Here is a 57671-nt window from a genome sequence, read left to right on the forward strand (position 1 = left end):
ATTGCACATGTACAGATGAGCTGTATATAATGAAGAGAGGGTCATCATCTCCGGGCATTCCGGGGGTGATGATTTTTTTATGCACATTGGTATCGGTACAATTCAAAAAATGTATTAATATGCATCAGTATAAATCATGAAGTATGAAACAGGACTATTGGAATGTGCGTAATGAACAGGTGATCGAAAAAACAGGAAAGGAGATCGCGGAATGGATCGGTATACTGGATGCCTTCCAGGCAAAGGATAAAAAATCGAATGATGTGGTAGCCCATCTGCAGCAGGAATATAATGTGCCCCGCTACTGGGCCAGAACTTTAACAACTTTGTACCTGAAACAGGACAATCAATAATTAACTAAAAAATACCATTCATGAAACTTCATAAAATGTTGTTACCACTGCTTTGTGGCCTATCTCTGGGCACGGCGGTTTTTGGACAAGAAGCCAAGATTAAGATTCCGGCTACCAAAGACCGGTACGCCAAATATGTACAGCAACTAGAAAACGGGGACCTGGCGATTGACTATACTGATTTCCGGAACAGCTTCCTGGAGAGTAAAATGTTTGCCGAAAAGGGAACTAACTATGACGACCTGAAAACTCAGGTGTATGCTGCCATAAAAAACAAAAATTACCAGGATGTAGTCAGGGCCACTAAAGCCATGCTCAGTATCGATTACACCAGTATGTTTGCCCATAAATACCTGCAACAAACCTATAAGATCCTGGGCGATACGGCCAGCCAGCGTAAATACCATGATATTGAGTTTGGACTGCTGAACTCCATTGTCAACAGCGGAGATGGCAGGACCTGCGAAACGGGCTGGCATGTAACGCAAATCGAAGAGGAATACTTTATCTTAATGATGATCGGGGCAAAAATGAAAAGCCAGAGCATCAGCAGCGGTGGAAACAATACCTGTGATCGCATGGATGTAACAACAGAGGGGGGAGACAGAACATATTATTTCGAAGCCAATAAAGTATTTGAACAGGAAAGTAAATTATTCGGAAAATAGAAAGCATCTTATATTCAGCTAAAATGAAAAGAAAAACACTGACCAGCATAATCTTTGTATCAGGCTTATTTTGTGCGCTATATGCTATCGCACAACAAGAAAAAACAGTCAGATCTACATACAACGGCTGGACCTCGCACAACCTGCAGGGAAAGGTGAGAGAATTGCGCCTGACCTCCTATCCTACAGATGCCAAAGGCCGCAAATTATCAGAGCAGGCGGAGGGTCACAAACATCAATTTGCTTTTTCGGAGCAGGGAGATGAATTACAGTATAATATCTACGATGCCTCCGGCAAACTGCTGGTGAAGTCTGTACCCACTTACATCAATGGGCGCATTGGCAATACGACGAATACGGATATGGCTACCGGGCAGGAGGAACAATGGGTTATGTTCAACTATCTGCTGGATTTTTACCCGCAGGAGGCGCATTGCTATATCAACAATAAACTCCATAAAAAAGTATATAACCAGGTCAATGCAATGGGTCATTTGACGCATACCCGCGTTGTGGATAATAATGACCGACCGACGTACTTGCGCGGCATGAAATATGATGCCCAGGAAAACCTGGTCTCCATCTCCGATACATTCAAAGTATTAAATAATAAGGACAGTATTGTTCAGACGACTTATCGCTATATGCAATCAGACAGCAATCATAACTGGACACTGAGACTGGACCGTGTAAACGGCAGGACATTGATCACGGAGCGGGAGATTATTTACTATAAATAACTGGAACTTGGGGTTAACCTTCTTTTATATTTACATAGCATTTATATAAACTTCTACTATCTTTATGCTCAGAACCCAATAACCCAATACATGAAAAACACTATCATCACCTTACTCATTATGGCCCTGACGGCATCTGCCTGTCAGAAAAACAAGGGGCATAATGGTCACAATAACGATACTGGACATTTTGTCTCAACCAACTTCCAACTGTACGACTCCGCTCACCGGGTAATACAGGATAGCGGACCAGACACCACCATGCATTATCCAATCAGTAGAACGATACAGATCGTTGAGGATACTGCTGCCGGCAAACTGGTCTACATGGGCGATAGCTTCTATTGCTACAATAAAGGCGCCATCAGGCTATATAGTTCCAAACAGGCAAAACCACCTTTCATTGACGTTACAGATACTACAGTAATGGTTAAACTGTATATGTCATGGGTGGGTTACAGGACCTGGGAATACCTTTACGGAACGAAGAGTTAGGAGATCAATACACGTCTTACTTCATATTATATATTTGATCTATTATGAACACCACGCCTGTTACAGGGATTTTACTTATTATCATTACCATTGCCTTTTCCTACCAGGGCTTTAGGGATAGCGTCTTTTTTGATACGTATAAATTTAAAGTTGAGCCGATTATAGCCCGCAAAGACTACAAACGCCTGATCACATCCGGATTTCTTCATTCAGACTGGATGCATTTGGCCTTTAATATGTTCAGCTTATATGCATTCTGCGATTCGATCCTGCTACAGTTAGGTACACCAGCATTTCTGGCCATCTATTTTGCGAGTATGGTCGGTGGTGATTTGCTCAGTCTATGGATACATCGTAACCATGCAGATTATAGTGCTATCGGCGCATCTGGTGCGGTATGTGGTATCATCTTTGCATCTATTGCTTTGTACCCGGGCATAGGCATTAGTTTCTTTTTCTTACCTACTTATATTCCGTCTTGGTTATTTGGCCTGGGTTATGTACTGCTGTCCATATATGGTATACGGACAGCCAAAGATAATGTGGGACATGATGCCCACCTCGGGGGTGCAGTAATCGGTATGCTTACGGCATTAGCGTTTCACCCTGCGGCCATTGAGGAAAATTATATTACCATACTGCTGATCCTCCTACCGGCACTATTTTTCATTGTACTGATTATTACCCGGCCACAGCTGCTGTACAAAGGTAAAATGTATATCCGGCGCAGAAAATCCAATCATTACTCGATAGACCACCAGTATAATGCTGCCCAGCAGGAGCAGTTAGTCGCACTGGACGATATTCTGGACAAAATACATCGTAAGGGCATGAAAAGTCTTACGAAACAGGAAAAAGACATTCTTCAGAAACACTCTGATAAAGTATGAGCGATGATGCAACCCTGCTATTATATGAAACGTTCAGTACTTATTTACATGTGTATTCCTCTACTGCTCTTATCTTCAATAGCTATTCATGCACAAAGGAAATCTACTGTAAACAAATGCCTGTTTGTTCTGGAAAAAGAACACATTAATAAACCCTACCATTTCGGAAAATGGAACCCGGAAAGCGGAGCTACAGCACTACAACTTAACTATTTGGGCCTAGTACACACCAACTCAAACCAGCAATATAAAATACTCACCGCAGTTTGGACCTGGGGCTTATCAGGCAGAACTACATCTTGAATCCTTATATATAACAGGTATAACCATTATGTTGGTAACTATTATATGAATAAGGCAGCAGAACTCCCGGATAAACTGGAACAAGGTAAACTTATTTTCATCAATAATAGTACAGACTGTGGGTATAACAAGCTTACAATAGTTGATTTGCGCAAAGGTTTAACTAAAGAGATTATTGTAAAATGCCAAGGTGATTTCGGAACTTTAAGTATATTTTCATCTGAATAAATCCTGATTAAGCTTTTAATGCATGCGCAAAATAAAATATAAGATACTTATTGGTATTTCAATTATTTTTTTCCTGTTCGTAAATACAACTTATTTCTGGGAAACACCTCTTGGAGCATGGGCTATTCCCATTTTTCTGATAGAACTGGGTTTATATGCAGGGCTCATGGTTGCACTGCTCTGGCTGCTGTACAAAGTAGTAGTGCAAACGCCCGGACGCCGTCAAAGACTAATTGCTATTAGCATAATAACAAGTGTATTATTACTGGTCTACTACCGACCTCAGGGGTTAATCGACTTTACAAAATATGAAGCGGCTGATGTATTGATAGCAGCGCAGGAAGGCACTGCTAATTGCAGAACCACCCTGAGACTGAAAGCAGATCACACATTTAAAGAACGGTCTGTCTGCTTTGGGATTGAAGAGACTACCGGAACGTACCGAATTCAGAATGACACTATATATTTTAGCAATATACACCAGAACAATCCTGAAAGTAAACAGCACACATTTGCCCTCATCAGACCCTCAAAATATGCTGCCACTCCAATGTCCGTGGTGTATTTAAAACATGCCAAGGACAGTATCGGTTATGAGTTAGGAATTACAAAAAATGAACTAAATAAAAAATTGCACCCTTAATCCATGCGCATAACATATAATATACTCTTGTTGCTATGCTTTTTACTACAGGCTCCTGCATACGCACAGAATCATTATCCATCAAAAAGAACTGTACGGAAACTGCTTAAGGACTTAATGCAGCAACAAAAAGAGTATAACAGGGATAAGACCCTGGAACTGTATACTTCTAATGATGATAGCTTGTTTTACAATAATGATACCATTAAATTTTCCACACAAGCTTCCTACGAGTATTGTAATCGGGTTATCTTCATGCTATACAATCTTAAAGACATCGGCTTTAGCGAAGCTTTTATGTGCCAGGAGCCTCCTCTGGGAACAGTCGCCGGTAGACTGCTTACACGCTCCGGCATATTTAAACGAAAGAAGCTATGGCCCTATTACCGGCTAGAAACCATTGAAGGAAAAACAATACTGCATATCTGCCATTTCCGGGAAAGAGATGAATATTACCTCTTTCAGAACATACAGGCTGTCGAGACGCATTACCAACAGAAAGCATATAATTTTATCTTAATTCGTTTGCATCAATAGTTACTACTCTTTATTTCATGTATCAACCCTTTAAGAACGGGAGAAAATACCATTGACAAAGGAAGGGGCTGTCTTTAGTCTCTTTATACTTTATTCCCCAACATCCTCCCCACCACCTTATCGATTGGCAGGCTCAGCTTTGCTTCCAGGCTTTCATTAATCGGATGAAAATATAAAATACCGGTATCGGAATGTGCAGGTATCTCCTGCCCTTCTTCCATCTCAACGATATAATAAATGCTGATGATCTGGGTATCATCCATCATAGATTTCTGGAAGAAGTCGGTGGTATAGAAATGCGTACAGTGTTTAATGCGTAAACCCAATTCTTCTTCAAATTCACGGTGCATACACTCAATCGTACCTTCTCCGTAATCCAGTCCCCCGCCCGGGAATTTCACAAAATGATGTTTGCCGTATTGTTCCTCACTCAGCAGTACTTCCTGCGCTTCGTTGAGGACGATTCCATACACCCGAACGTTAAATAATGTGCTCATAATTGATGCTTCAAAGGTATCACAAAATACGGTTTTTCCGGCTGTAAATGAGCCTGTAAAGGTTTTGAGAGCAGTGCGCTACCCAAACCGGCCCCTGCACTCGGTGCATATGCGGAAAATCAATGCTGGTGTACATCTCCCAACATTATCAACACGCTGTGCATATCTACTTGCTGAAAATAAAGTACGGGATATTACCTTTGGAAACCGAAAGGTTCTTAATGGGTATTAAACATTTAGTATGTAGCCACATACCGAACTGAAACCAGGGGAATCGTGTGTAACTCACGAGCTGTAGCGCAACTGTAAATACACTGTGTGTATAAGCCAGGATGCCTGTTTAATACCAACGATTTTTGCTTTCGCTTAAAAGCAAGTCTGCCACTCTGTGTATGCCGCTCTGGACATACACCAGTACGCTGACCCTGCTTTTTGCGATATAAAACATAATAAACTGTTCACGTAAAAAGTAAACGCTATGAGTATTTTCGACTTCAGACAAAATTATAAGCCTTTCGAATATCCGGAGGTGCTGCAATTTACCGATGCGATCAACAAATCCTTCTGGGTACACTCAGAGGTTGACTTTACCGCAGATCTCCAGGACTTTCACTCGCACCTGAACTTTGCTGAGCAACAGGCCATCAAGAAAAGCCTGCTGGCGATTGCACAGATCGAGGTAAGTGTAAAAACATTCTGGGGTAACCTGTACCTGCATTTGCCTAAACCGGAATTTAACGGACTGGGCAGTACTTTTGCAGAATGTGAATTCCGCCACTCTGAAGCCTACTCCCGCCTGCTGGAAGTGCTGGGCTACAGCAGTGAGTTTGAAAAGATCCTGGACATTCCGGCCATCAAAAAACGTATCCAGTACCTGGGCGCGGCACTGAAAAATGCAAAAAGCGATAAGCCTCAGGAATACATTACTTCATTGGTACTGTTTACGATTCTTATCGAGAACGTGTCTCTGTTCAGCCAGTTCGCCATCATCCTGTACTTTACCCGTTTCAAAGGGTATATGAAGAATACCAGCAACATCATTGCCTGGACTTCTGTAGATGAGCAACTGCATGCGAATGCGGGTATCTACATCATCAACCAGATCAAAAAAGAATTCCCTGAATATTTAGACGTAGAAAAAGAGGCGCAGATCCAGGAAATTGTGAAAGAATCGCTGTTGATCGAATCCGAAATCCTGGACTGGATTTTCGAAGACGGAGAACTGGAAAAGATCAGCAAAAATGATATTCTGAACTTTATGAAATACCGTATTGACGATAGCTTGTCTAAAATAGGTCTGTCTAAAATCTACAATGTATCTGAAGCAGAATATATGCCGATGCAGTGGTTTGAGGAAGAGGTGTTTGCCAATAGCCTCGACGATTTCTTTGCGAAACGCCCGGTAGACTATACCAAGCACGATAAGAGTATTACTGCAATGGACCTGTTCTAATCCTGAATTCAACGATCCCATAAGATGAACTTAACGATAGAAGAAAGAATTAAAAACGCGGAAACCCGCATCTTTAAAGTGGTTTTCCCGAATACAACCAATCACTACAATACCTTATTCGGTGGTACGGCTATGCATATGATGGATGAGGTTGCCTTTATTGCGGCTACCCGTTTCAGCCGTAAGCGCATGGTGACGATCTCCTCCAGCCAGATCGATTTCAAGGAATCTATTCCTGCCGATACGATCATCGAACTGGTGGGCCGCATTACCGAAATCGGGAATACCAGCCTGAAGGTATCTGTAGAGATTTTCCAGGAAACCATGTTCAGCGAAGAACGCAAAAAATCGATCAGCGGTATGTTTACCTTCGTAGCGATCGACGAAAATAAAAAGCCCATTAAAATATTAGATTAAGATATGGAAAGATTATGGTGGCTCAATGAAGAAAGTGAGCAAATATTAAACAGAGGCTACTTACTGAAAGGCGAAACCGTAGAGGGTGCTATTGACCGCATTGCCGGTGCAGCAGCACAGCGCCTGTACAAACCGGAATATAAAGAAGGTTTTAAGGAGCTGATCGAGAAAGGCTGGATGAGCCTGAGCTCTCCGATCTGGGCCAATATGGGTACCGAAAGGGGCTTACCGATCTCTTGCTTTAATGTACATATCCCGGACCATATCGAAGGTATTACCCATAAACTGGGCGAGGTGATCATGCAGACCAAGATCGGTGGTGGTACCTCCGGCTATTTCGGCGGACTGCGTGCCCGCGGTACTGCGGTAACCGATAATGGTAAAAGCAGCGGTGCGGTTTCTTTTATGAAACTGTTTGATACTGCTATGGATACGATCTCTCAGGGTGGCGTACGCCGCGGGGCTTTTGCTGCCTACCTGGATATCGACCATCCGGATGTAGAAGAATTTTTAAACATTAAGAACATTGGCCACCCGATTCAGAACCTGTTCTTCGCCGTATGTATCCCGGATTACTGGATGCAGGAAATGATCGACGGTGATATGCAGAAGCGTGAGATCTGGGCTAAAGTCCTGGAATCGCGCCAGCAGAAAGGTTTACCATACCTGTTCTTCTCCGATAATGTAAACCGTAACAAGCCGCAGGTATACAAAGACCTGAGCCTGCAGATCAATGCCAGTAACCTGTGTTCTGAGATTGCCCTGCCGTCTACAATCGACGAATCATTTATCTGCTGTCTGTCTTCCATGAACCTGGAACTGTATGATGAGTGGAAAGATACAGAAGCGGTAAAAATGGCGATCTTCTTCCTGGATGCAGTATTGCAGGAGTTTATCGTAAAAACAGAAGACAATTATTACCTGGCTGCAGCGAACCGCTTTGCCAAAAGACACCGTGCCCTGGGCCTTGGTGTACTGGGCTGGCACTCTTACCTGCAGAAAAACCGCATTCCTTTTGAAGGGCTGCGCGCCAAACAACTGACCAACGAGATCTTTAAACATATCCACGAAAAATCGGAAAAAGCAACAGCGGAGCTGAGCTATATCTACGGCGAACCGGAGATTCTGAAAGGATATGGAAGAAGAAATACTACCCTGCTGGCGATCGCACCTACGACTTCGTCTTCGGCGATCCTGGGCCAGTGCTCTCCGGGCATTGAACCTTTCAGCAGTAACTACTACAAAGCTGGTCTGTCCAAAGGTAACTTCATGCGTAAGAACAAGTACCTGAAAGCATTGCTGGAAGAGAAAGGGCTGGATAATGAAGAAATCTGGAGAGGCATCATGCTGAACAATGGTAGTGTGCAGCATATTGCAGAGCTGACACAGCAGGAAAAAGATGTGTTCAAAACATTTAAAGAAATATCTCAGCTGGAGATTATTCAGCAGGCCTCTATCCGCCAGGGCTTTATAGATCAGGCACAGAGTCTGAACCTGAACATCCCATCCAATATGCCGATCAAAGATGTAAACCGCCTGATGATCGAGGCATGGAAACTGGGTGTTAAAACGCTGTATTACCAACGTAGCCAGAGCGTATCGAAAGAACTGGTGAACAATCTGGTTACCTGCAGCAGTTGTGAATCGTAAACACTTATGAATACCATAACGGAAAAATGCTCATCTCTGTATGAGCATTTTTTATGCCCTCAATTCTGTCTAAAGCTGTAAATTACACTTCCGCTTACACCAGAGCATAACGCATAAGATCATGATGAAAAAAGCGGCAGCCACCCGGCTGCATATCCTTCAGAAAGCATTTGAACTGATCTATACGAGAGGCTATCAGACCACAAGTATAGATGATATACTAGCGACCACACAGGTCACTAAAGGGGCCTTTTATTACCATTTCAAAAATAAAGATGAGATGGGCGAAGCGATCGTGAACGAGATCCTGAAACCCACACTCACAGAGGGTTTCATTGGCCCGTTTAAACATGCCGCAGACCCTCTGAATACCATATATGATATGATGCATGGACTGCTGATGGAAAATGATTTTCTGAAAGTAGAATATGGCTGTCCTGCCGCTAACCTGACCCAGGAAATGACCCCCTGGAACAAAGATTTCAGCAAGGCTCTAAATGAGCTGAACCAGCAATGGCAAAAGGTAATGATCGACTCTCTGAATGAAGGCAAGAAAAAAGGCATTGTCCGTAAGGACGTAAATGCCCGCCAGGTAACCCTCTTCGTTATGTCTGGCTACTGGGGCATCCGTAATTTCGGCAAACTGGAGAACAGTAAATCGGTATATCTTCCTTATCTGAAGGAATTAAAAAACTATCTCAATATGCTGAGGTAATTTTTTTGACACAAAACATACTAATCGGTATGTTTTTTAATTTACCTTTGCCCAGTCAACTGAAAATCATGTATCAGACACTTACTGTTTATCACTCTTTGCTCCGCTGGCTGGTATTACTAAGCCTTATCCTCTCACTGATTACCGCCTGTACCGGTTTATGGAAACAGCGCCACTTCGGCAAAACGGATAATGCTATTCGCCACTGGACGGCTACCATTGCGCATATACAGCTGATTGCCGGTATACTGCTCTATGCGCAAAGCCCTGTAACCCGGTTTTTCCGGGAGCATAACGCAGAGGCCCGGCAGCAGTTCGACATTACCTTTTTCAGTGTGATCCATGCAATACTTATGCTGATCGCAATTATCCTCATCACCATAGGTTCGTCGCTGTCCAAAAGACAGAACAGCGACCGGGATAAATTCCGTACCATGGCTTTATGGTATGCATTTGCCTTACTCATTATATTTATTGCCATTCCCTGGCCTTTTTCTCCCTTTGCCACCAGACCATATATCAGATAAATTATGCTTGTATCCTTATGTAAAACGAAGATCGGCAGGCTGCGCATCATTGCATTCCTGGAGGGGATCTCCCTTATCCTGCTGTTGTTTATTGCCATGCCACTGAAATACCTGTTCCAGTATCCGCGACCGGTACAACTATTAGGTTCCGTACATGGTGCTTTATTCCTGCTCTTTATTGTCAATACCCTGAGCACAGGTATAGAGCAACGCTGGCGCTTCCGGACTACTACCTGGAAGGTACTGCTGGCCTGCATTATCCCATTCGGAACATTTTATATAGACCGTCAAATTTTACGTAAACAATGAAAGCCATAATGATTATTGCCAGTACTTTACTGCTGATCTACGCAGGTTACCGAACTTATCGTTATGCAACTATGACTAAAGGTCTGGACCAATTAATCGGGCGCGGGGCTGTAATACTTGATGTGCGCACACCACAGGAGTATGCGACCGGCCATATTGAAGGCTCGGTCAATATATCGCTGGGAACGATTCGCGAACGCTATACAGAACTGGATACTGCCCAAACATATATTACCGTATGCTCGCACGGATTAAGGAGTGTAAAGGTGCAGCAACTCTTAGAAGAAAGGGGCTTTAAGCATTTATATAACGGTGGCGCATGGGCCGATCTGGAGCAGATGATTAAGGCTGCTTTCAAAAAATAAATGTGCTCTGCTGTAGTATCGTTTTATGCAGAATTGATATACTTTTGTGATCATACTCAGCAAATATGAATGCAATAGAAACATACGAACAGATCGGACAATCTGTACCCAATGCGGTATCCAGCCATATGTTCGGTAAGCCTTGTTTTAAAATTGAAGGGAAAGCATTTGCCAGCTTTTTTCAGGAGGCGATGGTTTTTAAACTAACGGGAACCATACGGGAAGAGGCACAGCAACTGGAAGGTGCATTACTGTTCGACCCTTCCGGCAAGGGCCGTCCGATGAAAGAATGGATACAGGTCCCATTTGCCCATAAAGACAGATGGCCGGAACTGGCCGCAATTGCGGCGCAATATGTAAGAAGCCAGAAAACAAGAATGCAATAGCAATCAGCATAGCGTATACTAAAAAGGGACTGATCTTCGATCAGTCCCTTTTTAGTAAAGTGCATTTTCATTATTCAAACACAGCCAGGTAATATTGTTTCTTACCTTTCTGGAACAATACATATTTATCATTCAATAACTGAGTAGCCTCCAGGCGTGCTTCAATACCCTGAATTTTATTTTTATTCATACTCACCCCACCGCTTTGCAGCATTTTGCGGGCCTCGCCCTTAGAAGGGAAGATACCGCTTTCGGCAAAGAAAGTGATCAGGTCTATACCCTCTCCTTCCAATGCCGCTTTGCTATAAGTTACCTGTGGCACGCCATCCATCACTTCCAGCAATTGCTGCTCGCTTAATGCGGTCAGTGCTTCTTCCGTAGCCTTACCAAACAAGATCTCTGTAGCCTGCTGTGCAAACTCCAGGTCTTCTTTAGAGTGCACCATAGTAGTCACTTCTTCAGCAAGGCGTTTTTGCAACATACGCAGGTGCGGTGCGGTATCATGTGCTGCAATCAGTTCATTGATCTCTGCAACCGGGATGAACGTAAATATTCTGATCAGGTTCTTAGCATCATCGTCTGTTACATTCAACCAGTATTGATAGAATACATATGGAGATGTTTTATTACGATCCAGCCAGATATTTCCACTTTCGGTTTTACCAAACTTACCACCATCTGCTTTTTTCAGCAGCGGACAGGTAAAGGCAAAAGCTTCGCCCTGAGCCTTGCGGCGAATAAACTCTGTACCCGTAACGATATTACCCCACTGGTCACCACCGCCGAACTGCAGTTTTACACCCTGTGTTGTATACAGGTGAAAGAAGTCATAACCCTGGATCAACTGGTAGGTAAACTCCGTAAAAGAAAGGCCATACTCCAGGCGCTTCTGTACAGAATCCTTAGCCAGCATATAATTCACGGTAATATGCTTACCTACATCGCGGATAAAATCCAGGAAAGAGAATTTGCCGATCCAGTCATTATTATTAACGATCTCTGCCTTATTAGCCAGTTGCTCATCAAAGTCAATGAATTTCTCCAGCTGCTTACGGATGCCAGCAATATTCTTTTCGATGGTTGCTTCATCCAGCAGGTTACGCTCCGCCGATTTGCCTGTCGGATCGCCAATCATGCCGGTAGCACCACCGATCAATGCGATAGGCTTATGTCCTGCCAGCTGCATGTGCTTTAATAATATAATGGGCAACATGCTTCCTATATGCAAACTGTCGGCAGTCGGGTCAAATCCCACATAACCGCTGACCAGTTCTTTCTCTAATAATTCTTCTGTACCAGGAATTATATCCTGCAGCAATCCACGCTCCCGTAATTCCGGAATAAAGTTCTTCATTGTTAAACATTAAGGTTCGCAAATTTATTGAGAAATATCCGAACCGTCAACACGTTCTTGTAGTAAATGAATTACATTTTGTTAGTATATAACTCGTAATTTTTTTAGTATTTTTGTCGTTAAGTACTCAAACCTCAAGCATCAGAAAGGAAATGAAAATAAGAAATTTACACATTTTATCATTTATAACATGTTTTCCACTAGCTGTTAACGCACAATCTCGTATTTATGTGAATGAGTACCTGAACATCGGTGTAGGAGCAAGAGGACTAAGTATGGGTGGTGCACAATCTGCCGCTACCGGCGATGTATATTCTACCTACTGGAACCCTGCCGGACTGGCCAATATGCAAAATGATGCGGAACTGGGCCTGATGCATGCCGAATATTTTGGTGGTATATCGAAATATGATTTCGGTGCACTGGCCATGAAACTGAAAGACAAAAAACGCATGATCGGTATATCCTTCATACGTTTTGCCACAGATAATATCCCTTACACACTTGATTATGTGCAGCCTGATGGCTCTTTTGATGATAGTAAGCTGAAGGCGATCTCTGCGGGAGATTATGCTTTTACTTTCAGCTATGCGCAACAACTGGACTGGTTTAAGCATAAAAAGAATACTGAAGCAAGCCTGGGTGCTAATGCCAAAGTGCTCTACCGTAATGTGGGCAGTATGGCTAATGCCTGGGGTGCCGGCCTGGACCTGGGGCTTAAAATTCGCTCCGGCCAGTGGCAATTCGGGGTGATGGCGAGAGATATTACGACAACCATTACTTCATGGAGTTTCCACCTTACCGAAAAGGAAAAAGAAGTGTTCAATAAAACCGGCAACGAAATTCCGATCAAATCCTATGAAGTGATGAACCCGAGACTGAATATCGGGATTGGCTATCACTTCCTGAAGCCGAAGAAAGATTTTCAATTGTATACAGAACTGGGAGCAGACCTTACTACCGATGGTAAAAGGCAGGCACTGATCAGTGGTAAACCGATCAGTATAGACCCGAGACTGGGATTGGAAGCGTCTTATAAAAATACAATCTTCCTGCGCGGCGGTATCAGTAATATGTACCAGACCGGCGACAATACCGATACGACTAATAGAAATAAGTACTTCGTATTTCAACCGGCAGTCGGTGTAGGATTCAAGATCAAACAATTGCATATTGACTATGCTTTTACCAGCCTGAATATGCAGGACAACCCTTTATATTCTCACGTTGTTTCTCTGAAACTGAATTTCAATAAACAGAAAAAGAATACGGTAAACCCGCGGGAGGCACCTGTTGTACCCCAACCTGCGCCTGAACCATCTGCCACACCTGTTAAACCTTAATTCCTGCACACCATGCAATTCAATATCTACAAAAAACTAAAACAGTTGCTGCCTGCTTCGTTTGCGGTGGCAATACTACTCTCCGGGTATGGCGCCTTTGCCCAGCCTTATGGGAATGAGTGGATCAATTATAACCAGACCTATTTTAAAGTTAAGGTTGGAGAAAACGGTATTTATCGCATACCCTATGCTGCACTACAGAGCTATGGTATGGGCAGTGTGCAGGGTACACAATTCTCTGTATTTCGCGATGGCGTACAGGTGCCGGTATATGTGAGCAATAACGGTACTTTAGGCAGTAATGACTATATAGAGTTCTATGGTACTAAGGCTAATGGCAAGATGGATACAGAACTGTATAACAATCCGGGAGACCAGCCTGATGTAGAGGTCAACGGCATTTCTGATACGGCGTATTACTTTATTACCTTCAACAGCACCGGTAATAATGCCCGCCTGACGCTGAACAATAATGTGATGCCTGGCACACCGCCGGCAGCAGAACCTTATTGTATGACTACGGTCTTACCGACCACGTCTTTACGCAGCAACTTTGCCCAGGGAGAATCTTATTATACTGGAACAGAACTGGTCTATTACTATTCAGCTAAAAATGATAAAGGTGAAGGCTGGGGCATTACCTCATATGCTCCCATTAACCTTACTTATAATACACCTAATATCTATACCGGCGCCAACGCTACGTTGCAAACGGTAACCTTATGGAACTCCAAGTTGAACGGTAATAACCTGCAGTATTACATTAACGGGACTATGGTATTAGATACTTCTGGCCTGGCACCTTATACCCTTGTCCGGAGGAATTTCAATATCAACAGTGCTTCTCTGAACAACAGTAATACCATCACGGTTTCCAACATTCAGCAATATGGCTTTACCGTACAGAAGGCGGGCCTGTACTATCCACGCACTTTTAACTTCGGATCGGTATCCAGTCTCAATTTTGATGTCCCAGCCAATAATGCGGTGCAATTGCTGACTTTAACCAATACAAGCAGCAGTACACATTACGTATTTGATCAGGCCACCAACAATATTTACCACATCAATGGCTCGGGCACAGTTAATGTTGTATTACCGGCAACTGGCGGCAACAGCAGAAGTATTTATTATGCTCAGGCACCAAAAACAATCACCACACTGATCCCGGTTACATTTAAGAATTATACCCAAAGTGCTAACCAGGGTAATTATCTTATCCTTACAGATAAGGCTTATATAAACATGCCGAACAGTGCAGTAGCAGACTATAAATCTTATCGTAGTTCTGCAGCAGGTGGCGCTTTCCAGGCGGTTATTATAGAAGCCAATGATCTTTATGACCAGTTTGGCTATGGTTATGAGTATAACGGACTTTCTATAAAGCGATTCCTGAAATACGCCCAAAGCAGCAGCAGCTGGAGCAATAAGCCGGAGTATATGCTTATTATAGGCAAGGGAATCAGTTATGAATACATAAGAGATTATGTATCCAATCCTGCTACTTACCCATATCCTATGGTCCCTACACTTGGAACGCCAGGATCGGATAACCTATTAGCTGAAATAGGCTTCACTAATATACCATCAATTGCTATAGGCAGGGTTTCGGTACAGAATAATACTGAAATTGCGAATTACCTGGAGAAGGTAAAATCTTATGAAGATGCCCTCAAAACGCCAGCTGTCCCTAACCTCACCAATAGTTTATGGAAAAAGAAAGGACTGCATATTGCCGGTTCTCAGGGTGTTACATTACAAGCAGAATTGTACGCAGGTCTGAATACCTGTAAAGCAATTATAGAAGATACCCTTACCGGTGCAACCGTCATCACTACAGGAAAAAGCTCTACAGATGTTATAGAGAATGCAAGCGCCCAGATCGATTCACTGATGAGATCGGGAGTACAATACGTTAACTTTTTCGGACATGCATCGGCCAGTGGCTTTGATTATAACCTGAATAACCCTGAAAATAACAATTCCAGCCCCCGCTTCCCGGTGTTTATGGCACATGGTTGTGACATTGCGAATATTTTCACGCCAAGTACGACAAGGACAATCAGTGAGCGCTATATTGATGCGCCTAATGGTGGTTCCATTGCTATGATTGCCTGCGACAACTTCGGGTGGACCAGCTACCTGGCTAATTATATGAGGGGTATGTACCAGAATTTTGCCTATAAAAATTACGGAAAAACGCTGGGCCAGCAATACCGCAGTAATATTGAGAATCTGCAGAATGTAAATCCCGGCAACATTTTCACATCTATTCATTCACAGAATATGTTGTTGCAAGGTGATCCGGGCTTATCGGTATACAATCCTGACAAACCGGACTATTATGTAGATGAATCGCTTTTATCCAGCAACCCGGCTATTGTCAATACAACTATGGATACATTTACCCTGAGGGCAACCGTTTATAACCTCGGAAAAGCGATCAATGATTCTGTATATGTATACCTTGCCCATACCAAGGTCGGTTCTTCCGTAGTGCTGTTCCAGGACTCCATAAAAGTAAAGATCCTGAATCAGCAACAACTGTCGTTCAAGGTGCCTGTTAATCCACTTACCGATGTTGGCTTGAACAATTATACTTTACGCATCAATAAAAATGAGGTCAATGATGAGATTACATTCGCCAACAACAGCGCTACCCTGCAACTGTATATTTCTGAAAACAACCTTACACCTGTATACCCTTACAACTTTTCCATCGTACATCAGCAGAATATTGAGCTGAAGGCCTCTACCCTCAATCCATTCCTGCATGAGACGCGTTTTATCATGGAACTGGATACTACAGAGCGCTTCAACAGTCCGATGAAGCAGACTAAGAATGTTACGAGTATGGGTGGTGTAATCAAGTGGACGGTTCCCTTCCAGATGACAGACAGTACAGTGTATTACTGGCGCACGACCATTGACACCTTAATTAATGGACAGTATGTATGGAACAATAGTTCCTTCATCTACCTGGCCAATGGTTCTGATGGATGGAACCAGTCGCATTACTATCAGTATGCCAAAAATACAAGAGTAGGACTGGACTTAACGGAAGCTAATCCTCAGTTTGAATTCGGAGCCAAGGATAATAATTTACGAGTGTTAAACCAGGTATTCGGTTTTAGTTCGACATATAGCTCAAACTTCCTGAATAATATAAACCTGGGTAATGCCGGTTGTGTATTTGAAGGAGGGGTACAATTTGTACTGATCAGTCCGCTCACAGCTACGGCAACAGTCAATACAGGACAGTATCCGGGCAGCACTCCAGTATGTTTAAACCGTATGTATCATATCGAGTTCCCGACTACTACTGCTCAGGGCCGTAAGAGTGCAATGGATTTTATCCAGAGCATACCGGACGGGACTTATGTGATGATGAAATCAATTATGACGACAAGCTCTGGAGAAACTTATATTGATACATGGATGAACGATACCCTCACCTACGGTAGCGGACAGTCTTTATACCATAAAGTAAAAAGCCTGGGTTTTACAGAAATCGACCAGTTTACAAGTCGTAAGCCTTTTATCTTTTTTGGCCGTAAGGGCTATCAGGCATTTGTTCCATCGCAGGTAGTTGGTGCTCTGCCCGATTCCAAAATTGACATTGACCGCGATTTCAATTCGTACGATGATAATGGTAATATGAACAGTGTCGTAATCGGACCGGCTAAGTCATGGACGAAACTGCTGTGGCAGATAAAATCAAGAGATAACCACCTGGACTATGACAGTAATTCTGTAAAAGTATATGGTCTCTCCGGACCGGATTTTGCAACAGAGACCTTATTATTTTCTACGATGAATATGGACACTTCACTGAGCGGTATCGATGCTGCACAGTATAAAAAGCTGCGTATGGAATGGTATACCAAGGATAGCACCTTGTCTACCCCTTCTGACCTGCGCTACTGGCGTGTATTGTATACTCCATTACCAGAGGCAGCCTTGAATCAGCTGGTGGCCATGGAATTCAAAGATTCTATTCAGCAGGGAGAGCAACTGTCTTTGAAACTGGGTATTGAGAATATCAGTCATCTGCCGATGGATAGCATGCTGGTACGATACAAACTTATTGATGCCAGCAACGTAACGCATACCCTGGCTTCGGTACGGTACAAACCTTTAGCAGCAGGCGATACACTGGTAGCCCAGTTCCAGTACAACCCTTCAGCTTATTCCGGTAAAAATGTATTGTATGTTGAGGCGAATCCTGATCAGGACCAGCCGGAAGAATACCATCCGAACAACCTGGGCTATCTTCCGTTCAAAGTGCAGTCAGACCTGACCAACCCGATCATGGATGTAACCTTTGACGGGGTGCACATCCTGAATAAAGATATAGTGTCGGCCCGACCGCTGATCCGTATTTTACTGAAGGATGAAAACAAACATAACCTGATCAATGATACGTCATTGATTCAATTAAGTATGAATAGCGAAACGGACCCAACTTTTGTAACCATTCCGTTTGATGGTACAATCTGTAAGTTTATTCCTGCAGAAAGCAATGGTAAGAATGAGGCTTATATTGAGTACAGACCAACCCTGGCGGACAATACTTATACCATCCAGGTGGCGGCCAAAGATAGAGCAGGCAACACGGTTGGGGCAACCAACAAAAAATATGAAATCGGATTCGTAGTATTTAACAAACCAACCATCACCAATGTGCTGAACTATCCTAATCCATTCTCTACCGCAACACAATTTGTGTTTACCATGACCGGGTCGGAGATACCAAGCCAGTTCAAAATCCAGATCATTTCGGTTACCGGTAAAGTGGTAAAAGAGATCACCAAGTCTGAACTGGGCAACCTCCATATCGGCAGAAATATCACTGATTACCGATGGGACGGAAGAGACCAATATGGTCAATTGCTGGGTAACGGCGTGTACCTGTACCGCGTTATCACCAACAATAGTCAGGGAGAGGATATTGAACTGAACAAAAATAATGCAGTAGATAAGTTCTTTAAGAACGGCTACGGGAAACTGTATATAATGCGTTAATAAAAAAAGGCCATCAGAGGATGGCCTTTTTTTATTAAATTTAGACTGTACCTTTACCCCGGAGGACAATACACAAGTAAAACGAATAATTATGGCTAAGAAGAATCAAGCTAAATCGAAATATATACCCAAAAAGCAAAAAAAATCTCCATTGACCGGACGTAAAGTTTCCGGCAAGCTGGAAGTAGTCAAATCCGGAATGGGATTTGTAATAGTAGAGGGATGGGATAAAGACATCTTCATCCGCAGTAATGACATGAAAACCGCAATGGACGGAGATATCGTTGAAGTAATTGTCGAAAAAACAAGCAGCAGCGGCAGACCGGAAGGAAAAGTAGTTGATGTACTGAAGCGCGGACAAAGCGAATTTACCGGAATACTGGAAGTATCGGACAACTTCGGGTTCCTGATACCGGATAAAAATAATGTGAACTTTGATATTTTCATCCCTTCGAAATACATGAAGGGTGGAAAAACCGGCGATAAAGCAGTTGTAAAAATCACGGACTGGAGTGGATCCAACAAAAACCCACAGGGAGAAGTAGTAGAGCTGCTGACCGGCGAAAGAGATAACCAGATTGCGATGAAGGAAATCCTTTTAGACAATGGATTCCAACTGCGTTTTTCGGAAGAAGCGATGAAAGAAAGTGAAGCGATGCCCGATATACTGCCGGAAGAGGAAATCGCCCGCAGAAAAGATTGCAGAGATATTTTTACCATCACCATTGACCCGGTTGATGCCAAAGACTTTGATGATGCCATCTCTTTCCGCAAATTGAAAAACGGATCATTCGAGTTGGGCGTGCACATCGCCGATGTGAGCCACTATGTACGCCCCAATACTGCACTGGATAAGGAAGCTTATGAAAGAGCAACATCTGTTTATCTCCCGGATCGCGTATTGCCTATGCTGCCGGAACATATTTCCAATGTACTCTGCTCTCTGCGTCCGCACGAGGATAAATTTACCTTCTCGGCCATCTTCCAGATCAATGAACAGGGAGAAGTGAAACAATATTGGGTTGGCCGTACCGTGATTCACTCCGATCATAGATTTACCTATGAAGAAGCGCAACAGATCATAGAAACAGGTCAGGGCGAATATGCTGAGGAAGTGCTGACCATGCACCGTATAGCGCAGAACCTGCGTGCAGAACGCTTTACCAAAGGTGCTATCAATTTCTCCTCCCAGGAAATCCGCTTCAGGCTGGATGAACAGGGAGTACCTGTCGGTATCATTATAAAAGAAAGTAAAGAAGCGAATCAGCTGATTGAAGAATTTATGCTGCTGGCCAACAGAACGGTGGCTGCATATGTCGGAAAACGCGAGGTAAACCATGCCCCTATCCCATTCCCGTATCGTATACACGATGTTCCGAATGAAGATAAACTGGCAAACTTTGCCCAGTTTTCAGCACGATTCGGCTACAAGTTAAATCTGAATAATCCGGATACTATTGCGAGTTCCTTCAACCAGATGCTGAAAGATGTACATGGCAAGCCGGAGCAACATATCCTGGAGCAATTGGGTATCCGCACCATGTCGAAAGCCATTTACTCCAGTGAGAACATTGGACACTACGGATTGGGCTTTGAAGACTACTGTCACTTCACCTCTCCCATACGCCGCTATCCGGATGTAATGGTACACCGTATTGTACAGGAGGTTATAGATAATGAGGTGAAACCGGATAAACAAATGGAAGCCAAATGTGCGCACTGCTCAGAGCGTGAACGTAAAGCCATGGAGGCAGAAAGAACTGCTGATAAGTATAAACAGGTAGAGTTTATGAGCAAACATATCGGTGATGTGTTTGAAGCGCTGATCAGTGGGGTATCTACGATTGGATTCTGGGCTGAGACGATTGAGCATAAATGTGAGGGTATGATCTCCGTTGCCGATCTTACAGAGTGGGATGACTTTACGTTTATAGAAAGTGATTATGCACTGGTGGGTCAGCAAACCAATCAACGTTTCCGCATAGGCGACAGGGTAAATATACAGGTAGTAAGAGCCGACCTGGAAAGAAAGCAGATTGATTTTGCTTATGTAGCTGATCCTTCTCAAAAGCCAAGGGCTCCTAAAGAAACGAAGGATGGTGGAACTACAGCAAAGGCCGGCAGAAATGCCAGACAATCTAAAAGTGCCCCTCCGAAAGCTAAGAAAACGGCTAAAAAACCGCAAAAGAATAAAGAGTAAATGTTTAATACATAAAAAGCGCGCCGGACGAAATCGTCCGGCGCGCTTTTTATGTATTAAACTGCTTTTTTGAAAAAGCTTAGGATTTTGAAGCGAAGCTTGGAAGCTTGTCTTTAATATCCTGCGGCAATTTGTCTTTAATACGACTGCCTGCGTTACGTACTGTTTCTTTCACTTTGTCTTTATCCTCTTTTTTCATCCCCCAGATCCAGTAAGCTGCTGCGGCCAGGCCTAATGCCAGTAATCCGCCTCTTTTTCCGTTTGCCATAACAATAGTGTTTTATAAGATGAATAAATAGTTTTTCGTAACGAATGTAACTCATTTATCTCAATCAAGAACCTTTCATTATGTGAAATAATCATTAAAAGCAATTATCTCAGTACCAGTTTCTGGTTATATACTGCTCCGGCTGCGTTCACAAAACGGATGTAGTATACACCTTTACCTAAATGACCTACCTGCACTGTTTTGCTGGCCTGTTGTCTGCTCAGCTCTTCAGTCCAGATTGTCTGGCCCAGCATATTCATCAACTGTATATTGCCATTACCGGCTTCTTTATTTAAGCTAATGGTTACCTGGTCTGTAGCAGGATTAGGATAAATGCTGATACCTTCTGCTGTTGCCAGTTCCTTGATTGCGGTTGTACCTCCGGTATCAATAGTCGGCACTGCACTAGCGGTATTACCAATCACCACATTTCTGCGGGATACAGAGAAGAAGATATTATTACTCGCTTTGATCTTTACCCTTGCTGTAGTACTGGTGATATCCGGGATATTAACCAGTGCACTTCCCGTATTCGGTACATTTTGTGCCAGCACAATAGGATACGTTCTGCCGGTATCTACAGATAAGTAGATATTCACAGTAGCACAGTTAATCGGTGCACTGCCGGTATGCGCCTGATCCCAATAGATCGTCGTCGCACTGTTTTTGATGATGCTATCGTTCGTGTTAGGATAAATAATCGCAAATGGTCTTGGCGTTGCAATTACATTGATATTATTATTCTGATCAGAAACATTTACTGCTCCCCATCCGTCTTTTACCTCTCTGGCTATGAATTTAAAATTATAGCTGCGGGCACCATTCGACAGGCGATGTCCTTTACCGGAAACGATACCGGATTTCAGGATAGCATAACTAGGGAAAGTACGGGTAGTAACGGTATCAGGAAATATGCTTCTGAAAACAGGGCCTGTTGTAAAATCAGAACCCAAGTTTTCATTCTCCTGGTAGTTACCTAAGTTATATTGCTCGATGGTATACGTGAGCGCACTGTTTGTATTTCCCGGAGTTACCGTTGGGAAATCAAACTCGAACGGTGTCATGTATGGAATATTATATACCGTGGCAGCATCTACCGTAAAGTCAGGGGCTGAAATACCGGTTGCAGCTGTACCACAGGTAGAGGCTGAGCCACTAGCCAGGCTGATCGCAATCTCGTTAAGACTGGCGCTGTGAAAGTAAGCATCACTGTTAGATTGCAGGTTATTGGTTGTACCACAAATACCCGCATAAGCCATAATAGTAGCACCACTACCCGGCTCATATGCTGTAGACTGATTTTCGGTACCGCTACAAATATTGAAGGTATGGTTAGCACCAAACTGGTGTCCCATCTCATGTGCTACATAATCTACATCATAAGGGTCGCCAACAGGATTTGCACTACCGGTTACACCTCTTGCTTTAAAGTTGCTGCGGCACACCCCTTCCAGCATAGCGATACCACCACCGCCGGTACTGAAGATGTGTCCGATATCGTAACTGTTATTGCTGATTTTAGCAGCTGTATTATTTTGGTTTTGTGATAATAACTGGTCACCGTTATTGTTAGCCGTAAACGGGTCTGTAGCAGGATCTGTATAGATCAGCGTATCGTTATTCGGGATAAACTGCATGGTCACCGCCAGCTCTCTTTCATAAATACCGTTTACACGGTTCATAGAAGTCGTCATGGCAGAAAATACTGCTGCTTTGGTCGGATTGGCTCCGGCAACAGCAACGGCATATTCACCGGTACAGCTTAGTGCCAGGCGGTATGTTTTGCGGGTAGCACCATTGGTACGCAGCGCCGTCACGCCGCTATTCGCTTCCTCTACCCTTATCGGTTCCGCACCGGCAACCAGTGAAGATTCTGCCGCGGTATTTACACAAGGCATAATCACTTGTCTTTTGGCATCAGCCTTATAAAAAGCTGCATAGCCATTAGTGCTCCCTTCTGTAGGATTGATCAGGAAAGTACGCGCTCCGTCATACACCATTACGTGCAAGCCGAATGTGTTATAATCCAGTTTGGCACTGATACCCTTACTGTTTGCAGCAACGGCATCAAAAGTCTGTACTTCTGGAAACTTAGCCTGTAATGCCTGTGGAATCAGGGTATTTTTCCATACCAGTAACTCCATTCTGCCCCCGTCCGGAGTAGGAATCGTCATACTTACGGCCTGCTCTTTGGAAGTACCTGCCTTTTGCAGCATTTGCAGTAATGCATGCTGGTCAACGGTAAATCCATAAGAAGGAATATCCATATTCCGCGCAGTCATGGACGTAGACCAGAACTGGTCCTGAGCATTAAGAGCAACACAAAAGCTACCCAGTAAAATACCGGTTAAAAGTATTTTTTTCATTCTTTTAATTGTTGTTTATTTATTATTCATTTACTTGTTTCTGATTTTCTCCGTTTTCAAAAGGGCTTTTAGTTTCGTTTGTGTTGTTCTTGTTGTATAGTAAGTAGTAGACGCTTCCATTTACAGCTTCCCATGGTGAAAGCAGGAAGGTTTTGTTCTGATAGGTAATCATAGCGGTCATATACTGCCCGTCGTAGTTAAGGCGTATATGAGCCAGGTTAGTAGTAGTGTTTCCTGAGAGGTTATAGAGGTTGGGGTATTTTTTGCGGAGCTCTGCTGAGAGTATCCCCGCATCTTTAGTAGTAAATGTTTGTGGCCCGATAGATTCGGGTAAGGGTATGGTAAATGCCTGCACCTGTTCTGCCTGCTGAAAAGCAGTAAAAAAACGATTGATTGCCGTGTGGTCTATATGATAAACCTCATATGCCGACGGTAATTTATGGTTGCGCCAGGTAGTATTCAGATGTACACCATCAGCCCGCTTCCATTCGGAAACAGTAAAGCCGGTGCCCTTCTGTGCTGTACCTGTATGTTGTGCCATGCTTTTATGATGCGATTGTGCCGCGCTGCAAGACTGCAGGAACACTCCCGTCATACTCAAAGCCATCAGCACTAACCATTTATTCATCCTTCAAATATACGTATCTTGAAAAAAGGTAAAAAATTATTAACAAACACATTTTCGATTTTAACATCCTTTTGAATACGGTAATACCGCACTTCTGATTTAGCCGCTGTTATCTGCACGATAATTATTACCTTTGACACCTTATTATAACGCGTATTTTTTCTGAAAACATATGGAGATTTCATACAACTGGTTATCACAATATTTACCCAAACCTGTAGCAATAGACGAATTAAGCAACATCCTGACCAGTATTGGCCTGGAAGTAGAAGGAATTGAGAAAGCAGAAGCTGTAAAAGGCAGTCTTGAAGGATTGGTGATCGGCAAGGTATTAACCCGCGAGCAACATCCGAATGCAGATAAACTGAGCCTGACTACGGTAGACCTGGGTAATGGTAATATTGTACCTATTGTATGCGGAGCACCTAATGTGGCTGCCGGTCAGCATGTTGTCGTAGCTCCTGTGGGTGCTATGGTTCATCCTACAGAAGGAGAAGCCTTCCAGATCAAGAAAGCTAAGATCCGTGGAGAAGTAAGTGAGGGCATGATCTGTGCCGAAGATGAAATCGGTCTGGGTACCGGCCATGCAGGTATTATGGTATTGCCGGAAGATGCTCCTGTAGGTCAAGCTGCGGCGACATACTTCAACATTTCTGCTGCTGATCAGACGATTTCTATAGGCTTAACGCCGAACAGAACCGATGCGATGAGCCACCTGGGTGTAGCACGCGATGTATGTGCTTACCTTACTCACCACACCGGTACCTTACACGAAACCGTATACCCTGCGGTAAACATTCCGGAGACTACTGAGGTAACCTTACCGATAGCGATCAGTATTGAAGATACGGTGGCCTGTCCGAGATATATGGGCATTACCCTTTCCGGTGTTACCGTAGCTCCATCTCCGGAGTGGTTACAATTAAACTTAAAAGCAATCGGCGTACGTCCGATCAATAATATTGTCGATATCACCAACTTTGTACTGCATGAATTAGGACAGCCTTTACATGCATTTGACTACAAAGCCATCAGCGGTGCCCGCATCATTGTACAGAAGCTGGCTGAGAACACACCGTTCCTGGCACTGGATGATAAAGAGCGCAAGCTGCGCAGTGAGGATCTGGTGATCTGTGATGCAGAGAAAGGACTGTGTATTGCTGGTGTATTTGGTGGTGCTGGTTCGGGTATTACAGATGCTACTACAGATGTATTCCTGGAGAGTGCCTATTTCGATCCGAAAACGATCCGTCGTACGTCTATGCACCATGGATTGAGAACTGATGCGGCTACCCATTTCGAAAAAGGAGTAGATATGCAGATGGTTCCGGTTGCCCTGAAACGCGCGGTACAACTGATCCTGGAAATTGCCGGTGGTCAGGTTGCCGGTCCGGTACAGGACATCTACCCTGCTGTGCTGGAACCAAGAAAGATAACGGCCAGCTATAATTTCATCAATACCCTCTGCGGCAAAACATTTGCCCCGGAAGTAACTGATAATATTCTGAAAGCCTTAGGCTTTGAAAAAACGAAACAAGACGGCGATACTTTTGAAGTTATTGCCCCTACCAATAAAGCCGATGTACACCAGGCTGCTGACCTGGCAGAAGAGGTGCTGCGTATAGATGGACTGGACAATGTTCCGGTGCAGAACCAGATCTCTATGTCTTTAAATAAGCGCCCGGAGCCGGCTGACCGTAAATGGAAGGAGAAGATCGCAAATCATTTATGCCATATCGGGATGAATGAGATCATCACCAACTCTATTACCAACAGCAATTATTATCCTGAACATACTAACCTGGTAAAAATGCTGAACAACCTTTCCAGCGAACTGGACGTAATGCGTCCGGAATTGATGGAAAGCGGCCTTGAGGTGCTGTCTTACAACATCAACCGTAAGCAGCAGGACCTGATGCTGTTTGAACTGGGCAATGTATATGCGCAATCTGAAGTAGGTAAATATAGCCAAACGGCTAAGTTAGGCATATGGATTACGGGCAACAGTGCTCCGCAACACTGGCAGGGCAAGGCTGTAGCCAGCTCTATATATACTGCAAAAGGCATAGTAGCACAATTATTAGCCATCAGTGGTATACAGAAATTCCAGGAAGCAGTAACAGATCAGCAGATCGAATGGCGCCGTGGCAAAACGGTACTGGCCAAAGCGATTGCTGTTGATGCGAAACGCTTAAAAGAATTTGACATCAAACAGGCGGTATACTATATAGAGGCTGATATTAAAAACTGGGTAGAAGCTGCAGAGACCGCTAAGATCAAGTATAGTGAATTACCTAAGTTCCCGGCAATGAAACGTGACCTGGCACTGGTAATAGACAAAGCTGTAAGCTACGACCAGGTGGCTAAAATTGCACAAAGCCAGAAATGGGATGCGTACAAAGGATTTGAATTATTTGACATCTTCGAAAGTGAGAAACTGGGCGCTGATAAGAAATCTATGGCATTGAGCTTTATGTTCCAGCTGAATGACAGAACCCTTACAGACGAGGAAGTGGACGATATGATGAAAAAATTAATTCAGCAATACGAAAAAGAAATCGGAGCGACCATTCGTTTATAAAACACACGTTTAATTCGGTATGATGTTATATCAACTACAGGAGAAACTGAGTGTATTGATAAAGCAATATAATTTTGTAAAGCAACAATCAGAGCAGTTAAGCGAAAAAGTTGTTGCACTTGAAGACATTGTTGCGCTCCAGAAAGAAAGATTAAAAGAGCTGGAAGAAGAGCTGATGATTAAGAGAATGGGCGATAGTGGAGATCAGCAGGCACTCATCAAGTATATAGACAGTATTATCCGTGAAATAGATAATACTATTAAAAATCTGTAAGCATATTGAAAACAATCTTACCTGTACTGTTATGCCTTATGGCTCTGGCCTCCTGTAACCCGGACAGCCAGGAGTGTTATGTACCTAAAACGGTTACAGCCCAGATAGGATTTACCATTATTGATACCATATTTGCCAAGGATCAGCTGGGTAGAGATAGTATATATGTCAGTGTCAGGGATACCCCGCTGAACTACCCTTCTATGCTGTCTCTCGACAATGATACGGTAATCAGGTTTATGGGTGTATATAAAGGAACGCAGTTGCCGGTTATGTTCAATCCCGAAACGGATAGTATACGCTACCGCTTCCAGCCAGATTCGACACAGCAGATTTTTGATACAGTTACCTTACATTACGATCACAATTACCACTTCATCTCCAATGCATGTGGGTATACCTATTACTATAATATCAATCGTGTAAAGATTACGCATCACCTGCTGGACTCTGCTCGTATTGCCACACCTTCGGTAACACAGAGTGCACAGGACAAACATGTTATTCTTTACTTTATAGACTAATGCCAGACCATCTAATGTCCATACGTCATATCTTACTGCTGACAAGCCTGTGTACCGCAATGGGACTGCAGGCGGCCGCACAGGAGCAAAAAACAGATACCCTGACTACGGTTAAGGATACGCTGAAGGCACCTGCTATAGCGAAAGACAGCACGGCAACCGTTAAGGACAGTACTGCCGTAGGTAAGAAAAAGCGTGCACCGTTTGAGCGGCAGTTTAGGTTAGGCGTTGATATCTACCGCCCTATTGCCAGCCTGGCCTATCGCAATCGCTATGGCCTGGAACTGATGGCTGACTATACCTTCAGAGAAGATAAGTACCTGGTGCTGGAAGCCGGTTATGGCGGAGGAAACATCGACTACGATTACCTTAAATACAATACAAAAAATACGTTCATCAAACTGGGTATAGATGTATCGATGTTTGACAAACTGGACAATAAGGACTGGGACATTATTTTTGTTGGCTTCCGGTACGGACTGGGCATTGGCCAGAGAGGTCCGGCAACATTTACGGTAACCAATCCGTTTGGTGGCGCTACAGAGGATGAGACTCCGGCCAGAAACTACTGGGCACATTGGGGCGAGATTACGGCAGGCATGCGTTTCGAACTGCTGCCCCGCTTTTTTGCCGGCTGGAATGTGCGGGCAAAATTCTTCCTCAATGCCAATACATTTGACGGAGCGGTAGCGCCCAATTATATTGCAGGCTATGGAACAGGCGATAAATCAACCTCGTTTGACTTTAACTTCTACTGCGCTTATTCGATCAGGTGGTATAAATAATTAAAATAATATGTGTCAAAAAAGCACTTGTCTATCATTTCGGCAGGTGCTTTTTCGCTTTCCAGGCAGCACAAAAAGCATCCGACTGACAAAATAGGCAAATTGAGGCAATGGCAGTATTTTTGCAGGATTATGAACATCCGGCCAGTTCCGGATATTCAGCAAGAAACAATTTCAAAATTAATTTATAAAAATCCATAATTCGATGGCAAAGAAACAACAAGCAAGCATTACGCCGTTGCACGACAGAGTAATTATTAAACCAGCAGCAGCCGAAACTAAAACTGCAGGTGGAATCATCATTCCTGATACAGCAAAAGAAAAACCACAACGTGGTACCGTAATTGCTGCCGGTCCTGGTAAAAAAGACGAGCCGGTAACTGTAAAAGCCGGTGATGAGGTATTATACAGCAAATATGCAGGTACTGAAATCAACATCGATGGTGAAGAATTGTTGATCATGCGTGAAAGCGATCTGTTAGCGATCATCTAATCGCAACACCCTTTTGTAAGCACTATGCTTACAGCTTTTCATTAAATTATTATTTTAAAAAATTCCAACTGATACAATGGCAAAACAAATTTTCTTCGATATCGAAGCAAGAAATAAAATGAAGAAAGGCGTTGACATCCTGGCCGACGCAGTAAAAGTAACTTTAGGACCTAAAGGTCGTAATGTAGTGATCGAGAAAAAATTCGGTGCTCCTGCCGTAACTAAAGATGGTGTATCTGTAGCGAAAGAAATCGAGCTGGAAGATGCAATTGAAAACATGGGTGCACAAATGGTGCGTGAAGTAGCGTCTAAAACTGCAGATATCGCAGGTGACGGTACTACTACTGCTACTGTCCTGGCTCAGGCTATTATTGCTGAAGGTCTGAAAAACGTGGCTGCCGGTGCTAACCCTATGGATCTGAAACGTGGTATCGACAAAGCGGTAATTGCTATTGTAGACAACCTGAAAAAACAATCTCAGAAAGTAGGTAACGATAACAAAAAAATCGAGCAGGTTGCTACTATCTCTGCGAACAATGATAATAGAATCGGTGCCCTGATTGCGGAAGCAATGGCTAAAGTAGGTAACGAAGGTGTAATCACTGTAGAAGAATCTAAAAATACAGACACTACTGTAGAAGTAGTAGAAGGTATGCAGTTCGATCGTGGTTACCTGAACCCTTACTTCGTAACCAATACTGAAAAAATGCAGGTAGAAATGAGCAATCCTTACATCCTGATCTTCGACAAAAAGATCTCTATGATGAAGGATATCCTGTCTATCCTGGAAAAAGTGGTACAAAGCGGCCGTCCTTTACTGATCATCGCTGAAGATGTAGAAGGTGAAGCACTGTCTACTTTAGTGGTAAACAAACTGCGTGGTTCTCTGAAAATCGCTGCTGTTAAAGCTCCTGGCTTTGGCGACAGAAGAAAAGAAATGCTGCAGGATATCGCAGTATTAACCGGTGGTATCGTGATCAGTGAAGAGCAGGGTTACAAACTGGAGAATGCTGATATGAGCTTCTTAGGTTCTGCTGAGACCATCACTGTAGATAAAGATAACACTACTATCGTAGGTGGTAAAGGTAAGAAAGCAGACATCACTGCTCGCGTAAGCCAAATCAAATCTCAGCTGGCCGTAAGCACATCTGATTATGATAAAGAAAAAATGCAGGAGCGCCTGGCTAAATTAGCTGGTGGTGTAGCGGTATTATACGTAGGTGCAGCAACTGAGGTGGAAATGAAAGAGAAAAAAGACCGCGTTGATGATGCATTACATGCAACCCGTGCTGCGGTTGAAGAAGGTATCGTTCCTGGTGGTGGTACAGCATTTATCCGTGCGGTAGAAGCCCTGGAAAAAATGAAAGGTGATAACAACGACGAAACTACCGGTATCCAGATCATTCGTTCTGCACTGGAAGCTCCAATCCGTACTATCGTTTCTAACGCTGGTCTGGAAGCTTCTGTTATCGTTCAGGAAATCAAGAAAGGTAAAGCTGACTTTGGTTTCAATGCACGTACTGAGCAGTTCGAAAAATTATTATCTGCAGGGGTAATTGACCCTACTAAGGTAAGCCGCGTAGCTTTAGAAAACGCTGCTTCTATCGCAGGTATGTTACTGACTACTGAATGTGTAATCGCTGATAAACCAGAACCAAAATCTGCTACTCCGGCTATGCCAGGCGGTGGTATGGATATGGGTTATTAATCATAACATATACAACCAATATAGAAAGCGCCCCGCATGCGGGGCGCTTTCCTTTTTATAAACTGTTCAGGTAGGCAATCAGTTTGTCCATATCCTGGTCCGACAAATCGGGAAAATCTGGCATTACAGTATAACCATCTTGTTCATTTCTTTTGGGAATATCCGGGTCACCTTCCTTAATCATAGTCGTAGAACTTCTGATCCAACGTTTCAACCATTGCGCACTATGACGCTTAGACACAGCAGCTAATTTAGGCCCCACTATATTAGTACTGGCACTATGACACATTGCACAATTAGCTAGAAACAGCTCCTCACCGAAACGATTATCTAAGTCAGCTTTCATCTTCCGGTAACTAGTTTCATCATGAACAATAGTCTTTATGATCCGTTCATTTTCATACTCTTCAGTATACATAGGCATACCGCTGAGCGTATCGTAATATAAGGTAGTATGCTGTTTTAGTCCATTCTTATAGGTTGTTTCTAGCAATAATGCTTCCGGCTTATAATACGTCCGCCAAACACCTACAGGCGCTCCGTTATCATATTGCCCCATCACTTCTTTCCAGCCTTTAATGTTTATGATTGTATAAGGGCCTGTTGCACGACTTTCATTGTAGTACATAATGGTCGCTGTATCTCCATTAGGGTAAAAACGCACAGACATACCATGCAAGGAGATAGGTGCTGTATCTCTAACCTGCATATATTGGGTACGGATACCATCTCTGTACATTTCCCAGGCTAAAGTGTGGTGCAATGTGTCATAAAACTTACGTTCGGTATAACTCGTTTTTTCAAAAGACTGTGAAGACGAGGCTATAAACAATCCGAAAGCAACACTGAGTGTATACAACGTTATTTTTTTCATCTTGGAAGACATAATGCTTCACTCAAAGATAGCAAAAACACAACATTACTAATATGCTATTTATCGTACATTAGCAGTCGGTTTTTTCACCATCAGAGGTAGCAGCATGAGCATAAAATTAAAATTAACAGTCCTTAGTTTTTTCCAGTTTTTCGTATGGGGCGCCTGGTTGATCACGATTGCCAATTATTGGTTCGGCACCCGCAACTGGGATGGTACACAGTTTGGACTGATCTTTTCCACCATGGGTATTGCCTCTCTGTTCATGCCCACACTGATGGGTATTGTAGCAGATAAATGGATCAATGCCGAAAAGCTCTACGGTCTGTTGCAGCTATTATATGCCGGTACCCTTTTCTGCCTGCCTATGGTCAATGATCCCGGAACATTTTTCTGGATCATGCTGCTGGCCATGTGCTTCTATATGCCTACACTGGCTTTGTCCAATTCCATAGCCTATACACTGCTGAAGTCATCTGGAAAATTTGATGTGGTCAAAGACTTTCCGCCGATCCGTGTGTTCGGTACTGTAGGCTTTATCATTGCCATGTGGATCACCAATCTGACCGGCAATAAGGCCTCCGCTAACCAGTTCTATATTGCCGGTACTGCTGCTGCCCTGCTTGGCTTATATGCGTTTTTTCTTCCTGGCTGTCCCCCTACCAAAACCATTAAGTCTACCCAGAAATGGACCGAAATGCTTGGCCTGAACGCCTTTAAGCTCTTCGCCAATTACAAGATGGCTATGTTTTTTATCTTCTCTATGTTCCTGGGTGCAGCTTTGCAGCTGACCAATGCTTATGGAGATCTGTTTATAGATGACTTTAAAAAAGTACCGGCATATGCCGATTCTATGGTGGTCAAGTACTCTACTATTATCATGTCCATTTCGCAGATATCAGAAACCGTATTTATCCTGGCCATTCCGTTTTTCCTCAAGCGCTTCGGGATCAAACAGGTGATGCTCATCAGCATGATCGCATGGGTGCTGCGTTTCGCACTATTTGCCTTTGGCGATCCGCATGATGGTTTATGGATGATTATCTTATCTTGCATCGTTTATGGCATGGCATTTGACTTCTTCAATATTTCCGGTTCTCTGTTTGTAGAAACGAATACAGATAAGCAGATCCGCTCTTCTGCACAGGGTTTGTTTATGATGATGACCAATGGCATTGGTGCCGTATTCGGCAGCCTTACCAGCGGCTACCTTATCCAGCATTACTTTACCCTGCCGGATGGTGGTAAGATGTGGCAGGAAATATGGCTTTCCTTTGCCGCCTATGCTGCTGTTATTGCCATCCTGTTTGCCCTTTTCTTCCGGCATAAACATGAACCAGCAGCAGTAAAACGTTAATCTAAAATCTTATTACGAAATGATCGATCAGGCAATAGCATTGGTACAAAAAACACTGGAGGGCGCGGAAGCAGGCCATGACTGGTTTCACATCGAAAGGGTATGGAAGCTGAGCACGCATATTGCGCAACAGCATCCTGAAGCCAATGCTGAAGTAGTTGCACTGGGTGCTTTGTTACATGATATTGCTGATGCTAAATTCCATAACGGAGATGAGCAATTGGGGCCGCAGATTGCCTCCCAATTCCTTCAGGAACATGGCGCAACACCGGAACTGATAGACCAGGTGGTGTATATTATCCGCAATATTTCTTTTAAGAACAGAAATGAGGTAAGCCACTACCCTATTGAGTTACAGATTGTACAGGATGCAGATCGCCTGGATGCTATCGGGGCTATAGGTATTGCCCGTACCTTTAATTTCGGTGGGTATAAAAATAATCCGATGTATGATCCGAAACAGGAGCCGCGCACCGATATGAATAAAGAAGTGTATAAAAAATCTAATGGTACCACCATTAATCACTTCTATGAAAAACTGTTACTCCTGAAAGATATGATGCATACCGAAACAGCCCGAAAGCTTGCTGAAGAAAGGCATCAGCTGATGCTCACTTTTCTCGATGCATTTTATAAAGAGTGGAATGTAGCCCTGTAAGCGCTATGCTTTAAAAATTCGTTCCAGGGCAAGTGCCTTCAGCTGCACCTCTGCCCATTCCTTTTCCGGAATACTATCTATAGTCACGGCGCCACCTGTATGGTAAGACAGGCATCCCGTTTGCTCATTGTACAATAAACTACGGATCACTACATTAAAATCAAAATCACCGGCTGGCGTTATATAGCCTACTGCACCGGAATAGAGTTCTCTTTTAGAGTGTTCTGTCTCCTCGATAATCTGCATCACCATATGCTTGGGTGCTCCGGTCATACTGCCCATAGGAAAGGCATCCAGCAATACTTCTGTAATACCTGCATACTCATCCATAGTTCCTTTAATCGTAGAAACCATGGTATGTACCGTAGGAAACGTTTGCACCCCAAACAGTTCTACGGCCTCAATAGTGCCCGTCTTACTGTGTTTGGCCAGGTCATTGCGCATCAGGTCTGCAATCATTATATTCTCGGCACGCTCCTTCTCATCCGCTACCAGCTCTAATTTCAGCGCCGCATCCTCTTCAGGCGTAGCACCTCTGCGTATCGTTCCCTTCATCGGTTGTGCGATAATTGTATCGCCTTGTTTATACAGAAAACGCTCCGGGCTGCTGCTCATCAACCAATGTTTTTCTTGCCTGTACAAGCAGGAAAATGGTGCCGGGTTTTGCTGATTTAAAGTATGGTATACCTGCAATGCCGGCAAATGATCAACCTTCGCAGCAGCACCCACACAGAGATTTAATTCATAGCAATCTCCGTCAACAATATGTTGCTGCACAGACTGCACTGCAGTGATGTACTCCTCTTTCGAAAAATTGCGCACGAAATCCGTCTCCGGAATATCGGTTGGTATATGTGCTGTCTCTGCTGTAATCTGCTGCCATAGCGCTTCGGGCAGCTCCTGTTCCGATTCTATAATCAGCTCCTGGCTACCATAAGGGATGTACATTACTATACCCGGCCTGAAAAAAGAGAGAAGGTCATTATCAAAATAGGCGGGTAATGAACTTTTCAGCCTCGGGTATAACTGATTCTTAAGATCATAGTTAAGGTGACCGAATATCCAATGCTTACCAGCAGCGGCTTTCATTGATGCAGCATCAGTATACATTTCTGTAGCCTGAGCGCCGACAAGCAGCTCAAAGCGGTTATACAGTCCCTCGTAGGCATTATTATCCAGGTACGCAAAAATGCTGAATCGATTAACCCAATTCAGCATTTTCGTTTTAATATCTTTTATTGAAAAAGATGCTATGTCTATTGTGTGTTGATAACGCAACGGCAATACTTTTAATTAAAAATCATCGTCGTCAAAATCATCAAAATCATCATTCAGAAAGCCCAAGTCCTCGTCGAAGTCAAAACTGTCATCGTCATCATCTTTAGAAGATTTCTTTTTACCGGTAGACGATTTTTTAGATTTAGGCAATTCAAACTCTTCAAAATCAGGATCACTGAATTCATCCTCTTCCTTGTAGAAATCATCTTCTGTATCCTCATCCGCGTCATCATCATCGTCCTCATCGTCATTAGCTTTCTTAGTAGATTTGGAAGCAACCTTCTTTTTAGGGGTCTCATCCAGATCTTCTTCATCTAAATCATCATCGTCATCAGCCTTTTTCGCTGCAGTAGACTTCTTCACGGCAGCTTTTTTAGGTGCTGCTGCTTTCTTGGCAGTACTTTTCTTACCAGGATTAGAATTACTAGTGGTCATTTTTCAATACAATTTTTTACATTAAATCCGCAGTACAAATTTCTTTATTAGTTGCGATATTTCAAAAGCAAATTTTGCTCGTTTTCCTAAAATTACCAAATAAGAAACATAATTTTTTTTATTCCATTTAACCTTTCTGTTCTATACCAGTCTCATACTTAGTGCACAACGAAAAAGGTGCGCTTCTTATTGTTAGCATTTTGATAAAAACCAAAAATCGAGTCACTTATTTTGTTTTATCTGAATAAATAAAATATCTTTGTTACAAGACTTGAATTATATCATAAAAATATTACACTATAATATATGAAACTTCTTTATAAAATCTTTTTACTCGCTATGCTTCCTCTCGGATTTGTAGCACAAGACGTAAGCGCTCAGAATGTTGAGCAGCAGCGCACCTTAAGTGTCAGTGACCGTAAAATGACCGCATATCCAATCCCGGCTAATAATACGGTTTACTTAAAAATAAGCACCTCATTACGCAATGAAGCTAAAACAGTAGAACTGATGAATGTTATCGGTAAAACGGTTGCGGTTCAAAACGTAAGCAGCGAAGGCAGCGATATCGTTTTCGGTGGTTTAAGCCAGTTTCCGGAAGGTATCTATATCGGGGTGATGAAAAATGCCGATGGCAAAATTATTCAAACCACTAAACTAATGATTCAACATTAGTTTTCTCAATATATTTATAAACGGGAGCTGTTTACAGCTTCCGTTTTTTTTATGTAACTTAGAGACAACTAAAAACCTTCGCAAATACTATTGCGATTACCTATTTTTGACCTTTATTTATCAGTATGGCGAGTTCGATTTTATACAAGAAAATTGATGAAGAACAAGAAAAGAAATTTATTCTCCGCGAATACAGGGCTTTATTAAAAGCACTGAAGGAACGTATTAAAAAAGGAGACCGCAAACTACTGCGCAGGGCTTTTGAATTAGCCGCTGATGCGCATAAGGAAATGCGGCGTAAATCAGGGGAACCTTACATACTCCACCCCCTGGCCGTAGCGCGTATTACAGTAGAAGAAATCGGTTTGGGTGTTACTTCAGCAATCTGTGCCCTGCTACATGATGTGGTAGAGGATACAGAGATCACCCTGGACGATATCAGCCAGGAGTTTGGTAGTGTTTATGCCCGCATTATTGACGGGCTGACGAAGATCAGCAATGTGGTAGACTTCAAAAACGGAGTTTCTATGCAGGCCGAAAACTTCAGAAAGATATTACTGACCCTTGCAGAAGATCCTAGAGTAATCCTGATCAAACTGGCGGACAGGCTGCATAACATGCGCACCCTCACCAGTATGGCCAGGGATAAGCAAATGAAAATTGCTTCCGAAACCTCGTTTATCTATGCTCCGCTGGCACATAGACTGGGATTGTACGAGATCAAATCTGAACTGGAGGACCTTAGTCTGAAATACACGCAGCCGGATGTATATATTGACATTGTACGCAAGCTGAGCGAAACGAAAAATAACCGCGCCAAGTATATCCGTGAATTCATCAAACCGGTAAAGCAGGAACTGGATGATCATAATTTCAAGTTCGAAATTTATGGCCGCCCTAAAGCCGTGCATTCTATCTGGAACAAGATGAAGAATAAGAATGTTGCCTTTGAAGAGGTATTTGACCTTTTTGCCATTCGTATTATTCTCGATTCACCGAGAGAGCAGGAAAAAGAAGATTGCTGGAGGGTTTACTCCATCATCACCAATTTCTATCGCCCCAGCCCTGAACGCCTGAGGGACTGGATTTCCGTACCGAAAGGTAATGGCTATGAGGCTTTGCACACAACTGTAATGGGACCTTCGGGTAAGTGGGTAGAAGTACAGATACGTACCAAGAGGATGAATGAAATTGCGGAAAAAGGTCTGGCGGCACACTGGAAATATAAAGAAGGTACCCAAAGCGAAAGCAAGCTGGATGCTTTCCTGAAACATATCGGTGAAATCCTGAACAATTCAGAGGCGGATTCACTGGATTTCCTGCAGGATTTCAAGCTGGATCTGTTTACAGAAGAGATATATGTTTATACTCCGAAAGGAGATATGCGCGTATTGCCTAAAGGCGCTACTGCACTGGATCTGGCTTTTGATATTCACTCTGCATTAGGTGCACGTTGTATCGGGGCTAAGGTGAACTTTAAGCTGGTGCCTTTAAGTTACGTGCTGAAGAGCGGCGACCAGGTAGAGATTATTACCTCTTCAAAACAAAAGCCTTCGGAAGACTGGTTAAAATTTGTGGTTACGGGTAAATCCAAATCAAGGATCAAGTATTACCTGAGAGAAGAAAAACGTACGATTGCGGAAGATGGGAAGGCGATTCTGGAACGTAAGCTCCACTCCCTGAACCTGGAACCGAATACGCATAATATCAACGAGATCACGAACTTCTTCAAGTTCCCTTCACCGCTGGATATGTACTATGCAGTGGCGGTAAGCAGTATTGATCTTAAAATACTGAAGACCTTTACGATCAACGGTGACAAATTCTATCAGCCGGCCAAAGAGGCCATAACGCATCCGGAGCATAAGGAACAGGAAGGCGGCAAACCTTCTTTACAGAAAGGTGCTGAGCTGGTGATCTTCGGAGAGAGTTCTGATAAGATCCTGTATAAACTGGCTACCTGTTGTCAGCCGATACCGGGCGATGATGTATTTGGTTTTGTAACCTCTGGCGAAGGGCTTAAAGTACACCGTTACGACTGTCCTAATGCGCAGAGCCTGCTGGCTAATTATGCACATCGCATCGTGAAGATCAAGTGGGCCAAAAACAAGGAAATCTCTTTCCTTACCGGTATTCGTATTATCGGTCTGGATGATGTGGGTATTGTACAGGGTATTACGCATGTTATTACAACAGAGATGCGCCTCAACATCCGCTCGATCAGTATCGATTCGCAGGATGGGGTATTTGACGGTACCATTAAGGTATTCGTAAAAGATAAAGAAGAACTGGATACCCTTTGCACCAACATTGAGCGTATAGAAGGTGTACAAAAAGTATTAAGACTGGAAGCTGACTCTGCAGCAGAATCATAAATTACATGACCCAAACTGATTATTTATACAAACAGGTAGTGGCTGCGCCACTACCCTTTCCTCCTGTAAGCTGGTGGCAAGAGGCCCTGAAAGCCCCGGTGCTCATCCTGGATGTGAAAGAGCATTACCAGAAAATGTCTTATCGTAACCGCTATTACCTGGCCGATAAGAAAGGGAAATCCTTACTGAGTATTCCATTAAGCAGTGGCCGCAACCAGAAGATTCCTATGCAATCAGTGGGCATTTCCTATGCAGAACCCTGGCAGAAGGTACACTGGCGCACCATACAGACCTTACTGGGCAATGCCCCATTTTTTGAATATATCGATTACCAGCTGTTCCCTTTTTTTGAAGAGGAAACGGCCAATCTCTGTGACTGGAATATTGCGACCATACAGTGGGCCAACAGATTCCTGGGCAGTCCGCTGGAGATAAGGCTGAGCAGTGAATATATTGCAGCGTACGATGCCGACACCCTGGACATCAGGGATACCATACATCCTAAAAATATACCAGATGCGGCACAGCGACCTTATTACCAGGTGTTCTCCGAAGATGCCGGTTTCCTGCCCGATTGTTCTATCCTGGATCTTATCTGTTGCGAAGGAAAATATGCCACACACATTTTAAAGTACTAAAAAAGCGAGGACCGCAATATGCGGCCCTCGCTTTTTTTACAATGCTTTCTTACGAATGCAGTATTTTCAATTTGACGGTCTCTATACGGGTTTGTGTAGCCAGTAAGATCTCAAATTCAAATTTATTAATGATGATCCTTGTATGCTGTTTCGGAATGGTCGTATAGTTCTTAATGATGTACCCGGAGAGTGTTTCTGTGTCTTTATCATCCAGGTCAATATCATATTTTTGTTTCAGGTAATCCAGCTTCAGGCGGCCTGAAAAAAGATATTCATTTTCCGCGATCTGGCTTTCGGTGTATTCCTCAATATCATATTCATCTTTAATATCGCCGAAGATCTCTTCCAGCACATCTTCCATCGTCACAAAACCTGCGGTACCACCAAATTCATCTACCACCCAGGCAATACTCTTTCTTTCCTTGGTAAATAAGTGAATGAGATCAATCGCATTCATCGTCTGTGGAACCGTAGGAATACTATGCAGTATTTCGCGCACTCCGGATGGATTTTTACCCAATTCCAGGTGATGCACATAGCCGATAACAGAATCAATATCTTTTTCGTAAATAATGATCTTGGACAACTTGGACCGCACAAATGCATCACGTACAGACTGTGTTGGGCTACTTACATCCATAGCCAGGATCTCATTGCGCGGGATCAGGCATTTACGCACTTTTACCTGTGTCAGTTGCAATACTTTTTCGAACAGCTCCTTGTTCAGGGTATCATCATCATTATGTCCGTGTATGGAATTACGAAGGAAAAGGTTAGGATCAGCGCGTTCAAAAACGGCCTGTCTCTTATTGGTTTTGATATTAAACAGGTATTTCAGGATCACTTCTGAAAAGCTGATAAAGAAGCCTGCAATCGGATTGGTAAAACGGGTCACAAAATTGACGAATGGTGCCCAGGCAGCCATCTTGCTTTCCGGATTGCTTTCAAACCCTCTTTTGGCAATAAAACTGATGCCCAGCAGAATCAGCGATGAGGCCAGCATCCAGTCCAGGATCAGCTGGGTGTATTCAAATTCTCTCAAAACTTCCGGCAGCGTCTTCATCAGGTACCCGGACAGGTAATGCAGGGAAAGGCAAAAGCCGATCAGGGATACATAAAACCCGATAATAGTTGCCCCCCAGAAGCGCTCCGGGAACTCAAAAAAGTTGCCCAGCAAAATACCGGTACGGGTATGTTGCTTGCGTTTCAGTTCAATCGTTAATCTGTTCGCTGCGAAAAAAGCAAATTCCAGTCCGGCGAATACAATAATAAATATCAGGAAAAACAGTAAGAGAACGCTGGAAATAACGATAAAGGTTTGCATTACGGTCATACGTTATTATTTCATAAATCTTGGTCAACAAATTACATTATGCGTAAAGATAACGGATAATTTGGTATGTAGCGCGTCAAAATTATAGGTATAAAATATGAATTATCCATATTTTCAGTGATTAAATTGTACCTTTGCTCTCCATTTTTAATTTTCCCAATGATAAGTCGCAGAAATATCCGTGTTAAAGTAATGCAGGCCCTTTATGCCCTGGAATCGTTTGATGCATTTGACCTGAAAGATGCAGAAGCTCAACGTAAGAAAGGCTTACAATTGCTGACGGAAAAATTTGTTAATGCCGCTGAATTGTTCAACGTTTCGATGTTGTACCTGGCACGCATTGCACAATACGCAGAAACGGATTCCCGCCAGCGTTCTTCTAAGTACCTGCCGACAGAAGCGGATATGAATGTAAATACTAAGCTCGCAGGGAACCTTTACCTCTGGGATATGCTGGAGAATGCTACCTTCCAGGAGCGCATCAGCGAAGATAAACTGGATCAGAAGGTGGAAATGGACCGGGTTAAGAAAACGTACCAGCACCTGTGTACTACTGAAAAGTACCTGAGCTATATCCAAAATGATGACCGCACTGCCGCAGAAGATAAAGCAATGCTGTACTTTATATGGAAGGAAGAAATGGCTCACAACGAGGACTTCCAGGAGTATATGACCGATACATTTGACGGTTGGGAAGATGATAAGGATATGGTGATGATGCTGGTAGATAACTTTTTCAAAAGTCCTAAGAGCGTTAATTTCCTGCAATTTATATCCGGAGAAAAGAATGAATATGCACGCAGCCTGACGACGACCGTATTGGAAAGAGATCAGGTACTGATGGAACTTATCGAACCTAAACTGAATAACTGGGATGCGGATCGTGTAGCGACGATTGATCTTATCCTGCTGAAAATGGGCGTATGTGAATTTTTATACTTCCCTACTATCCCTACTAAAGTTACGATCAACGAGTATATCGAGATCGCTAAAAACTACAGCACCCCTCAGAGCGGACAGTTTGTAAACGGCGTACTGGATAACCTGCTGAAAGAACTGAGCCAGGAAAATAAAATCAGAAAAATCGAACGTACGAAAAACTAATTGCAGCTTTTTATATCATTTTTGCTACTTTTATGACTATGAAAATATTGACAGGAGCTAAAATACTGGGTGTTATAAGCGTTTTGCATATCGGATTTGCCTCATGTGATTCTGCACAGCAGGATGCGAACAGGGGCTCCATTATACTGGGAGATCCGGCAACTATTGTAACCGAGACAGATACTCAATTCCTGGGCGATATTGTAATGGACCTGGAAGAAAAAGAACTGGCTCCTGCCCAGCCAACGGCAAAAGATACTTTTCATAATGTAGAAATGGCCAAACAACTGGCCGCTCAGCAAAAGAAGGACTCTGCCGCAGCACTGGCAGCCAGAGAAAAGCCACAGGCCAAGGAAGAAGCTCCTAAAAAACTGAGCAGAGCAGAACAGCGGGCTCAGAAGAGAAAGGAAGAGGAAGGAAAAAGGAAGCAGGAAGAAGCCGCTCGTAAGAAAAAGCAATCCAATACCCGAAAGTCAGGCAATAAAAAGATTGCACAGAAAGAGACTACAAGGAAAAGAAGATAATAGTATATAAATAATAAAGCCCCGGTATACCGGGGCTTTATTATTTATATATCGATTGATTCTCCGCTTACAGAAAACAACGATTTACCTTTTTCCTCGAGTTCCTTTTATGGCTGTATACATCCATGGCTAAAAATCAATTTGTCGGTCGGTTCCAAACCAGACTCACTTCGCTCAGACAGTGATCGACCGAGCCAATAATTTTATTAACGCCGGATGTACAAGGCCTTTCGAGTGATCTGCATGGTACGGATCGCTTATTGTTTTTATCACAGCGATAACCAGTATATACTATTACGACTAAGGTCCTGTGCGTGTAGGCTCTTTAGGAGAAGGCCATTTTTTAGGGGTACCTGTTTTCATGTCCAGCGGCATAACAATCTGTTGTCTGCTCATCATTTCCGGCTCTTCACAGGCCATATACACCAGCATCGCAACCAGCATGGCATTATGCCTGATGTCTTCAAAAACGATCTTGTCATACGTGTCTCTCTGTGTATGCCAGGTATAATCGCGGTAATGCCAGTTCTTGGCAGAAAGGTAAAACGCCGGAATGCCGGAAGAGACAAAAGAAACATTATCCGAACCACCATTGTCCGGTGCGCCCGGGTACTTCATAGCTAACTCCTTTTTAAACGTTTCCGGAATGTAGTTAAGCCATTTATCAAAACAGGCATATGCATTCAGAAAGCCTTGCGTATTGATCTCTGCAATACGGGCCGTTCCATTATCCTGATTCAGCACAAGGCTTATCTTGTCCTGCAGCTCCGGATGATCCTTGACAAAAGAGGCTGAGCCATTCAGTCCCTGCTCTTCCCCACCCCAGTGACCTACCAGAATGGTACGTTTAGGATTAGGGTAAACTTTTTTCAAAATGCGCATAGCTTCCATCATAGTCAGGACACCTGTTCCATTATCGGTAGCGCCTGTACCGGCATCCCAGGAGTCCAGGTGGGCCGATAACACAACATACTGATCCGGATGTTCTGTGCCCTTCATTTCTGCAATGGTATTGTAAGTCGGCACATCTTCCCCGAAAGAAGATTCTGTAGTGATCTGCAGTTCCGGTACGGTACCGTAAGTAAGATAGCGGTACAGTAAATTATAATCTTCCAGCCCCAGCTCTACAGAAGGTATTTTCTTTGTTCTGGCAGAGAATACCCTTGTTACGCCCCAGCCTCCAGACCATGTATTGGCTATAATACCGGCAGCACCAGCGGCTTCCAGCTGCACCGGTAAGGTACGGGATGTAAAGCCTGTCTTTTTAATACGGTTCTGCCAGTTGCTGGTTAAAACACGTTGTGCATTTTTAAAACTGTCATAACGTTCAGCACTTACATTGGCCTGCCAGCTATCATCCGGCCGGCCTGATAATTGTGGTTGTGAGATCATCACCAGCTTACCTTTGGCCTCTTTACGCATCCACTGGTCGTACGATGCGGAGTCGGACAGGTCGGGCAAGGCGATAACTTTGGCTTTGAGCGCTTTATTACCTGTCGATGGTGACCAGGCCATTTGTGTACCTTCCAGGTTGATCCTGCGGGGATACAGCATATCGATATGGCTGATACCCCTCTGCCAGGAGCGCCAGGTACCCCATTGTTCATTACGGGCATCGATACCAAAACTGAGGTAGGAATTCTTGACAAAAAAATGAGCTCTTTCCATTTCCCGGGTTCCGATCAGTCTTGGCCCTATTACATCCAGGAACTGATGCGCTCTTTCTTCCAGGCTTTTGTCAGTAGTGCCTTCCTGCCATATGGCATTGATTACAGACTGGTGGGGATTGGTTTGCTGGGCATGCAAAGTAGTAGTGCATATTCCTGCTGTAGCGAGGAATATGAAGTGGTATAATTTTCTCATCAGTAATTTAATATTGCAAGCAATAAAAATAAACAATTTGGGAGAGAAACTAAAGTGTACCGCATTAAAAAAGACAGGAGTATCCTGCCTGAGTAGTTTTTTTATCGCGAAAGTTGTTTTAATCGTTCCTTCTCCTTTGCGGAAAGGCTGTCTATGCCGTTACGATTAATCTTCTCCAGCAGGTGATCCAGTTCCTGGGCCTTCCGCTGCCGGTCAATATTATAATGATCGTCGATCGTCATACGTTGCTGTTCACCTTTGGTAAAGGTGTTGCGTTTCGTGCGTCTGCTGCGCACGAACCATATAACTAATGCTACCAGTAAGAGTATAGCAAACAATGATTCCATAGATGCAATATACAAAAAAACATACCAGGGAAAGACCCGGGTATGATCAATATTTTGCGAAAAATTTGGTGCAGCATAGAATTATACTGCACCAAACCAATATGTTATAAGACACCGTATAGCCGGTAATGCTAATTATTTTTTAGCAAAGTAATCGCTCACTTTATCTTTGTGAATGATTGCTTCTTTAAAAGTATAAGCACCTGATTTAGGACTGCGAACAGCTTTAATTACTTTAGTGTAATTTTTCGCATCCAGGTTAGCGTTAGGATCTTTCTTAATCGCGGTTTTCGCTGCTTTTGCCATTTTAATACGTTTTTAAGAATGATAGTAACCTATCAAACAAAATTATTATTTAATTTCTTTGTGTACAGTTACTTTTTTAAGAATCGGGTTGTATTTTTTCAACTCGATACGCTCAGGCGTATTTTTCTTATTCTTAACTGTGATATAACGACTTGTTCCCGCCATTCCAGAATTCTTATGCTCTGTGCACTCTAAAATAACCTGAACACGATTGCCTTTCTTAGCCATCTCAGTAAATATTTTTAAATTTTAATACTAAATTAGATTTCTACACCCTTAGCACGCAGATCTTTCACTACTGCTAAAAGTCCTTTTTTGTTAATTGTACGGATTGCATCAGATGATACTTTCAGCGTCACCCAACGATCCTCTTCTACTAAAAAGAAACGCTTAGTTTGCAAATTAGGCAAAAAACGACGTTTAGCTTTCTTGTTAGAGAAAGATACTTTGTGACCTGTAATAGGCTTTTTTCCGGTTACCTGACATACACGTGCCATATCTTACGAATATTTATTTTTTTGGACTGCAAAGGTGCGACTTTTATTTCACCCAGCCAAATTTTTTAAGAAAAAATATTAATTAATTTATGCTTTTAAGCGATCTCAGGATACAAAAGCTGGTCCAGATCAGCGATTCCGAGGTTTGTCTCGGAAATAAATCCCTCACCGTAGGTTGTCCCGATCCGTTTGCCCAGCAAAGCTGCTCTTTCTTTTATTTTATCCAGGAACTTTTCGGAAGAGATATAGGTTACAGGTGCACCATCGTCATCTTTGCTAAAGAATTGAGTACCATAGCATTTAACCGATTCCATTTTAGCTTCCATGCTCTCCGTAACATCTACAATAAAGGATGGTTCCAGGAAGCGGTCCTGTATATAATGGAATACTCGCTTGGGTCTCCAGGCTGCCTGTGGCTGTCCCTCCCAGGCTGTTTCGATCTTAATCAGTCCACTGAGAAAGGCTGCATCGCGGATCAGTGTCGCAGCACGTCCATGATCGGGATGACGGTCAGATGGTGCATTGGCCAGGATAATATCCGGCTGGTGCAGACGGATCACCTGTACCAGTTTCAGAACATTTTCACGGTTGTGCTGAAAAAAGCCATCTTCCATTTGCAGATTATGACGCTGTGCGATACCCAGCACTTTCGATGCCGCGGCTGCTTCTGCATAACGGGTATCTACCGTACCACGGGAACCCAGTTCACCTTCTGTAAGATCTACAATTGCGACCTGATGCCCTTTACGGACATGATTATATAAAGTGCCTGCACAACCCAGTTCCACATCATCGGGATGGGCGCCAATGGCCATTACATGAATTTTCATGACGCAAAAATACGGTTAATTCATTATGTTGTACCTACAATGATTTAGTCGATAACAAAACATTAATGAATTAACCGTCAATAAGTTACTTTGAGCGACTATTTGGTTTTCATCTTCCGGATCTGTACTCCCGGAACCTGATTATAATAGTATTTGGATTCTATTTCCTGAACAATCGTTTCGATCTCCCGGTCGCGGTTATAAGGATCGTACTGCTCTTTAAGGTTATTATCGAAAAAGTAAGCGGCAGTCTGAGACAGGCGTGCATTCAGGCCTCCTTTCATCTCTTTAATAATGGAATAACAGTCTTTGCCGGTCTGCCGGTTGATGAGTTTTACCAATATAACCCCTTGAGTAGTAGACATATTCTTCAGCGGGTCTTTAAATTTGGCATTCAGCTGACTTTCTACCGCCCGGAGGTATTTTTTACGGTCTCTGCGGCCGTCTGCCTTCATCATTTCGACATCTACATCGTTCAGTATTTTGGCGGCGGCTATGGCATAGGGCCATACCGTCATTACATTATACCTGAGCCGGGCCATACGGTCTCTCTTGTTCTGATCCAGGTAAGTAGCCAGGGTCTGCACCTCTTCCAGGTAAAAATGGGGTAAAGTATCGCTACCCAGCACCACGCCATAAGTGATGATGGTATCGTTCACTCCACTCTTTTGCTGCGCCGCAGCGCGGAAGGAGCAACCCAGCATAAGCAGTACAGAACAGCATATGCCGGTTATTTTATATTGTGTGGTCATAGTACTCAGACTTAAAATGATCGTACATGATTACCTGTACGCAGATTGTATTGTAAAGTTATTAGAATATTTCTTTTCTGCAAGGTTTAAGCGGCCAAAGATATAACAGGAGCTTAATTTGCATAACTAGTGATAATTCCATATTTTGCAATTCAATATATAAAGGAAATCGGCTCAATGATCACGAACTTAAGTCTTCAGAACTCCCTACTCTCTCAATGGTTGCATGAGATCAGGTCTGTTAGTAAACAGGTCGATCGTATGCGTTTCCGGAGAAATACTGAGCGTATAGGGGAAATAATTGCTTATGAGATCAGCAAAGTGCTGGACTATAACCATACGGATACGACTACCCCTCTGGGTAATAAACCGGTACAGACCATTTCGGAGCAGCCGGTACTGGCTACTATATTAAGAGCCGGGGTACCACTGCATCAGGGTTTGCTTAATTATTTTGACCATGCAGACAGTGCATTTATTGCTGCATACCGTAAGCACAATAAGATTGACGGTACATTCGAAATTGAGCAGCATTATGTTACCTGCCCTGACCTGGACGGCAAGACCCTTATCATTGCAGACCCTATGCTGGCAACCGGCGCTTCGCTCATCCTGGCTATAGAAGGTCTCCTGGAATTCGGGCAACCGAAAAGCATCCATATTGCCAATGTAATTTCCTGCACGGAAGGTATAGAAAATGTTCTGAGAAAATTCCCTGAAGCCCATATCTGGACAGGCGATATCGATGATGAGCTTACGGCAAAAGGGTACATCGTTCCCGGTCTAGGAGATGCAGGTGATTTGTGCTTTGGAAGTAAACTTCAATTTTAAAAAGCAGTAAAATATTTTTCTATATAATCGCTAGGAAAATAAAAGAAAAAGTTATAGTATTGTGAAGAAATTCCCGTATTTTTAGGGAACGGAATGAACAAGGAGATGTCCGATCTATCACCCCATAATATTCATAAATAGATGAAAAAATTTTTATGTAGCATATCCGCGGCTTTTTTATGTCTGAGCGCGGGGTCGTCATTTGCACAGGATTCCCATTTTACCCAGTACTTTGCCTCCCCATTAACACTTAACCCGGCACATACAGGTCTTACTACAGGTGACTATCGCGTAAGTGTTATTGGTAGATCACAGTGGTATACGGTTACGAATAATCCTTATATGACTGGTGCTTTATCTTATGACATGCCAATTCTGAAAGGTAAATTACCTGAAGGAGATGCGGCAGGTTTCGGATTACAGGTATTATATGATAAAGCCGGTTCCGGTGCCTTACAAAATATTACCAGTACTTTATCCCTGGCTTATCATAAAGCTTTGGGTGTTGAAAAGAATCACCGTATCTCTTTAGGGGTACAAGGTTCTCTGGTGCAGAAATCTATCCGTTTTGACAAGCTTGTCTTTGGTAATGAAATCGATTTCGGCAGATCTACCGTATACCTGCCTAACACTTCGGGTGAAGGGCTGCAAAACGCAGATCTGACCTACCCTGACTTTAATGCCGGTATCCTGTATTCTGGTCAGATCAATGAAAACACGATGTTATATGGTGGTTTCTCTTATTATCACTTAACTCGCCCTACAGAAAAATTCACCAGCCGTGCTACGGATGTGTCTGTTAAAATCAACTCCCGTTACACTGCCTATGTAGGTGGTGCACTGAACCTGAACTCTCATACTGTTGCTTACCTGAGCACAATGTATCAGCAACAAGGTACTGCATGGGAATACCTGATTGGTGGTGCGGTAGGTTTCATCCTGAACCCGTACAACGATGAGGATACTAAAAACACTACTTTATACCTGGGTGCATGGTACCGTTACGGTGATGCGATCGCTCCTTATGTAGGTTTCGAATGGTCTAACTGGCAGATGGGCTTCACTTATGATGTGAACGTTTCTAAATTCCAGCAGGCAACTAACGGACAGGGTGCGGTAGAGTTCTCTGCTACCTACAACGGTATTATCGAGAAGATTGTAAGAAAGCGTTACAACTTCGCTTGTCCTAAGTTCTAAACCGATTTATTTTAAATAATTGATAAAAAACCATACGGCATGTATGGTTTTTTTATTTTTGTGCAAATTCAAATTTTTCTATGTCTCTGAACGCCCATATACAACCTGCTGCACGTATTTTTCTGCCACAGGATTTTAACATCACAACCTGGGAAGCGGTTGAACCCTATTTTGAACAATTAGTATCTGCATCTATCAGCAACAAAAGCGAGCTGGAGCAATGGTTACAGCAATGGAGTGAACTGGAAGCAGTGATCAGTGAAGATGCCTGCTGGAGACAGATCAAGATGACCTGTGATACGACCAATCCTGCACTGGAAGAGGCATTTAACTATTTCTGCCTGGAAATAGAACCAAAGTTAAAACCTTATAACAACCGCCTGCAGCAAAAACTGATGGATAGCCCTTTTACCAAGGAGCTGGACCAGGAACAATACTTCCCGCTGCTGCGCCAGATCGAAAATGCACTGAGCCTGTACCGCGAAGAAAATGTAGCACTGGAAGCCCAATTGAGTGTACTGCAACAGCAATACGGAGTGATCTCTTCCAAAATGACGATTACGGTGAATGAGCAGGTATATACCCTGCAGCAAGCTGCTAAGTTCTTACAGGAGCCTGACCGTAAGCTGAGAGAAGAGGTATTTGTAAAGGTTAATGAAAGAAGAGGCGAAGACCGTGCCGAACTGGACAAACTCTTTGACCAGTTACTGGTATTGCGCCAGCAGATTGCAGAAAATGCCGGTTTTGACAATTACAGAGATTACAAATTCAGGGCTTTAGGCCGCTTTGACTATACACCGGAAGATTGTTATAACTTCCATAAGGCGGTTAAAACACATATTCTACCCTTACAGGAACGCCTGCTGGAACACCGCAGAAAGCAACTGGGTCTTGTGGTATTAAGACCTTATGATGTGGATGCTGTTCCGGAAAATGAGCAACCACTTAAACCATTTACCAATGGTACAGATATGCTGGACAAAAGCATTGAAGTGTTCAGCAAATTGCATCCTTACTTTGGCTCCTGTCTGCAGGTGATGCAAGATATGCAGCGCCTGGATCTGGATAGCCGCATTGGCAAGGCTCCGGGAGGCTATAACTGTCCGCTGGCCGAAACTGGTGTACCATTTATATTTATGAATGCCGTAGGTACCATCAATGATGTGATTACGATGATGCATGAAGGTGGCCATGCGATACATTCTTTCCAATCACACCACCTACCCTTGAGTGCGTTTAAAGAATACCCGATGGAGATCGCAGAGTTGGCGAGCATGAGTATGGAACTGTTCTCTATGGATCACTGGGATATCTTTATGCCGGAAGCGAATGATCTGCTGAAGGCCAAACAGGAGGAACTGGAAAGGGTTATTGATGTATTGCCATGGATTGCTACGATTGATAAATTTCAGCACTGGATCTATACCCATCCGGGCCATACTGTAGCGGAACGTACAGAAGCGTGGAAAAGTATCTTTATGGAGTTTGCACCGAAGAATATCGATCGCAGCGGGCTGGAACAGTATTTTGAAGCCAACTGGCAAAGACAGCTGCACTTATATGAAGTGCCCTTCTACTATATCGAATATGGTATTGCACAACTGGGTGCAGTAGCGATGTGGAGACAGTACAAAGCTAACCCGCAGGAGACCCTGCAACGCTACCTGGATGCACTGGCATTGGGGTATACCAAAACCTTACCGGAGCTGTACCAGACTGCCGGTATCCGCTTTAGTTTTGATGCGGAATATATCCAGGAACTAAAAGGATTCCTGGAAGGAGAACTGGCAGCGGTAGGTCTGTAGAAATGATATACTAATCTTGTTGCGCGCCCTGAAATAGGGCGCGCAATTTTTTGTTAAACATATACCTAAGTTACCAATGTATTTAATGATTAGGTATATTTGATTTCAAATAGGCGTATGAACAAACAATCTTTATATAAAGGATGCCTGGAGCCGATTGTCCTGCAGCTACTGGGCAATCATGATCGTATGTACGGTTATGAAATAACGGTAAAGGTGAAAGAATTGACCAAGGGGGCACTACAGATTACTGAGGGGGCACTCTACCCTTTGCTGCATCGCCTGGAAGGTGAAGGTGTACTCACTGCCGAAATGGAGCATGTGGGCAACCGCATGCGTAAGTATTACCGGCTGACACCTGTAGGACAGGCGACCCGGAAAAACGCGTTAAATGAGCTGAACGACTTTATCGCTACCCTGCAATTATTTAATAAACCCGCAATTTCATAATGATGCATCCTGAAACACAATCGCTTACCGAAACGGAAATGAATTACCTGTATCAATTCTGCCGGAAACACTATATCCGATATTATGATGTGCAGGTCGAACTGGTCGATCACCTGGCCAATGCCACAGAAGCATTGATGCAGGAGCGACCAGAATTAAGCTTTACTGCAGCGGTCGACACGGTATACGCAGGATTTGGCAAAACCGGTTTCCGTAAGATTATTGCTGCGAAAGAAGAAGCACTGGAGCAGCAACATAAGTTGTATTACCGCAATACCTTCCGCTCCTATTTTACGATTTCACGGATACTCATGATGGTTTGTGCCTTTGCATTGATATGGAGTTTGCACCGCTTTACTGAAGGCCATACGGTACTCCGGGCCAGTGTTTTACTGGGCGTTGCCGGCGCAGCATTACTTTATGAAATCGGATTGCCTATATACCTTTATTATGCTTACAAACGTCCGAAACAGGAGCTGATCAGCAGACAGGTACATCGTCCGTACTATTATTACCTTACGATATTCTGTTACCCTGAGCTGAAGTTCGTTCTGAATTATTTCTGGGATCATGAGCGTTATCTGTATCTCGCAGAGCATTACTTTATCCTGATCGGTTTGTTTTGTATGCTGGGGGTACTCCTGCAACTGGTACATCAGGAGGTCAGTAAGAAAATATACCGTAAAGCATTTGAAGATTATCCACTGGCTTATGCTTAAACATGTATAGAATTAAAAGTGTTGCGCCCGGCTATGCCGGGCGCAACACTTTTAATAGCACTGTCCTTGATCCGGTCGTGGCCATATCTTAGGGCAATGCAGATAATACAACGATGCAGGTAACTATGAATATCTCAACAGACAATGCATAGCACTAACTAATATTCTTATTTTATATATCAACTATTTAGTTTTGACCTTAACTAAAGCAAAAAAAACAGGTCAGAAGAAAATAGATGGACACATCTGAACGCTCTAAAAGATAATGAAACAGCCTAAGGAAAGATGAACATCGTATGTATATATTATACACCTCATTCCAACCTGTCATTGCACATTTTTAATTCAACAAACACCTTTTATGAACAAAAAATTGCTCATTGCAATGACTATTGCCTACACCGGTATAGCCAGCACTTTTATTGCTTGTCAAAAAGCAGAAAAGAATACAGAAAGAAATTTAACTCCAATATCAGGAAAAGGAGAAGTAACCTATAAAGTAAGTTTTGATGCAGGTCATCCTTCTGAACTATGCCATGGCCAAGGACTCTGTACAGGATTCATTGCCGGGCATCAACCCAGATGGGTCCATGTAGCATGTCAGGGCCCAGGAAAGGAATGTCATCACGAAATAACTATCAGTATTCCTATTTTTAGGGAAGTATATGAAAGTGGCCCAACAGATGTTCATATGCCAATAGTTAATTACAGCGGAGATGAATTTCTTATGCCTGATAGATCTCTATTGATTGCAGAAACGGGTAAATACGTAAATATACCCAAGCAGGTATTAGAAAAAGATAATGCGGGAAGCTATATTTTCAAAAGTGTAATTATTTCTGATACTCCAAAATACATAAATGAATAATAAAATCAATATTAAACATATTAAAACACTGCTAAGGGTATCTGTCCAAATACTCTTAGCAGTGTTTATATATTATGTCTTTATGGGTCTACAAACCTATTTATTCAATAGGCTGCCCTATAATTTAAGCCTGCTTGGTCCTTTGGTAATATTGAGTACCTACATCCTGCTTAAGCGCAAATGGCTGCGACAAGGATACAGCCTGCTATATGGATTAAAGCGTACTGTGTACATTTTCGTTGTTACCATCTTAAGTTTTTTTGTATTTACGATAGTGTATATGTTAGCAAATGCTGTCTATACGCATACTATTTCCGAACTGTTCGCCAATTATACCAATCTGCTTAAATCGATACTTCCACACTTCAATCAATGGCTCACGACCGTTTTTGCTGCCGGTATGGAAGAGATATTATTCCGGTTTATTATCCTTTCTTTACTTATATACAATGGTGTAAACCGTTATCTTGCCATGCTGTTTAGTTCGGTGTTATTCGCGATGGTGCACCTGCAATATAACCTATATGTTTTAGGTCATATTGTGCAGATTGGTACAGCACTATCCATGTTGTACCTGATTTTCCGCAACCTGGGTGTGGCTATAGGCATGCATGCCGCACATAACTATATCATTGATGCAGATCACAGCTTTCAAGAAACCAACTATACGCCACATAGTTTTATGGAGGTATTACAGGATAATGTAACTGTCTCAATAGTATGTTGTCTCGTTATCCTGCTCTGGATCTACACCCAATACATCCGGCCGCGATTGCAGAAGCAACAGATAAGTTTATAAATCACACAGGGTCAGCATAGTGCTGACCCTGTGTGATGAAATGTATTTGCTATAATTATTAGTAAGCTGGATGTAATGGTTTGGTACCCATAATGGTATCAATTTCTCCCAGTACTTCTGCCGTCAGTTTAGGCAGGATGTCCAGTGCTTTTAAATTCTCTGTCAATTGTGATTCTTTGGTAGCACCAATGATGGCTGTGGTCACATTCGGGTTGGCGATGGTCCAGGCCAGGCTTAAAGTAGCCAGTGAGGTACCCAGTTCATCGGCCACTTTTTTCAGGTTGCGTACATCCTGTAATTTCTGATCGGTGATGGTTTTATCTTTCAGCCATTCAAAGCCTTCAAGAGACAAGCGAGAACCATCAGGTATACCATCGTTATACTTACCGGTCAGTAAACCGGAGGCCAGTGGGCTCCAGATGGTGGTACCCATACCTACCGTTTTAAAGATCTGCAGGTACTCCTGCTCCATTTTATGGCGGTTGAAGAGGTTATACTCCGGCTGCTCCATCTTAGGGCCTTCCAGTCCCAGACGTTGTGCTACAGCATGGGCTTCCATGATCTCTACACCACTCCATTCGCTGGTACCCCAGTAGAAGATTTTGCCCTGCTGAATGAGTGTATTCATCGTGCGTACGACTTCTTCAATAGGTACATGCTTATCGGGACGGTGGCAGAAATAAAGATCCAGGTAATCTACCTGCAATCTTTTCAGCGCCTCATCACAGGCTTCCATTATATGTTTGCGGCCCAATCCGTGCTGGTTAGGCTTATTTTCTTTCCCTCTCCAGCCAAAGAAGACTTTGCTGGATACTACATAGGATGTACGATCCCAGTTCTTTGTTTTCAGCACACGGCCCATCATTTTTTCAGATTCGCCCAGTGCGTATACCTCTGCATTATCAAAAAAGTTAACCCCGTTCTCATAAGCAATGCTCATCAGCCGGTCAGAGATGCCATCATCAATCTGTTTGTGGAAAGTAACCCATGAACCGAATGATAATATACTCAGATCCAGGCCGGTATTACCCATTTTACGATATTCCATATTTGCTTGATTATTATTTTGTTGAAGATACAAATGTAGACTAATGATCTGCAGTAAAACGTTAGTTTATTCTTAAGCAGGCATCAATAAATATGATATAATCGTCCCATAAAAAAAGCGGGCCGCATATAATAATGCGACCCGTTCTTTTGTATTTTATATTGTATAAATTACTTGCTTCTGTCAAATTTATATCCGATACCAACCTGGATATTATTTGTTGCACCCAGATCGTTCACACCGAACACACGGTCATATGGTCTTGGAGCGATGTAGTTATATCTTGCTTCTACAAAGAAACCTTTTACGATATAATAGTTTGCTCCTACCACACCACCAATCTGGAATGGGTTCAGGTAATCGCTGGTCTCTGTTCTGTCTCCCTGGGTAGAACCTGTTTTCAGGTTAGTATTAGAAGCCAGGTTGAAGTTAAAAGTAGGCCCTGCAAATACGCTGAAAGAAGGTGTAATAAAATATTTTGCTTCCAGTGGTACGCTGATAGAATGGAAACGGTTGATAGATACTACAGTTGCATTATTAACCGTAGCTTTCGTTCTCAGGTTGTAAAAATCGTAGTTCGCCTCTAATTGCAGTTTGAATTTATCACTTGGTTTCTTGAAGGAGAACTCTACTAATCCACCGGCATAACCACCTACACCGAATGGAGATGTAACGCCTGAAGTTTTATTTTCCAGCATAGAGTTAGAAAAGTTTGCCCCTCCTTTAACTCCGAATCTAACTGATTGTGCATTTGTCGTCGTTGCAACAGCGGCCAGGGCTGCTACTGATAAAATCATCTTCTTCATAAAATTGCTATTTTGTTTGTTTTTGTTTGTTTACTACACGGTGCATAAAGCAGGCATGTCATTCATTTACAAAGGCAAAATAACGAAGCCGATGACTACAAAAGTCGGCCGGACGTGATTTTAGGATGTCTTTAACGGTGCATCCCTATTGAGCGGCATTTATTTTTAACGTACATTAAACAAATACATCAGCTTTACACTCCACACATTATTGAACTGCTCATCCCTGCCGAAACTGCTCAGTGCGGCATTCGGTTTACGGATAGATGCCAGGGAATACTGAAACCTGGGCGAGACAAAAAAGCCATAGCCGACATGAAAATTAGCGGTAGCGAGAAAGCTCACATCCAGTTTACGGAAAGGAAAATTGTATACCTGTCCGCTTACAGTACTGATCTGCTCTTCTGAGGCTCCGAGGTAGCCCAGTGCAAAACCGGCGCCATATATGCTCTTGCGTGGCCCGCGCCAGTAATTAAGCTGTAACGGGATCTCTGCATAGATCAAGGATATTTTCTGCTGTTGCACGTTTGTGGCGATACCACTACCGGAACCAAACGCACCTTTTCCGGCATACAGCACTTCCATGCTCCAGGCCAGGGTACCCTCAACAGGCAATCCGGCATTACGCACCGGCAGGTATAGTATACCGCCACCAGCCGGGCTGATCTTGTTATACCCTTTATACCCATCACCATCTACCTGTGTAAAGTTGGCCCCGGCCAGCAGTCCGCCCACAGGGCGGGCATTATCATAATCATATTGTGCGCTGGTCAATGGCATATTAACCAAAGAAAACAGTACAATTAAGATAACTTTACTACCTTTATCCGATAATATTCTGAACATATTTCTGATCATAGGCATATATCTATATGAGTTTCAAATATACACCAAACACCCTTAAAAAAATGGAACAGCTTTTTGATGAAGCGAAGTACATTGTGCGATATGAGAAAGGTACTTTTTCATCTGGTTACTGCATCCTGGAGCACAAGAAAGTGGTGGTGATCAATAAATTCTTAAATACAGAAGGACGTATCAATGCACTGATTGAGATCCTGCCTGATATTAAACTGGACGAAGACAGCCTGAGCGGTGAAATGCAAAAATGGTATGCACAACTGGGTCAGCGCCCGCAGGGAGACGATAACGGATCGGTACAATCTGAACTAAATCTTTAACACTCAAACCTTTTCTGTGAATATTACTTTTCTTGGCACCGGAACGTCTCAGGGTGTTCCCATGATCGGCTGTGGTTGCGAGGTCTGTACCTCTGCTAACCCGAAGGACAACCGGTTACGATCGGCGGTCTGGCTGCAAAATGAAGATACCAGCGTGGTCATCGATAGCGGACCAGACTTCCGCTACCAGATGTTGCGGGCCAAAGTAGAAACCCTGGACGGTATTGTATTTACGCATGGCCATAAGGATCATGTAGCCGGGCTGGATGATGTGCGGGCCTATAACTACTGGACGCAGAAAGACATTGACATATTTGCAAATCCGGATACGGAAGAGATATTAAGAAGAGAGTTTCAATATGCCTTCAGCAATATCCAGTACCCTGGCTTGCCGCAGTTGGCTATCCACTCCCTGACCGGACAGGACTTTACTGTCGGCAGTATGGATTTCCGTACAATTAAAGTGCTGCATTATAAACTGGAAGTATTTGGTTACCGCATTGGTGACTTTACTTATATTACAGATGCCAATTACATTGCTCCTGAAGAGATGGATAAGATCCGCGGGACAAAAATCCTGGTCTTAAATGCGCTTCGTCATGAAAAGCATATTTCTCATTTCACCCTGAACGAGGCTATTGAGATTGCCCGGGAGATCGGGGCCGAACAAACTTATTTTACCCATATCAGCCATCAGTTAGGCCTGCATGATGAAATTAATGCATCGCTGCCCCAGGGGATATTCCTGGCCTATGACGGACTGAAGTTAACTTGCTAATGTTTTTGCTGCAGCTGTTCTTATATAATCTTTCTATTCAACTGTATGCTGCGGCGGCGGCTGTCATGGCTTTATTTCAAAATAAAGCCCGGCTTTTTGTGCAGGGACGGAAAGGTTTATTATCCCGCATTCAGAAAGACATGCAGGCAGAACAGCGCAAACGTATATGGATGCACTGCGCCAGCCTGGGCGAGTTCGAACAGGGCAGGCCCCTGCTGGAGCAGCTGAAAGCCTCCTACCCTGACTATTGCATTGTACTGACCTTCTTTTCGCCTTCCGGATATGAAGTGCGCAAAAATTATAATGGGGCAGATTATGTTTATTACCTCCCCCTGGATACACCGGGCAATGCCCGGAAATTCGTAAAAGCTGTGGCGCCACAACTGGCGGTATTTGTCAAATATGAGTTCTGGTATCATTACCTGCGCCAGTTACATAACCAGAAGATACACACAATCATTATCTCTACTATTTTTCAGCAAAGACATGCGTTCTTTAAATGGTATGGCCAGCTGCACCGTAAAATGCTGGGCTATTTCGACCACCTTTTTGTACAAACCGAATTATCGGTACAGTTACTGGATACTATAGGGGTACGCCATTGTACGCTTGTGGGAG

The 57671-nt window shown here is 43.2% G+C and carries 61 protein-coding genes, 1 pseudogene and 1 riboswitch (1 of these 63 only partly in view); of the genes and pseudogenes, 43 read left to right on the forward strand and 19 right to left on the reverse strand.

Annotated features, from left to right (window positions below):
* Positions 1-143: 143 nt before the first annotated feature.
* From EMP01_RS00510 to EMP01_RS00550, 9 genes are all read left to right on the forward strand, one after another.
* Complete coding sequence (locus tag EMP01_RS00510; RefSeq protein ID WP_129019540.1) at positions 144-353, forward strand: DUF4287 domain-containing protein; 210 nt, start codon at positions 144-146, stop codon at positions 351-353.
* A gap of 20 nt (positions 354-373) precedes the next feature.
* Positions 374-1021: a DUF4919 domain-containing protein gene (locus EMP01_RS00515; protein WP_129019541.1), complete on the forward strand. Its 648-nt coding sequence runs from the start codon at positions 374-376 to the stop codon at positions 1019-1021.
* A 23-nt stretch (positions 1022-1044) separates the two neighbouring features.
* The gene (locus tag EMP01_RS00520; protein WP_129019542.1) at positions 1045-1761 is read left to right on the forward strand and encodes a hypothetical protein; all 717 of its coding nucleotides are present in this window, start codon (positions 1045-1047) and stop codon (positions 1759-1761) included.
* 90 nt (positions 1762-1851) lie between these two features.
* Positions 1852-2256 carry a hypothetical protein gene (locus EMP01_RS00525; protein WP_129019543.1) on the forward strand — a complete coding sequence of 135 codons (405 nt, stop codon included), beginning with the start codon at positions 1852-1854 and terminating at the stop codon, positions 2254-2256.
* A gap of 44 nt (positions 2257-2300) precedes the next feature.
* Positions 2301-3146: a rhomboid family protein gene (locus EMP01_RS00530; RefSeq protein WP_129019544.1), complete on the forward strand. Its 846-nt coding sequence runs from the start codon at positions 2301-2303 to the stop codon at positions 3144-3146.
* A gap of 24 nt (positions 3147-3170) precedes the next feature.
* Positions 3171-3449 carry a hypothetical protein gene (locus EMP01_RS00535; protein WP_129019545.1) on the forward strand — a complete coding sequence of 93 codons (279 nt, stop codon included), beginning with the start codon at positions 3171-3173 and terminating at the stop codon, positions 3447-3449.
* Positions 3450-3494: 45 nt separating this feature from the next.
* Entirely contained in the window at positions 3495-3677 is a 183-nt protein-coding gene (locus EMP01_RS00540) for a hypothetical protein (RefSeq protein ID WP_129019546.1), read from the forward strand.
* A 22-nt stretch (positions 3678-3699) separates the two neighbouring features.
* Complete coding sequence (locus tag EMP01_RS00545; protein WP_129019547.1) at positions 3700-4320, forward strand: hypothetical protein; 621 nt, start codon at positions 3700-3702, stop codon at positions 4318-4320.
* 3 nt (positions 4321-4323) lie between these two features.
* Positions 4324-4857 (forward strand): hypothetical protein, encoded by a 534-nt coding sequence (locus tag EMP01_RS00550; RefSeq protein ID WP_129019548.1) that lies wholly within the window; start codon positions 4324-4326, stop codon positions 4855-4857.
* 83 nt (positions 4858-4940) lie between these two features.
* Here the strand turns inward: EMP01_RS00550 and EMP01_RS00555 are convergent, their stop codons facing one another.
* A complete protein-coding gene (locus EMP01_RS00555) occupies positions 4941-5354 on the reverse strand; it encodes an NUDIX hydrolase (RefSeq protein ID WP_129019549.1) in 414 nt (137 codons plus the stop codon).
* 213 nt (positions 5355-5567) lie between these two features.
* Positions 5568-5712, forward strand: a riboswitch (cobalamin riboswitch).
* A gap of 120 nt (positions 5713-5832) precedes the next feature.
* Here EMP01_RS00555 and EMP01_RS00560 point away from each other — a divergent pair.
* From EMP01_RS00560 to EMP01_RS00595, 8 genes are all read left to right on the forward strand, one after another.
* Complete coding sequence (locus EMP01_RS00560) at positions 5833-6807, forward strand: ribonucleotide-diphosphate reductase subunit beta (protein WP_129019550.1); 975 nt, start codon at positions 5833-5835, stop codon at positions 6805-6807.
* A 24-nt stretch (positions 6808-6831) separates the two neighbouring features.
* On the forward strand, positions 6832-7224 hold the full coding sequence (locus tag EMP01_RS00565) for an acyl-CoA thioesterase (protein WP_129019551.1): 393 nt from the start codon (positions 6832-6834) through the stop codon (positions 7222-7224).
* 3 nt (positions 7225-7227) lie between these two features.
* Complete coding sequence (locus EMP01_RS00570; protein WP_129019552.1) at positions 7228-8874, forward strand: ribonucleoside-diphosphate reductase subunit alpha; 1647 nt, start codon at positions 7228-7230, stop codon at positions 8872-8874.
* Positions 8875-8995: 121 nt separating this feature from the next.
* Entirely contained in the window at positions 8996-9589 is a 594-nt protein-coding gene (locus tag EMP01_RS00575; protein ID WP_237559435.1) for a TetR/AcrR family transcriptional regulator, read from the forward strand.
* 29 nt (positions 9590-9618) lie between these two features.
* Positions 9619-10116 carry a hypothetical protein gene (locus EMP01_RS00580; protein WP_237559436.1) on the forward strand — a complete coding sequence of 166 codons (498 nt, stop codon included), beginning with the start codon at positions 9619-9621 and terminating at the stop codon, positions 10114-10116.
* Positions 10117-10119: 3 nt separating this feature from the next.
* A complete protein-coding gene (locus tag EMP01_RS00585; RefSeq protein WP_129019553.1) occupies positions 10120-10425 on the forward strand; it encodes a DUF3817 domain-containing protein in 306 nt (101 codons plus the stop codon).
* On the forward strand, positions 10422-10790 hold the full coding sequence (locus tag EMP01_RS00590; RefSeq protein WP_129019554.1) for a rhodanese-like domain-containing protein: 369 nt from the start codon (positions 10422-10424) through the stop codon (positions 10788-10790). The genes EMP01_RS00585 and EMP01_RS00590 overlap by 4 nt, the downstream gene beginning before the upstream one ends.
* A gap of 65 nt (positions 10791-10855) precedes the next feature.
* On the forward strand, positions 10856-11176 hold the full coding sequence (locus tag EMP01_RS00595) for a hypothetical protein (RefSeq protein ID WP_129019555.1): 321 nt from the start codon (positions 10856-10858) through the stop codon (positions 11174-11176).
* Positions 11177-11246: 70 nt separating this feature from the next.
* Here the strand turns inward: EMP01_RS00595 and tyrS are convergent, their stop codons facing one another.
* On the reverse strand, positions 11247-12530 hold the full coding sequence (gene tyrS, locus EMP01_RS00600; protein WP_129019556.1) for a tyrosine--tRNA ligase: 1284 nt from the start codon (positions 12528-12530) through the stop codon (positions 11247-11249).
* A 152-nt stretch (positions 12531-12682) separates the two neighbouring features.
* On the opposite strand from tyrS, the gene EMP01_RS00605 reads away from it, so the two are divergent.
* The 3 genes and pseudogenes from EMP01_RS00605 to rnr form a co-directional block, all read left to right on the forward strand.
* On the forward strand, positions 12683-13873 hold the full coding sequence (locus EMP01_RS00605; protein ID WP_129019557.1) for a putative type IX sorting system protein PorV2: 1191 nt from the start codon (positions 12683-12685) through the stop codon (positions 13871-13873).
* Positions 13874-13885: 12 nt separating this feature from the next.
* On the forward strand, positions 13886-18898 hold the full coding sequence (gene porU2 / locus EMP01_RS00610; protein WP_129019558.1) for a putative type IX secretion system sortase PorU2: 5013 nt from the start codon (positions 13886-13888) through the stop codon (positions 18896-18898).
* A 73-nt stretch (positions 18899-18971) separates the two neighbouring features.
* Positions 18972-21098: pseudogene (gene rnr / locus EMP01_RS00615) on the forward strand (ribonuclease R); the annotation flags it as partial.
* A 79-nt stretch (positions 21099-21177) separates the two neighbouring features.
* On the opposite strand, the gene EMP01_RS00620 reads toward rnr, so the two are convergent.
* The 3 genes from EMP01_RS00620 to EMP01_RS00630 all read right to left on the reverse strand — a co-directional run bounded on the left by EMP01_RS00620 (position 21178) and on the right by EMP01_RS00630 (position 24360).
* Positions 21178-21366, reverse strand: a complete 189-nt coding sequence (locus tag EMP01_RS00620) for a hypothetical protein (protein ID WP_129019560.1) — start codon at positions 21364-21366, stop codon at positions 21178-21180.
* 104 nt (positions 21367-21470) lie between these two features.
* Entirely contained in the window at positions 21471-23732 is a 2262-nt protein-coding gene (locus EMP01_RS00625) for a zinc-dependent metalloprotease (protein ID WP_129019561.1), read from the reverse strand.
* A gap of 22 nt (positions 23733-23754) precedes the next feature.
* Positions 23755-24360 (reverse strand): hypothetical protein, encoded by a 606-nt coding sequence (locus EMP01_RS00630; protein ID WP_129019562.1) that lies wholly within the window; start codon positions 24358-24360, stop codon positions 23755-23757.
* Positions 24361-24532: 172 nt separating this feature from the next.
* Here EMP01_RS00630 and pheT point away from each other — a divergent pair, with 172 nt between their 5' ends.
* The 6 genes from pheT to groL all read left to right on the forward strand — a co-directional run bounded on the left by pheT (position 24533) and on the right by groL (position 30725).
* Positions 24533-26941: a phenylalanine--tRNA ligase subunit beta gene (pheT, locus tag EMP01_RS00635; RefSeq protein WP_129019563.1), complete on the forward strand. Its 2409-nt coding sequence runs from the start codon at positions 24533-24535 to the stop codon at positions 26939-26941.
* A gap of 19 nt (positions 26942-26960) precedes the next feature.
* The gene (locus EMP01_RS00640; RefSeq protein ID WP_129019564.1) at positions 26961-27215 is read left to right on the forward strand and encodes a hypothetical protein; all 255 of its coding nucleotides are present in this window, start codon (positions 26961-26963) and stop codon (positions 27213-27215) included.
* A 5-nt stretch (positions 27216-27220) separates the two neighbouring features.
* On the forward strand, positions 27221-27739 hold the full coding sequence (locus EMP01_RS00645; RefSeq protein WP_129019565.1) for a DUF6452 family protein: 519 nt from the start codon (positions 27221-27223) through the stop codon (positions 27737-27739).
* Positions 27739-28524 carry a DUF6048 family protein gene (locus EMP01_RS00650; protein ID WP_129019566.1) on the forward strand — a complete coding sequence of 262 codons (786 nt, stop codon included), beginning with the start codon at positions 27739-27741 and terminating at the stop codon, positions 28522-28524. The genes EMP01_RS00645 and EMP01_RS00650 overlap by 1 nt, the downstream gene beginning before the upstream one ends.
* A gap of 205 nt (positions 28525-28729) precedes the next feature.
* Positions 28730-29017, forward strand: a complete 288-nt coding sequence (locus EMP01_RS00655) for a co-chaperone GroES (protein ID WP_129019567.1) — start codon at positions 28730-28732, stop codon at positions 29015-29017.
* A gap of 76 nt (positions 29018-29093) precedes the next feature.
* A complete protein-coding gene (gene groL, locus EMP01_RS00660) occupies positions 29094-30725 on the forward strand; it encodes a chaperonin GroEL (protein ID WP_129019568.1) in 1632 nt (543 codons plus the stop codon).
* A gap of 55 nt (positions 30726-30780) precedes the next feature.
* On the opposite strand, the gene EMP01_RS00665 is transcribed toward groL, so the two are convergent.
* Complete coding sequence (locus EMP01_RS00665) at positions 30781-31599, reverse strand: c-type cytochrome (protein ID WP_161971179.1); 819 nt, start codon at positions 31597-31599, stop codon at positions 30781-30783.
* A gap of 106 nt (positions 31600-31705) precedes the next feature.
* Between EMP01_RS00665 and EMP01_RS00670 the strand changes: the two genes are divergently transcribed.
* Together EMP01_RS00670 and EMP01_RS00675 are read left to right on the forward strand one after the other, a co-directional pair.
* On the forward strand, positions 31706-32956 hold the full coding sequence (locus tag EMP01_RS00670) for a nucleoside permease (RefSeq protein ID WP_129019570.1): 1251 nt from the start codon (positions 31706-31708) through the stop codon (positions 32954-32956).
* A 19-nt stretch (positions 32957-32975) separates the two neighbouring features.
* A complete protein-coding gene (locus EMP01_RS00675; protein WP_129019571.1) occupies positions 32976-33614 on the forward strand; it encodes an HD domain-containing protein in 639 nt (212 codons plus the stop codon).
* Between the two features lie 3 nt (positions 33615-33617).
* On the opposite strand, the gene EMP01_RS00680 is transcribed toward EMP01_RS00675, so the two are convergent.
* Together EMP01_RS00680 and EMP01_RS00685 are read right to left on the reverse strand one after the other, a co-directional pair.
* Positions 33618-34832 (reverse strand): anthranilate synthase component I family protein, encoded by a 1215-nt coding sequence (locus tag EMP01_RS00680; RefSeq protein ID WP_129019572.1) that lies wholly within the window; start codon positions 34830-34832, stop codon positions 33618-33620.
* A gap of 75 nt (positions 34833-34907) precedes the next feature.
* Positions 34908-35327 carry a hypothetical protein gene (locus EMP01_RS00685; RefSeq protein ID WP_129019573.1) on the reverse strand — a complete coding sequence of 140 codons (420 nt, stop codon included), beginning with the start codon at positions 35325-35327 and terminating at the stop codon, positions 34908-34910.
* A gap of 339 nt (positions 35328-35666) precedes the next feature.
* On the opposite strand from EMP01_RS00685, the gene EMP01_RS00690 reads away from it, so the two are divergent.
* From EMP01_RS00690 to EMP01_RS00700, 3 genes are all read left to right on the forward strand, one after another.
* Complete coding sequence (locus EMP01_RS00690) at positions 35667-36002, forward strand: T9SS type A sorting domain-containing protein (RefSeq protein ID WP_237559438.1); 336 nt, start codon at positions 35667-35669, stop codon at positions 36000-36002.
* 125 nt (positions 36003-36127) lie between these two features.
* Positions 36128-38377: a RelA/SpoT family protein gene (locus EMP01_RS00695; protein WP_129019575.1), complete on the forward strand. Its 2250-nt coding sequence runs from the start codon at positions 36128-36130 to the stop codon at positions 38375-38377.
* A gap of 5 nt (positions 38378-38382) precedes the next feature.
* Entirely contained in the window at positions 38383-39015 is a 633-nt protein-coding gene (locus EMP01_RS00700; protein WP_129019576.1) for a WbqC family protein, read from the forward strand.
* 49 nt (positions 39016-39064) lie between these two features.
* On the opposite strand, the gene EMP01_RS00705 is transcribed toward EMP01_RS00700, so the two are convergent.
* Positions 39065-40348 carry a hemolysin family protein gene (locus EMP01_RS00705; RefSeq protein ID WP_129019577.1) on the reverse strand — a complete coding sequence of 428 codons (1284 nt, stop codon included), beginning with the start codon at positions 40346-40348 and terminating at the stop codon, positions 39065-39067.
* Between the two features lie 159 nt (positions 40349-40507).
* Here EMP01_RS00705 and nusB point away from each other — a divergent pair, with 159 nt between their 5' ends.
* Positions 40508-41452 (forward strand): transcription antitermination factor NusB, encoded by a 945-nt coding sequence (gene nusB, locus EMP01_RS00710; protein ID WP_129019578.1) that lies wholly within the window; start codon positions 40508-40510, stop codon positions 41450-41452.
* 38 nt (positions 41453-41490) lie between these two features.
* Positions 41491-41976, forward strand: a complete 486-nt coding sequence (locus EMP01_RS00715) for a hypothetical protein (protein WP_129019579.1) — start codon at positions 41491-41493, stop codon at positions 41974-41976.
* Positions 41977-42276: 300 nt separating this feature from the next.
* On the opposite strand, the gene EMP01_RS00720 is transcribed toward EMP01_RS00715, so the two are convergent.
* The 7 genes from EMP01_RS00720 to EMP01_RS00750 all read right to left on the reverse strand — a co-directional run bounded on the left by EMP01_RS00720 (position 42277) and on the right by EMP01_RS00750 (position 46571).
* A complete protein-coding gene (locus EMP01_RS00720) occupies positions 42277-43839 on the reverse strand; it encodes a M20/M25/M40 family metallo-hydrolase (protein ID WP_129019580.1) in 1563 nt (520 codons plus the stop codon).
* Between the two features lie 101 nt (positions 43840-43940).
* A complete protein-coding gene (locus tag EMP01_RS00725) occupies positions 43941-44186 on the reverse strand; it encodes a DUF6576 domain-containing protein (protein ID WP_129019581.1) in 246 nt (81 codons plus the stop codon).
* A 135-nt stretch (positions 44187-44321) separates the two neighbouring features.
* Positions 44322-44492, reverse strand: a complete 171-nt coding sequence (locus EMP01_RS00730) for a DUF4295 domain-containing protein (protein ID WP_129019582.1) — start codon at positions 44490-44492, stop codon at positions 44322-44324.
* Between the two features lie 45 nt (positions 44493-44537).
* Positions 44538-44720: a 50S ribosomal protein L33 gene (rpmG, locus tag EMP01_RS00735; protein WP_129019583.1), complete on the reverse strand. Its 183-nt coding sequence runs from the start codon at positions 44718-44720 to the stop codon at positions 44538-44540.
* A 32-nt stretch (positions 44721-44752) separates the two neighbouring features.
* Positions 44753-44989: a 50S ribosomal protein L28 gene (gene rpmB / locus EMP01_RS00740; RefSeq protein ID WP_129019584.1), complete on the reverse strand. Its 237-nt coding sequence runs from the start codon at positions 44987-44989 to the stop codon at positions 44753-44755.
* A gap of 95 nt (positions 44990-45084) precedes the next feature.
* Complete coding sequence (bshB1, locus tag EMP01_RS00745) at positions 45085-45819, reverse strand: bacillithiol biosynthesis deacetylase BshB1 (protein ID WP_129019585.1); 735 nt, start codon at positions 45817-45819, stop codon at positions 45085-45087.
* A gap of 98 nt (positions 45820-45917) precedes the next feature.
* Complete coding sequence (locus tag EMP01_RS00750) at positions 45918-46571, reverse strand: DUF4294 domain-containing protein (RefSeq protein WP_129019586.1); 654 nt, start codon at positions 46569-46571, stop codon at positions 45918-45920.
* A 177-nt stretch (positions 46572-46748) separates the two neighbouring features.
* Here EMP01_RS00750 and upp point away from each other — a divergent pair, with 177 nt between their 5' ends.
* The 7 genes from upp to EMP01_RS15480 all read left to right on the forward strand — a co-directional run bounded on the left by upp (position 46749) and on the right by EMP01_RS15480 (position 53240).
* On the forward strand, positions 46749-47402 hold the full coding sequence (gene upp, locus EMP01_RS00755) for a uracil phosphoribosyltransferase (protein ID WP_129019587.1): 654 nt from the start codon (positions 46749-46751) through the stop codon (positions 47400-47402).
* A gap of 141 nt (positions 47403-47543) precedes the next feature.
* Entirely contained in the window at positions 47544-48599 is a 1056-nt protein-coding gene (locus EMP01_RS00760; RefSeq protein ID WP_129019588.1) for a PorP/SprF family type IX secretion system membrane protein, read from the forward strand.
* Between the two features lie 80 nt (positions 48600-48679).
* Positions 48680-50404, forward strand: coding sequence for a M3 family oligoendopeptidase (locus tag EMP01_RS00765; protein ID WP_129019589.1), 1725 nt, complete (start codon positions 48680-48682; stop codon positions 50402-50404).
* 117 nt (positions 50405-50521) lie between these two features.
* The gene (locus EMP01_RS00770) at positions 50522-50854 is read left to right on the forward strand and encodes a PadR family transcriptional regulator (RefSeq protein WP_129019590.1); all 333 of its coding nucleotides are present in this window, start codon (positions 50522-50524) and stop codon (positions 50852-50854) included.
* Complete coding sequence (locus EMP01_RS00775; RefSeq protein ID WP_129019591.1) at positions 50854-51573, forward strand: hypothetical protein; 720 nt, start codon at positions 50854-50856, stop codon at positions 51571-51573. The genes EMP01_RS00770 and EMP01_RS00775 overlap by 1 nt, the downstream gene beginning before the upstream one ends.
* 361 nt (positions 51574-51934) lie before the next feature.
* Complete coding sequence (locus EMP01_RS00780; RefSeq protein WP_129019592.1) at positions 51935-52441, forward strand: hypothetical protein; 507 nt, start codon at positions 51935-51937, stop codon at positions 52439-52441.
* A 280-nt stretch (positions 52442-52721) separates the two neighbouring features.
* On the forward strand, positions 52722-53240 hold the full coding sequence (locus EMP01_RS15480; protein ID WP_161971180.1) for a CPBP family intramembrane glutamic endopeptidase: 519 nt from the start codon (positions 52722-52724) through the stop codon (positions 53238-53240).
* Between the two features lie 58 nt (positions 53241-53298).
* On the opposite strand, the gene EMP01_RS00790 is transcribed toward EMP01_RS15480, so the two are convergent.
* The 3 genes from EMP01_RS00790 to EMP01_RS00800 form a co-directional block, all read right to left on the reverse strand.
* Positions 53299-54288 carry a potassium channel beta subunit family protein gene (locus tag EMP01_RS00790; RefSeq protein WP_129019594.1) on the reverse strand — a complete coding sequence of 330 codons (990 nt, stop codon included), beginning with the start codon at positions 54286-54288 and terminating at the stop codon, positions 53299-53301.
* Positions 54289-54458: 170 nt separating this feature from the next.
* On the reverse strand, positions 54459-55094 hold the full coding sequence (locus EMP01_RS00795) for a porin family protein (RefSeq protein ID WP_129019595.1): 636 nt from the start codon (positions 55092-55094) through the stop codon (positions 54459-54461).
* A gap of 165 nt (positions 55095-55259) precedes the next feature.
* Entirely contained in the window at positions 55260-55940 is a 681-nt protein-coding gene (locus tag EMP01_RS00800; RefSeq protein WP_129019596.1) for a hypothetical protein, read from the reverse strand.
* 62 nt (positions 55941-56002) lie between these two features.
* Between EMP01_RS00800 and EMP01_RS00805 the strand changes: the two genes are divergently transcribed.
* The 3 genes from EMP01_RS00805 to EMP01_RS00815 all read left to right on the forward strand — a co-directional run.
* Positions 56003-56275: a hypothetical protein gene (locus EMP01_RS00805; RefSeq protein WP_237559439.1), complete on the forward strand. Its 273-nt coding sequence runs from the start codon at positions 56003-56005 to the stop codon at positions 56273-56275.
* A gap of 16 nt (positions 56276-56291) precedes the next feature.
* On the forward strand, positions 56292-57053 hold the full coding sequence (locus EMP01_RS00810; RefSeq protein ID WP_129019598.1) for an MBL fold metallo-hydrolase: 762 nt from the start codon (positions 56292-56294) through the stop codon (positions 57051-57053).
* A 98-nt stretch (positions 57054-57151) separates the two neighbouring features.
* Positions 57152-57671, forward strand: the beginning of a protein-coding gene (locus tag EMP01_RS00815) for a 3-deoxy-D-manno-octulosonic acid transferase (RefSeq protein ID WP_161971181.1). The gene runs 635 nt beyond the window's last position; 520 of the gene's 1155 nt are visible here — the first part of the coding sequence; it begins with the start codon at positions 57152-57154; its stop codon lies off the right edge, out of view.

Source organism: Edaphocola flava, assembly GCF_004118155.1.
Classification (GTDB): Bacteria; Bacteroidota; Bacteroidia; order Chitinophagales; family Chitinophagaceae; genus Edaphocola; species Edaphocola flava.

Coding starts and splice junctions, on each gene's coding strand:
- EMP01_RS00510 (WP_129019540.1), top strand. CDS start 144: ATGAAACAGGACTATTGGAATGTGCGTAATGAACAGGTGATCGAAAAA.
- EMP01_RS00515 (WP_129019541.1), top strand. CDS start 374: ATGAAACTTCATAAAATGTTGTTACCACTGCTTTGTGGCCTATCTCTG.
- EMP01_RS00520 (WP_129019542.1), top strand. CDS start 1,045: ATGAAAAGAAAAACACTGACCAGCATAATCTTTGTATCAGGCTTATTT.
- EMP01_RS00525 (WP_129019543.1), top strand. CDS start 1,852: ATGAAAAACACTATCATCACCTTACTCATTATGGCCCTGACGGCATCT.
- EMP01_RS00530 (WP_129019544.1), top strand. CDS start 2,301: ATGAACACCACGCCTGTTACAGGGATTTTACTTATTATCATTACCATT.
- EMP01_RS00535 (WP_129019545.1), top strand. CDS start 3,171: ATGAAACGTTCAGTACTTATTTACATGTGTATTCCTCTACTGCTCTTA.
- EMP01_RS00540 (WP_129019546.1), top strand. CDS start 3,495: ATGAATAAGGCAGCAGAACTCCCGGATAAACTGGAACAAGGTAAACTT.
- EMP01_RS00545 (WP_129019547.1), top strand. CDS start 3,700: ATGCGCAAAATAAAATATAAGATACTTATTGGTATTTCAATTATTTTT.
- EMP01_RS00550 (WP_129019548.1), top strand. CDS start 4,324: ATGCGCATAACATATAATATACTCTTGTTGCTATGCTTTTTACTACAG.
- EMP01_RS00555 (WP_129019549.1), bottom strand. CDS start 5,354: ATGAGCACATTATTTAACGTTCGGGTGTATGGAATCGTCCTCAACGAA.
- EMP01_RS00560 (WP_129019550.1), top strand. CDS start 5,833: ATGAGTATTTTCGACTTCAGACAAAATTATAAGCCTTTCGAATATCCG.
- EMP01_RS00565 (WP_129019551.1), top strand. CDS start 6,832: ATGAACTTAACGATAGAAGAAAGAATTAAAAACGCGGAAACCCGCATC.
- EMP01_RS00570 (WP_129019552.1), top strand. CDS start 7,228: ATGGAAAGATTATGGTGGCTCAATGAAGAAAGTGAGCAAATATTAAAC.
- EMP01_RS00575 (WP_237559435.1), top strand. CDS start 8,996: ATGATGAAAAAAGCGGCAGCCACCCGGCTGCATATCCTTCAGAAAGCA.
- EMP01_RS00580 (WP_237559436.1), top strand. CDS start 9,619: ATGTTTTTTAATTTACCTTTGCCCAGTCAACTGAAAATCATGTATCAG.
- EMP01_RS00585 (WP_129019553.1), top strand. CDS start 10,120: ATGCTTGTATCCTTATGTAAAACGAAGATCGGCAGGCTGCGCATCATT.
- EMP01_RS00590 (WP_129019554.1), top strand. CDS start 10,422: ATGAAAGCCATAATGATTATTGCCAGTACTTTACTGCTGATCTACGCA.
- EMP01_RS00595 (WP_129019555.1), top strand. CDS start 10,856: ATGAATGCAATAGAAACATACGAACAGATCGGACAATCTGTACCCAAT.
- tyrS (WP_129019556.1), bottom strand. CDS start 12,530: ATGAAGAACTTTATTCCGGAATTACGGGAGCGTGGATTGCTGCAGGAT.
- EMP01_RS00605 (WP_129019557.1), top strand. CDS start 12,683: ATGAAAATAAGAAATTTACACATTTTATCATTTATAACATGTTTTCCA.
- porU2 (WP_129019558.1), top strand. CDS start 13,886: ATGCAATTCAATATCTACAAAAAACTAAAACAGTTGCTGCCTGCTTCG.
- EMP01_RS00620 (WP_129019560.1), bottom strand. CDS start 21,366: ATGGCAAACGGAAAAAGAGGCGGATTACTGGCATTAGGCCTGGCCGCA.
- EMP01_RS00625 (WP_129019561.1), bottom strand. CDS start 23,732: ATGAAAAAAATACTTTTAACCGGTATTTTACTGGGTAGCTTTTGTGTT.
- EMP01_RS00630 (WP_129019562.1), bottom strand. CDS start 24,360: ATGAATAAATGGTTAGTGCTGATGGCTTTGAGTATGACGGGAGTGTTC.
- pheT (WP_129019563.1), top strand. CDS start 24,533: ATGGAGATTTCATACAACTGGTTATCACAATATTTACCCAAACCTGTA.
- EMP01_RS00640 (WP_129019564.1), top strand. CDS start 26,961: ATGATGTTATATCAACTACAGGAGAAACTGAGTGTATTGATAAAGCAA.
- EMP01_RS00650 (WP_129019566.1), top strand. CDS start 27,739: ATGCCAGACCATCTAATGTCCATACGTCATATCTTACTGCTGACAAGC.
- EMP01_RS00655 (WP_129019567.1), top strand. CDS start 28,730: ATGGCAAAGAAACAACAAGCAAGCATTACGCCGTTGCACGACAGAGTA.
- groL (WP_129019568.1), top strand. CDS start 29,094: ATGGCAAAACAAATTTTCTTCGATATCGAAGCAAGAAATAAAATGAAG.
- EMP01_RS00665 (WP_161971179.1), bottom strand. CDS start 31,599: ATGAAAAAAATAACGTTGTATACACTCAGTGTTGCTTTCGGATTGTTT.
- EMP01_RS00670 (WP_129019570.1), top strand. CDS start 31,706: ATGAGCATAAAATTAAAATTAACAGTCCTTAGTTTTTTCCAGTTTTTC.
- EMP01_RS00675 (WP_129019571.1), top strand. CDS start 32,976: ATGATCGATCAGGCAATAGCATTGGTACAAAAAACACTGGAGGGCGCG.
- EMP01_RS00680 (WP_129019572.1), bottom strand. CDS start 34,832: ATGCTGAATTGGGTTAATCGATTCAGCATTTTTGCGTACCTGGATAAT.
- EMP01_RS00685 (WP_129019573.1), bottom strand. CDS start 35,327: ATGACCACTAGTAATTCTAATCCTGGTAAGAAAAGTACTGCCAAGAAA.
- EMP01_RS00690 (WP_237559438.1), top strand. CDS start 35,667: ATGCTTCCTCTCGGATTTGTAGCACAAGACGTAAGCGCTCAGAATGTT.
- EMP01_RS00695 (WP_129019575.1), top strand. CDS start 36,128: ATGGCGAGTTCGATTTTATACAAGAAAATTGATGAAGAACAAGAAAAG.
- EMP01_RS00700 (WP_129019576.1), top strand. CDS start 38,383: ATGACCCAAACTGATTATTTATACAAACAGGTAGTGGCTGCGCCACTA.
- EMP01_RS00705 (WP_129019577.1), bottom strand. CDS start 40,348: ATGACCGTAATGCAAACCTTTATCGTTATTTCCAGCGTTCTCTTACTG.
- nusB (WP_129019578.1), top strand. CDS start 40,508: ATGATAAGTCGCAGAAATATCCGTGTTAAAGTAATGCAGGCCCTTTAT.
- EMP01_RS00715 (WP_129019579.1), top strand. CDS start 41,491: ATGAAAATATTGACAGGAGCTAAAATACTGGGTGTTATAAGCGTTTTG.
- EMP01_RS00720 (WP_129019580.1), bottom strand. CDS start 43,839: ATGAGAAAATTATACCACTTCATATTCCTCGCTACAGCAGGAATATGC.
- EMP01_RS00725 (WP_129019581.1), bottom strand. CDS start 44,186: ATGGAATCATTGTTTGCTATACTCTTACTGGTAGCATTAGTTATATGG.
- EMP01_RS00730 (WP_129019582.1), bottom strand. CDS start 44,492: ATGGCAAAAGCAGCGAAAACCGCGATTAAGAAAGATCCTAACGCTAAC.
- rpmG (WP_129019583.1), bottom strand. CDS start 44,720: ATGGCTAAGAAAGGCAATCGTGTTCAGGTTATTTTAGAGTGCACAGAG.
- rpmB (WP_129019584.1), bottom strand. CDS start 44,989: ATGGCACGTGTATGTCAGGTAACCGGAAAAAAGCCTATTACAGGTCAC.
- bshB1 (WP_129019585.1), bottom strand. CDS start 45,819: ATGAAAATTCATGTAATGGCCATTGGCGCCCATCCCGATGATGTGGAA.
- EMP01_RS00750 (WP_129019586.1), bottom strand. CDS start 46,571: ATGACCACACAATATAAAATAACCGGCATATGCTGTTCTGTACTGCTT.
- upp (WP_129019587.1), top strand. CDS start 46,749: ATGATCACGAACTTAAGTCTTCAGAACTCCCTACTCTCTCAATGGTTG.
- EMP01_RS00760 (WP_129019588.1), top strand. CDS start 47,544: ATGAAAAAATTTTTATGTAGCATATCCGCGGCTTTTTTATGTCTGAGC.
- EMP01_RS00765 (WP_129019589.1), top strand. CDS start 48,680: ATGTCTCTGAACGCCCATATACAACCTGCTGCACGTATTTTTCTGCCA.
- EMP01_RS00770 (WP_129019590.1), top strand. CDS start 50,522: ATGAACAAACAATCTTTATATAAAGGATGCCTGGAGCCGATTGTCCTG.
- EMP01_RS00775 (WP_129019591.1), top strand. CDS start 50,854: ATGATGCATCCTGAAACACAATCGCTTACCGAAACGGAAATGAATTAC.
- EMP01_RS00780 (WP_129019592.1), top strand. CDS start 51,935: ATGAACAAAAAATTGCTCATTGCAATGACTATTGCCTACACCGGTATA.
- EMP01_RS15480 (WP_161971180.1), top strand. CDS start 52,722: ATGTTAGCAAATGCTGTCTATACGCATACTATTTCCGAACTGTTCGCC.
- EMP01_RS00790 (WP_129019594.1), bottom strand. CDS start 54,288: ATGGAATATCGTAAAATGGGTAATACCGGCCTGGATCTGAGTATATTA.
- EMP01_RS00795 (WP_129019595.1), bottom strand. CDS start 55,094: ATGAAGAAGATGATTTTATCAGTAGCAGCCCTGGCCGCTGTTGCAACG.
- EMP01_RS00800 (WP_129019596.1), bottom strand. CDS start 55,940: ATGTTCAGAATATTATCGGATAAAGGTAGTAAAGTTATCTTAATTGTA.
- EMP01_RS00805 (WP_237559439.1), top strand. CDS start 56,003: ATGGAACAGCTTTTTGATGAAGCGAAGTACATTGTGCGATATGAGAAA.